Source organism: Actinoplanes italicus, assembly GCF_003001815.1.
Lineage (GTDB): Bacteria > Actinomycetota > Actinomycetes > Mycobacteriales > Micromonosporaceae > Actinoplanes > Actinoplanes italicus.
The window spans coordinates 1-57,671 of sequence record NZ_PVMZ01000002.1; the positions used below are offsets into that span (position 1 = coordinate 1).

At 70.5% G+C, this 57,671-nt stretch carries 49 protein-coding genes, 1 tRNA gene, 1 pseudogene and 1 riboswitch (1 of these 52 running past the window's edge); of the genes and pseudogenes, 26 read left to right on the top strand and 25 right to left on the bottom strand.

What is annotated here, in order from left to right; genetic code table 11:
• Positions 1–255 precede the first annotated feature (255 nt).
• Positions 256–852, bottom strand: coding sequence for a TetR/AcrR family transcriptional regulator (locus CLV67_RS03875; protein WP_106315765.1), 597 nt, complete (start codon positions 850–852; stop codon positions 256–258).
• 76 nt (positions 853–928) lie between these two features.
• Here CLV67_RS03875 and CLV67_RS03880 point away from each other — a divergent pair, with 76 nt between their 5' ends.
• The gene (locus CLV67_RS03880) at positions 929–1,756 is read left to right on the top strand and encodes an alpha/beta fold hydrolase (protein ID WP_170153744.1); all 828 of its coding nucleotides are present in this window, start codon (positions 929–931) and stop codon (positions 1,754–1,756) included.
• A gap of 39 nt (positions 1,757–1,795) precedes the next feature.
• Here CLV67_RS03880 and CLV67_RS03885 read toward each other — a convergent pair.
• Positions 1,796–1,872: transfer RNA gene (locus tag CLV67_RS03885), tRNA-Thr, on the bottom strand.
• A 137-nt stretch (positions 1,873–2,009) separates the two neighbouring features.
• On the opposite strand from CLV67_RS03885, the gene CLV67_RS03890 reads away from it, so the two are divergent.
• Positions 2,010–3,098 (top strand): ABC transporter ATP-binding protein, encoded by a 1,089-nt coding sequence (locus CLV67_RS03890; RefSeq protein ID WP_106315767.1) that lies wholly within the window; start codon positions 2,010–2,012, stop codon positions 3,096–3,098.
• Between the two features lie 61 nt (positions 3,099–3,159).
• Here CLV67_RS03890 and CLV67_RS03895 read toward each other — a convergent pair whose 3' ends face one another.
• Positions 3,160–4,812, bottom strand: a complete 1,653-nt coding sequence (locus CLV67_RS03895; RefSeq protein ID WP_106315768.1) for an outer membrane protein assembly factor BamB family protein — start codon at positions 4,810–4,812, stop codon at positions 3,160–3,162.
• 133 nt (positions 4,813–4,945) lie between these two features.
• On the opposite strand from CLV67_RS03895, the gene CLV67_RS03900 reads away from it, so the two are divergent.
• A complete protein-coding gene (locus CLV67_RS03900) occupies positions 4,946–5,362 on the top strand; it encodes a GNAT family N-acetyltransferase (protein ID WP_106315769.1) in 417 nt (138 codons plus the stop codon).
• A 33-nt stretch (positions 5,363–5,395) separates the two neighbouring features.
• On the opposite strand, the pseudogene CLV67_RS54540 reads toward CLV67_RS03900, so the two are convergent.
• From CLV67_RS54540 to CLV67_RS03915, 3 genes and pseudogenes are all read right to left on the bottom strand, one after another.
• Positions 5,396–5,546, bottom strand: a pseudogene (locus tag CLV67_RS54540) (MSMEG_6728 family protein); the annotation flags it as partial.
• 8 nt (positions 5,547–5,554) lie between these two features.
• The gene (locus CLV67_RS03910) at positions 5,555–6,046 is read right to left on the bottom strand and encodes a DUF6985 domain-containing protein (RefSeq protein WP_106315770.1); all 492 of its coding nucleotides are present in this window, start codon (positions 6,044–6,046) and stop codon (positions 5,555–5,557) included.
• 80 nt (positions 6,047–6,126) lie between these two features.
• Complete coding sequence (locus CLV67_RS03915; RefSeq protein WP_106315771.1) at positions 6,127–6,990, bottom strand: hypothetical protein; 864 nt, start codon at positions 6,988–6,990, stop codon at positions 6,127–6,129.
• A gap of 234 nt (positions 6,991–7,224) precedes the next feature.
• Between CLV67_RS03915 and CLV67_RS03920 the strand changes: the two genes are divergently transcribed.
• Positions 7,225–8,976, top strand: coding sequence for an NAD-binding protein (locus CLV67_RS03920; RefSeq protein ID WP_239166055.1), 1,752 nt, complete (start codon positions 7,225–7,227; stop codon positions 8,974–8,976).
• Here the strand turns inward: CLV67_RS03920 and CLV67_RS03925 are convergent.
• A complete protein-coding gene (locus CLV67_RS03925) occupies positions 8,956–10,173 on the bottom strand; it encodes a DUF4032 domain-containing protein (RefSeq protein WP_106315772.1) in 1,218 nt (405 codons plus the stop codon). The genes CLV67_RS03920 and CLV67_RS03925 overlap by 21 nt on opposite strands.
• Before the next feature lie 91 nt (positions 10,174–10,264).
• On the opposite strand from CLV67_RS03925, the gene CLV67_RS03930 reads away from it, so the two are divergent.
• Both CLV67_RS03930 and CLV67_RS03935 read left to right on the top strand, forming a co-directional pair.
• Positions 10,265–11,617, top strand: coding sequence for a trypsin-like serine peptidase (locus tag CLV67_RS03930; protein ID WP_106315773.1), 1,353 nt, complete (start codon positions 10,265–10,267; stop codon positions 11,615–11,617).
• 10 nt (positions 11,618–11,627) lie between these two features.
• Entirely contained in the window at positions 11,628–12,356 is a 729-nt protein-coding gene (locus CLV67_RS03935) for a phosphatase PAP2 family protein (RefSeq protein WP_203736882.1), read from the top strand.
• Here the strand turns inward: CLV67_RS03935 and nagA are convergent.
• The 3 genes from nagA to CLV67_RS03950 are packed head-to-tail and all read right to left on the bottom strand — an operon-like array spanning position 12,294 to position 15,294.
• Entirely contained in the window at positions 12,294–13,388 is a 1,095-nt protein-coding gene (nagA, locus tag CLV67_RS03940) for an N-acetylglucosamine-6-phosphate deacetylase (protein WP_106315775.1), read from the bottom strand. The genes CLV67_RS03935 and nagA overlap by 63 nt on opposite strands.
• Positions 13,385–14,374 (bottom strand): ROK family protein, encoded by a 990-nt coding sequence (locus tag CLV67_RS03945; RefSeq protein ID WP_106315776.1) that lies wholly within the window; start codon positions 14,372–14,374, stop codon positions 13,385–13,387. Before CLV67_RS03945 ends, nagA begins: the two co-directional genes overlap by 4 nt.
• A complete protein-coding gene (locus CLV67_RS03950; RefSeq protein ID WP_106315777.1) occupies positions 14,371–15,294 on the bottom strand; it encodes an SIS domain-containing protein in 924 nt (307 codons plus the stop codon). Before CLV67_RS03950 ends, CLV67_RS03945 begins: the two co-directional genes overlap by 4 nt.
• Positions 15,295–15,485: 191 nt before the next feature.
• Between CLV67_RS03950 and CLV67_RS03955 the strand changes: the two genes are divergently transcribed.
• Both CLV67_RS03955 and CLV67_RS53115 read left to right on the top strand, forming a co-directional pair.
• Entirely contained in the window at positions 15,486–16,271 is a 786-nt protein-coding gene (locus CLV67_RS03955) for a DeoR/GlpR family DNA-binding transcription regulator (protein ID WP_106315778.1), read from the top strand.
• A gap of 139 nt (positions 16,272–16,410) precedes the next feature.
• A complete protein-coding gene (locus CLV67_RS53115) occupies positions 16,411–16,956 on the top strand; it encodes a DUF3263 domain-containing protein (protein ID WP_239166054.1) in 546 nt (181 codons plus the stop codon).
• A gap of 1,030 nt (positions 16,957–17,986) precedes the next feature.
• Here CLV67_RS53115 and CLV67_RS03965 read toward each other — a convergent pair.
• Positions 17,987–20,221: an AAA family ATPase gene (locus CLV67_RS03965; RefSeq protein WP_106315779.1), complete on the bottom strand. Its 2,235-nt coding sequence runs from the start codon at positions 20,219–20,221 to the stop codon at positions 17,987–17,989.
• A gap of 117 nt (positions 20,222–20,338) precedes the next feature.
• Between CLV67_RS03965 and CLV67_RS03970 the strand changes: the two genes are divergently transcribed.
• The 4 genes from CLV67_RS03970 to thrC all read left to right on the top strand — a co-directional run bounded on the left by CLV67_RS03970 (position 20,339) and on the right by thrC (position 26,958).
• Positions 20,339–23,083: an alpha/beta fold hydrolase gene (locus tag CLV67_RS03970; RefSeq protein WP_106315780.1), complete on the top strand. Its 2,745-nt coding sequence runs from the start codon at positions 20,339–20,341 to the stop codon at positions 23,081–23,083.
• Positions 23,080–23,949, top strand: coding sequence for an ABC transporter permease (locus tag CLV67_RS03975; RefSeq protein ID WP_106315781.1), 870 nt, complete (start codon positions 23,080–23,082; stop codon positions 23,947–23,949). The genes CLV67_RS03970 and CLV67_RS03975 overlap by 4 nt, the downstream gene beginning before the upstream one ends.
• A gap of 83 nt (positions 23,950–24,032) precedes the next feature.
• Positions 24,033–25,040, top strand: a complete 1,008-nt coding sequence (locus CLV67_RS03980) for a GNAT family N-acetyltransferase (RefSeq protein ID WP_239166052.1) — start codon at positions 24,033–24,035, stop codon at positions 25,038–25,040.
• A 486-nt stretch (positions 25,041–25,526) separates the two neighbouring features.
• Positions 25,527–25,665, top strand: a riboswitch (SAM riboswitch).
• Positions 25,666–25,674: 9 nt separating this feature from the next.
• Entirely contained in the window at positions 25,675–26,958 is a 1,284-nt protein-coding gene (gene thrC, locus CLV67_RS03985) for a threonine synthase (RefSeq protein ID WP_106315783.1), read from the top strand.
• Between the two features lie 204 nt (positions 26,959–27,162).
• Here the strand turns inward: thrC and CLV67_RS03990 are convergent, their stop codons facing one another.
• Positions 27,163–27,621: a hypothetical protein gene (locus CLV67_RS03990; protein ID WP_249037932.1), complete on the bottom strand. Its 459-nt coding sequence runs from the start codon at positions 27,619–27,621 to the stop codon at positions 27,163–27,165.
• Between the two features lie 22 nt (positions 27,622–27,643).
• Complete coding sequence (locus CLV67_RS03995) at positions 27,644–28,147, bottom strand: GNAT family N-acetyltransferase (protein ID WP_106315785.1); 504 nt, start codon at positions 28,145–28,147, stop codon at positions 27,644–27,646.
• 82 nt (positions 28,148–28,229) lie between these two features.
• Between CLV67_RS03995 and CLV67_RS04000 the strand changes: the two genes are divergently transcribed.
• A complete protein-coding gene (locus CLV67_RS04000) occupies positions 28,230–28,964 on the top strand; it encodes a hypothetical protein (protein ID WP_106315786.1) in 735 nt (244 codons plus the stop codon).
• Between the two features lie 299 nt (positions 28,965–29,263).
• Complete coding sequence (groL, locus tag CLV67_RS04005) at positions 29,264–30,886, top strand: chaperonin GroEL (protein WP_106315787.1); 1,623 nt, start codon at positions 29,264–29,266, stop codon at positions 30,884–30,886.
• A gap of 79 nt (positions 30,887–30,965) precedes the next feature.
• On the opposite strand, the gene CLV67_RS04010 is transcribed toward groL, so the two are convergent.
• Positions 30,966–35,450: an Ig-like domain-containing protein gene (locus CLV67_RS04010; RefSeq protein ID WP_106315788.1), complete on the bottom strand. Its 4,485-nt coding sequence runs from the start codon at positions 35,448–35,450 to the stop codon at positions 30,966–30,968.
• A gap of 67 nt (positions 35,451–35,517) precedes the next feature.
• Between CLV67_RS04010 and CLV67_RS04015 the strand changes: the two genes are divergently transcribed.
• Both CLV67_RS04015 and CLV67_RS04020 read left to right on the top strand, forming a co-directional pair.
• A complete protein-coding gene (locus CLV67_RS04015) occupies positions 35,518–37,317 on the top strand; it encodes a glycerol-3-phosphate dehydrogenase/oxidase (protein WP_106315789.1) in 1,800 nt (599 codons plus the stop codon).
• Between the two features lie 7 nt (positions 37,318–37,324).
• The gene (locus tag CLV67_RS04020) at positions 37,325–37,612 is read left to right on the top strand and encodes a DUF4031 domain-containing protein (RefSeq protein WP_106315790.1); all 288 of its coding nucleotides are present in this window, start codon (positions 37,325–37,327) and stop codon (positions 37,610–37,612) included.
• Here CLV67_RS04020 and CLV67_RS04025 read toward each other — a convergent pair.
• Positions 37,584–38,222, bottom strand: a complete 639-nt coding sequence (locus CLV67_RS04025; protein WP_106315791.1) for an HD domain-containing protein — start codon at positions 38,220–38,222, stop codon at positions 37,584–37,586. The genes CLV67_RS04020 and CLV67_RS04025 overlap by 29 nt on opposite strands.
• Before the next feature lie 29 nt (positions 38,223–38,251).
• Here CLV67_RS04025 and CLV67_RS04030 point away from each other — a divergent pair, with 29 nt between their 5' ends.
• Both CLV67_RS04030 and CLV67_RS04035 read left to right on the top strand, forming a co-directional pair.
• Complete coding sequence (locus tag CLV67_RS04030) at positions 38,252–39,379, top strand: FUSC family protein (protein WP_106315792.1); 1,128 nt, start codon at positions 38,252–38,254, stop codon at positions 39,377–39,379.
• A 57-nt stretch (positions 39,380–39,436) separates the two neighbouring features.
• Positions 39,437–41,113: a PrsW family intramembrane metalloprotease gene (locus CLV67_RS04035; protein ID WP_106315793.1), complete on the top strand. Its 1,677-nt coding sequence runs from the start codon at positions 39,437–39,439 to the stop codon at positions 41,111–41,113.
• Here CLV67_RS04035 and CLV67_RS04040 read toward each other — a convergent pair.
• Positions 41,104–41,400: a GroES family chaperonin gene (locus CLV67_RS04040; protein WP_203736881.1), complete on the bottom strand. Its 297-nt coding sequence runs from the start codon at positions 41,398–41,400 to the stop codon at positions 41,104–41,106. The two genes, CLV67_RS04035 and CLV67_RS04040, sit on opposite strands and share 10 nt — an antisense overlap.
• 148 nt (positions 41,401–41,548) lie before the next feature.
• Between CLV67_RS04040 and CLV67_RS04045 the strand changes: the two genes are divergently transcribed.
• Positions 41,549–42,811, top strand: coding sequence for an AI-2E family transporter (locus CLV67_RS04045; RefSeq protein ID WP_106315795.1), 1,263 nt, complete (start codon positions 41,549–41,551; stop codon positions 42,809–42,811).
• Between the two features lie 92 nt (positions 42,812–42,903).
• Here the strand turns inward: CLV67_RS04045 and CLV67_RS04050 are convergent, their stop codons facing one another.
• The 5 genes from CLV67_RS04050 to CLV67_RS04065 all read right to left on the bottom strand — a co-directional run bounded on the left by CLV67_RS04050 (position 42,904) and on the right by CLV67_RS04065 (position 46,295).
• Positions 42,904–43,257: a DUF1416 domain-containing protein gene (locus CLV67_RS04050; protein ID WP_373873122.1), complete on the bottom strand. Its 354-nt coding sequence runs from the start codon at positions 43,255–43,257 to the stop codon at positions 42,904–42,906.
• The gene (locus CLV67_RS04055; protein ID WP_106315797.1) at positions 43,254–44,102 is read right to left on the bottom strand and encodes a sulfurtransferase; all 849 of its coding nucleotides are present in this window, start codon (positions 44,100–44,102) and stop codon (positions 43,254–43,256) included. Before CLV67_RS04055 ends, CLV67_RS04050 begins: the two co-directional genes overlap by 4 nt.
• A gap of 189 nt (positions 44,103–44,291) precedes the next feature.
• On the bottom strand, positions 44,292–44,369 hold the full coding sequence (locus CLV67_RS54545; RefSeq protein WP_346265167.1) for an Ms5788A family Cys-rich leader peptide: 78 nt from the start codon (positions 44,367–44,369) through the stop codon (positions 44,292–44,294).
• A gap of 69 nt (positions 44,370–44,438) precedes the next feature.
• The gene (locus CLV67_RS04060; RefSeq protein WP_239166050.1) at positions 44,439–45,230 is read right to left on the bottom strand and encodes an LmeA family phospholipid-binding protein; all 792 of its coding nucleotides are present in this window, start codon (positions 45,228–45,230) and stop codon (positions 44,439–44,441) included.
• 72 nt (positions 45,231–45,302) lie between these two features.
• A complete protein-coding gene (locus CLV67_RS04065; RefSeq protein ID WP_106315798.1) occupies positions 45,303–46,295 on the bottom strand; it encodes a hypothetical protein in 993 nt (330 codons plus the stop codon).
• Positions 46,296–46,589: 294 nt separating this feature from the next.
• On the opposite strand from CLV67_RS04065, the gene CLV67_RS04070 reads away from it, so the two are divergent.
• From CLV67_RS04070 to pstB, 6 genes are all read left to right on the top strand, one after another.
• A complete protein-coding gene (locus CLV67_RS04070) occupies positions 46,590–47,306 on the top strand; it encodes a winged helix-turn-helix transcriptional regulator (protein WP_106315799.1) in 717 nt (238 codons plus the stop codon).
• Positions 47,307–47,321: 15 nt separating this feature from the next.
• Positions 47,322–48,203: a mycothiol synthase gene (mshD, locus tag CLV67_RS04075; protein ID WP_106315800.1), complete on the top strand. Its 882-nt coding sequence runs from the start codon at positions 47,322–47,324 to the stop codon at positions 48,201–48,203.
• 236 nt (positions 48,204–48,439) lie between these two features.
• Positions 48,440–49,534, top strand: a complete 1,095-nt coding sequence (gene pstS / locus CLV67_RS04080) for a phosphate ABC transporter substrate-binding protein PstS (protein WP_106315801.1) — start codon at positions 48,440–48,442, stop codon at positions 49,532–49,534.
• Between the two features lie 40 nt (positions 49,535–49,574).
• Entirely contained in the window at positions 49,575–50,645 is a 1,071-nt protein-coding gene (gene pstC, locus CLV67_RS04085) for a phosphate ABC transporter permease subunit PstC (protein ID WP_106315802.1), read from the top strand.
• Complete coding sequence (gene pstA, locus CLV67_RS04090) at positions 50,642–51,727, top strand: phosphate ABC transporter permease PstA (RefSeq protein ID WP_106315803.1); 1,086 nt, start codon at positions 50,642–50,644, stop codon at positions 51,725–51,727. Before pstC ends, pstA begins: the two co-directional genes overlap by 4 nt.
• 14 nt (positions 51,728–51,741) lie before the next feature.
• The gene (gene pstB / locus CLV67_RS04095) at positions 51,742–52,518 is read left to right on the top strand and encodes a phosphate ABC transporter ATP-binding protein PstB (RefSeq protein ID WP_106315804.1); all 777 of its coding nucleotides are present in this window, start codon (positions 51,742–51,744) and stop codon (positions 52,516–52,518) included.
• Positions 52,519–53,392: 874 nt separating this feature from the next.
• On the opposite strand, the gene CLV67_RS04105 is transcribed toward pstB, so the two are convergent.
• Positions 53,393–54,169 (bottom strand): NUDIX hydrolase, encoded by a 777-nt coding sequence (locus CLV67_RS04105; RefSeq protein WP_106316418.1) that lies wholly within the window; start codon positions 54,167–54,169, stop codon positions 53,393–53,395.
• Between the two features lie 93 nt (positions 54,170–54,262).
• Here CLV67_RS04105 and CLV67_RS04110 point away from each other — a divergent pair, with 93 nt between their 5' ends.
• Positions 54,263–55,243 carry a Gfo/Idh/MocA family protein gene (locus CLV67_RS04110; RefSeq protein WP_106315805.1) on the top strand — a complete coding sequence of 327 codons (981 nt, stop codon included), beginning with the start codon at positions 54,263–54,265 and terminating at the stop codon, positions 55,241–55,243.
• A 1-nt stretch (position 55,244) separates the two neighbouring features.
• On the opposite strand, the gene CLV67_RS04115 is transcribed toward CLV67_RS04110, so the two are convergent.
• The 3 genes from CLV67_RS04115 to CLV67_RS04125 form a co-directional block, all read right to left on the bottom strand.
• Positions 55,245–56,252 (bottom strand): inorganic phosphate transporter, encoded by a 1,008-nt coding sequence (locus tag CLV67_RS04115; protein WP_106315806.1) that lies wholly within the window; start codon positions 56,250–56,252, stop codon positions 55,245–55,247.
• A 3-nt stretch (positions 56,253–56,255) separates the two neighbouring features.
• Positions 56,256–56,882, bottom strand: coding sequence for a DUF47 domain-containing protein (locus CLV67_RS04120; RefSeq protein WP_106315807.1), 627 nt, complete (start codon positions 56,880–56,882; stop codon positions 56,256–56,258).
• Between the two features lie 85 nt (positions 56,883–56,967).
• Positions 56,968–57,671, bottom strand: partial view of a PI-PLC domain-containing protein gene (locus CLV67_RS04125; protein WP_106315808.1) — the 3' portion only. Its footprint extends 241 nt past the window's final position; the window shows 704 of its 945 coding nt (coding positions 242–945); the start codon falls outside the window, past its right edge; the stop codon is at positions 56,968–56,970.

Genomic DNA, 57,671 nt, shown 5'->3' on the forward strand with positions numbered 1-57,671 from the left:
ACCCCGATTCCTGCACACCTACAATCACCACCGCCACCACACCGCCATCGGCGGACCACCCGCCAACCGCGTTCCCAACCTCTCTGGGCAGAACATCTAGAGGCGCATCCGGGCCCCGGTCACGGCCTGCGTGGTGATCCGCGGCGCGATTCGGACCTCAGGTCACCACGCTGGCGGCCGGAACACTTCCGCGTGGTGATGTGCGGTGCGGAAACGGACCGCACATCACCACGCGGGTTGAGCGGGGGCGGCAGTTCAGCTGCGCAGGCCGTCGAGCATGCGGCCGAGCGCCTGGACGCACTCGTCGGTGGCGGTGCCGGGGTCGTCGGAGGCGGCCACGTATCGGGCGGCCTCGTTGAGCGCGCCGAGCAGCAACCGGGCCAGCGGTGCGGCCGGTTGCGGGGTCAGCGCGCCGGCGTCGACGAGGCTCCGCACGGCGGTCTGGATCAGGCCGAGGCCGTACCGCTCGTTGAGTTCCTGCCAGCGGGTCGGGCCGAGGGCGGCCGGCGCGTCCCGCAGCAGCACCCGGTCGATTCCGGGGTCGGCGCACGCCGAGAGGAAGACCCGGGCGCCGCGCAGCAGTCCGGCCACCGGGTCGGCGGCCGGCTCGGTCAGGGCGGCGGTCACCTCGGCGACGATCTCCGTCTCGATCGCCTCCACCACGGCGCCGAACAGTTCGGCCTTGTCTCGGAACTGGTGATAGAGCGCGCCGCGGGTGACCCCGGCCGTGTGAACGATCTCCTCGGTGCCGACGGCGGCGAATCCTCGCTGCTCGAACAGCGTCCGAGCGACCGTGATCAGCCGTTCCCGGGTCGCGGCGGACCGCAGATCGTGCTTCGTCTTCCGCTCCATCGAACCCCTGTCCTTGATTGCGTACAGCTTGTATGTAATTTTACATACAGCCTGTATGTATTTTGGGGAGCATCGCATGCCGTACGCCACTCTGCCCGCCGGCACCCTCCACTACCGCGACACCGGCACCGGCCGGCCCTTGGTCTTCCTGCACGGTCTCCTGCAGGACGGCCGGGTCTGGAACGACGTCGTAGACCGGCTTTCCGGTGATGTCCGGTGCATCGTTCCCGACCTTCCGCTCGGCGCGCACCGGACCGCGATGAGCCCGGCGGCCGACCTGAGCGTCACCGGGGTCGCCGGCGTGGTGGCCGGCCTGATCGAACACCTCGGCCTGCGTGACGTCACCCTGGTCGGCAACGACACCGGCGGCGCCGTCGCGCAGCTGGTCGTCGCGACCCGGCCCGACCTGCTGGGACGGCTAGTGCTGACCGATTGCGAGGCGTTCGGCAACGTCCCGCCTGTGATCTTCCGGCCGCTGACGGTCGCGGCCCGGCTCGGGCTCCTGCCGGTGGTGCTGTCGGCGCTGCGAATCCGCGCGTTGCGCGCCCTGCCGACCGGATACGGCTGGTTGACCGGCGGCCCGCTGCCGCACAGCCTGATCGACGACTGGATCGCCGCCTACTACCGGGATGCGGGAGTACGCCGGGACACCCGCCGATTCGTCGCCTCGCTGGGCGACCGGAGTCTGCTCACCCGGGTCGCCGGTGAAATGGCCGGGTTTCCCGGCCCCTCCCTCATCGTGTGGGGAGCCGATGACAGATTGTTCCCGCCCGCTCACGCGGATCGGCTGGGCCGTCTTCTTCACGACGCGCGTGTCGAGATGGTGGCGAGCTCGCGAACCTGGGTCATGGTCGACCAGCCGGACCGCACCGCCGACCTGATCCGGCGATTCGTCCGGGAATGACCGAGGGCCGCCGCTGGAAGGCGACGGCCCTGACGGGAGTGGAGCCCCCGGTCGGAATCGAACCGACGACCTCGCGTTTACAAGACGCGTGCTCTAGCCAACTGAGCTACAAGGGCGATGAGCCTCATCATAACGTCCTGTGATGCGGTCGCCATCTTGGCAGGTCGGAAGAAAACAAATACGGTGGCGGGGCTGTTCCTTCTACTCGGATCGTCCGGCACGTTCCTGCCGGTGGAAAGGAAGTCGATTCACCATGGCTACCGTCACCTATGACAAAGCCTCCCGGATCTACCCGGGTTCCGAGCGCCCCGCGGTCAACGAGCTGAACCTCGAGATCGGCGACGGAGAGTTCCTCGTTCTGGTCGGCCCCTCCGGTTGTGGTAAGTCCACCAGCCTGCGCATGCTCGCCGGCCTGGAGGATGTGGACCGCGGCCGCATCCTGATCAACGAGAAGGACGTCACGCACCTGCCGCCGAAGTCCCGTGACATCGCGATGGTGTTCCAGAACTACGCTCTCTACCCGCACATGACGGTGTACGAGAACATGGCGTTCGCCCTGAAGCTGCGCAAGACCCCGAAGTCGGAGATCGACCGCGCCGTCAAGGAGGCCGCGGCCCTGCTCCAGCTGGAGGAATACCTCGCGCGTAAGCCGAAGGCGCTCTCCGGTGGTCAGCGTCAGCGTGTCGCCATGGGCCGCGCGATCGTGCGTCAGCCGCAGGTGTTCCTCATGGACGAGCCGCTGTCGAACCTCGACGCCAAGCTCCGTGTCCAGACCCGTTCGCAGATCGCCTCGCTGCAGGCGAAGCTCGGCGTCACCACCGTCTACGTGACCCACGACCAGGTCGAGGCCATGACCATGGGCCACCGGGTGGCGGTCATGCTGGACGGCGTGCTCCAGCAGGTGGACACCCCGCGGGCGCTGTACGACACTCCCGGCAACGTCTTCGTGGCGGGCTTCATGGGCTCCCCGGCCATGAACATCAAGACGGTCGCGCTGAACGAGAACGGCGCCCACTTCGGCACGCTGAGCATTCCGCTCACCCGCGAGCAGGTCGCCGCGGCCCGCGAGGGTGGCGACGGCAAGGTGACCATCGGTTTCCGTCCCGAGGCCGCCGAAGTCGTCGGTGAGTCGCCGGACGCGCTGCCGATCGTGGTGGACCTGGTCGAGGACCTCGGCTCGGACGCCAACGTCTACGGTCACTCGGAGGTCGGCGGCGGCCAGGAGCGGTTCGTCGTCCGGACCGAGCGTCGCTACATGCCGCAGATGGGCGAGACGGTCTACATCCGTCCGCAGACCAGCGCGCTGCACGTCTTCAACGCGGGCACCGGCTTCCGTATCTGAAGCATCTGAGCAGTGATGAAGGCGGTCTCCCGGACGGGAGGCCGCCTTTTCGCCGCCTCGGTCAGTCCGCGAACGAGTAGACGACGTACTTCTCCTCGGCCACGCAGGCCAGCACCGAGGTGTTCCAGGAGCAGCTGTCCGACCGTACGTCCAGGATCTGGCCGAGCTCGTTGATCTGGCCGGGCTCGTCGCCGACGTGGAAGCCGGAGAGCGTACGGTCGCTCACCGAGCTGGTCAGGTTGTCGGAGAACCGCAGCACGTTGCCGGCGTCGAGCCGGACCGCGAGGGTCGAGTCCGACCAGACCTGCTTACCGTCGGCGATCAGCGTGGTGCCGTCGTCGCTGATCGCCAGCACCGCGGTGTCACCGACCGGCACCAGACGTTCCGCCTTCGGCACCGTCCGGTTCCACGCGCCCTCACCGCCGACCGCGATGACCTTGGCCTGCGCCGATTCGTAGCCCGGGTTCTGGATGAGGCACAGCAGTTTCCCGCATGCTCCCATCCACTTGACGTCGTCCTTGGCGTCGACGGTGTGCACGATCCGCGGCTGTCCGGCGAGGTCGGCCAGGTCGTACTGGAGGACGCGTTTCGAGGTGCCGGTCTCCAGCACGTACAGGCGTCCGTCGTACACCGAAGTCTTGTCGGTGTTGGAAGCGATGTTCTCCCGCGTCTGAACGCCGTCGCCCGAGTCCACCTCGCGGACCGTCACCCTGCGGTCCGCGTCGAACTGGACGAAACGCCCGTCGTCGGCGAGGTCGGGTGCGAACGGCCGTCCGGTGGTGCCGGCCGGCCCGGTCAGGTCCTTCGGCGTCAGTACCGGGGCGATCGTCGTCGAATCCGGATCGGCCTGTGTCCACTTCTTGCTGCCATCGGTCAGGCCGAGGCCGATCAGCTGCTTGCCCTCGCGATCGGAGACCACCAGCGTCTCCTCGCCGGGGATGACGTCGTCGTAGTAGCCGAGCTGCCGCTCCCAGAGCAGCTTGCCGTCGTCGGGGTTCAGCACGACCATCCGGCTGGTGCTGGTCGCCGAGTTGATCCCGGAGAAGAGCAGCAGGGCCGACGGCGTCGCGACGATCCGGTCCCAGGTGGTGGCCTGCCCGGCGGCGTCGCTCTCCCAGAGCGGCCTGTTGCCGGAGCCGGTGTCGGCCGCGACCACGTGCAGCCGGCCGTCGCTGCCGGCGCCGGCGAAGTACGCCCGGTCGCCGAGCACCTCGGAGTCGGCGAAGGACGAGGCGATCGGCACGCTCGGAGTGATCTCCTTGACCAGGTCGACGCGGTGGTAGTCGAGGGCCGGGTAGCCGGGCCAGAAGTACACGGTGGCCGCGACGGCGACCGCGGCGACCGTGGTGGCCGCTCCACCGATCAGCAGCCATCTGTTCCGGCTCGGCCGGGCCTCCGCCGCGGCGGTGGGTGCGCCGCCCTGGACGGTCCAGGTGGACGAGGGCGGCGGGTGCGGGGTCAAACCGGCGGGCTGCCCGCCCGCGGCGATCGCGGCGGCCTCGGCGGCGGCCCACGGGTCGACCGGATCCGCATAGTCGATCTGCGGATGGGGGTCGACCGGTGTCGCCGGGTTCTCCGCGATGGTGGCCGGGGTCGGCGTCGGCGTGGCCGCCTCGGACAGTCCGGTCGCATAGCGGACACCCGGCGGCGGGCTCACCGGCTGAGTCGCCTCCGGCTCCGCAGGCTGCGTCGCGTCGTCCCCCGGACCCGCCATGTTCCCGCCCTTCTCCACCGCATCGGCAGGTCATGGTACCCAGCCCGGTATCGATGATCAGTCCGGCGAGCGGCCGATGCCCGGGTCGAAAACGACTGCTGAGTCGTGATTGATCCGTGGCTATCGTGGCGTCATGCGCATCGAACGAGTAACCGCCGAGGCCGACGTCCACTCCGCCGCGGATCTCTTCGACACGGCCCCGATCGAGTCCGTGACCAGGCGTTTCCTCAACGACCCGACGCATCACCTGCTGCTCGCCTACGACGACGCGGACCGTCCGGTCGGCATGATCACCGGTGTCGAGACGACCCACCCCGACAAGGGCACCGAGATGCTGATCTACGAGCTTGGTGTCGCGCCGGTCGCCCGCCTCCAGGGTGTCGGTACGGCGCTGGTCGACGCGATGGCCGCGCTGGCCCGTGAGAAGGGCTGCTATGGCATGTGGGTGGCGACGGAGAACGACAACAAGGCGGCGCTGGCCACCTATCGCCGCGCGGGCGCCGACGAGGAGATGACGTTCACGCTGCTTAGCTGGGATCTCACGAAGTGAGGCGCGTCAGCTGGGACCTCACGAAGTGATCAGGGTCGGCGGGCGTCCCGAGGCCGGCCAGACGTACGGCAGATCGTAGCGGACCAGGGCCTCCTCGTAGCCGGGCCGGACCAGGCCGCGCAGCACCTGGATCGCGGATTTGGGCGGACGCGAGGAAGCCCGGAAGCGGCAGGAAGGTCTGTATCCCTCGAATCAACTCCGGTAGATCGCGTCGGTCCCGTTGTTGGTGAGATGGCCGTCGTAGGGGCCGATCCGGCTGATCGCCCGGCCGTCGCGGAACACGAGCTGCAGGCCGTGCTCCACCTCCCAGGAACATTCACACTCGACCGACAGATAGACCCGGCCGTCCTCGCGTTCGATCCGCACGTCCGGCCCGAAGGTGACGTGCTCCCAGATCCGGGACACATCGGGGACCCGGGTGTACGGGTAACCCTCGGCCTCGAAGAAGTCGGTGACGTCCCGGTAGTACTCGTAGGCGTCCGGTGCGGCCGCGGCCAGCGCCGACCCGTCCAGGTCGAGGAACGCGGCGACGGCACGGTGCACCGCCTCGGGTTCGGTCGCGTAGCCGTCCGGGTCGGCCACGGTGAAGACGCACGACCTGCCGAAGATCGGAACCGGAACGGGTTCGCTGCTGTGCTCGCCCTCCTCGTCGAGGGTGAGCGGGCCGAGACGGGGGATCTCCATGCCCGGAACCCTACGGCCGGACGCGCGAGAGCGCGCGCCGCGTGGACGTCGCGGCACGCGCTCCTCGCAGTGAGTGACGCCTACTTCTTGTCGCGAGCGACGAAGCCGTCGACCGGCTCCTCGGTGAGCCGCGGGTCGTCGATGGCCGGGTCACCCGCGGACTTCGGCATCTCCCCCGTGCCGAAGCCGGCCGGAGTGGTCGGCTGCACCGGGGCGCTGGTGGCGGCGATACCGGCCGAGGCGCTCGGCGCGACCGTGGTCGGCGTGACTGCCGGAGTGGTGCCGTCGTCCGGAGTGGTGCCGTCGTCCGGGGTGGTGCCGGCGGACCGTGCCGTCCCCAGCGGCGCGCCGCCCATCGGCAGGCCGGTGAAGCCGGTCTGGAAGTCCACGATGTCCTCGGACAGGGCGCGGACCGGCAGTCCGCCGCCGAGCCCGCCGAGCAGCGGGAAGTCCGACTGCGCACGCTCGAGGCGCCGGCCCTCGGCGATCGGGCGCTCGTCGGGAGCGGCCGTGCGGGTGCCGGCCGGCGCCGCCGGCACGCCGGCCGGGGTCAGACCGCCGAAGCCGCCGAGGGCGCGACCGACGAGACCGTCCACCGGCATGTTGGCGACGTGCAGGTTCTGACCGGACAACGGCATCGGGACGCCCTGTACCGGCAGGCCGCCGAGCGGTCCGGAGCCCGTCTGCCCGGCCTGCGGCAGGGTGCGGAGCACGTCTGCGGAGGGGACGAGCCGGCCGTTGGAGCGCTTGACGTTCCGGTTCTTCGCGGGCTTGGTGTCCTCCAGCCGCTTGACGCCGTCACTGCCCGGCAGCTGCACCAGCTTGCGGCCGGGGCCGGGCTCGAGCTGGACCAGCGGCTGGCCGCTGAGCGGGTCCGACGCGAGCGGGCTGCCGAGGCGCCAGTTGTTCGTCGGTTCCAACGCGTATCCGAGGGCGGTGCTCACGGCTCCCTGAGCGGAGCCTGAAGGGGCGGTTGGTTCGTCGGCCCATGCGGGAGCCGCTCCGAGGAGGAGCATTCCGCTGGCGATCGCTCCGGCACACCACAGCTTGCGCACTGATCTTCTCCTGGCCACATCGGACGATGGGTTCGGGTGATACCCACCAAGTCGGACATTAGGTGTCGGATGGGGCAACGAGCGTCCCCACGAGCCGGTTCCGGCTGACTACGATTCGTGAACGTGAGTGCCGTGCCGACCGAAAAGATCCACAACCGTTCCGAGTCCGATGAGGACAATCGGCCTCACCTGGTGCTCTGTGGCGCCGACGCGCTGGTCTACACACTGGCCGAGGAGCTCGCCAACTCGCGGCACCGGATCCGGCTCACGGTGATCACTCCGCACCGGATGCGGCCGGACGTCCCCGACCTCGCCCAGCTCGCCGACCGCGGCGTGGAGTGGCTCAAGGCCGACCGGCTGGACGAGCGGACCTTCCGTGACGCCGGCCTGACCGAGGCCACGGCGCTCGCCCTGGTCATGCCGGACGACATGGTCAACCTGCACGCCGCGCTCTGCGCCCGCGAGGTCGAGGCCGACCTGCGCGTGGTGGTGCGGATGTTCAACACCGGTCTCGGGCAGAGCGTGGTCAGGCTCTTCCCCGACTGCGCGGTGCTGTCCGACGCCGAGATGGCGGCGCCCGCCTTCGTCGCGGCGGCGCTCGGGGAGGTCGCTCCGACCCATTTCAAACGCGCCGGTCGTACGCTCTACGTCGCGCATCGCCAGGACGTGTCGGATCGCTCGGTGGTCCTGACTCTGACCAGCACCGACGGTGGTGTCCTGCCGGCCGAACCCGGGCGGGGCCGGGCGCTGCCCGACGATCTGGTGCTGGCCGAGGCCGTCGGCCGCCCGGCCAGGGAGGACGTCACCCGCAAGTTGCTGCGCCGGGCCGGGCGCCGTCGTCGTCCCGGCCACGTCATCGGCCGTGCCCTGCGTGCCGCGCTCAGCCGCAAGCTCGGCATCGCCGTCCTCATCACGCTGGCCACCACGCTGGTCGCCGGACTGGTGCTGGCGAGGTTCGACAAGGAGAAGCACGGCGTCTGGGAGTCGATCTACATGACGCTGCTGACCGCGGTCGGCGCGTCCGATGTGGAGATCGGCCGCGATCCGGTGGCGCAGGCCGCGCAACTCGTGCTCACCATCGCGGGACTGGCGATCATCCCCCTGATCACGGCCGCCGTGGTCGACGGCATGGTGAACGCCAGGCTCGCACTGAACCAAGGCAGGATCGCCGGTACGCTCAGCGACCACATCGTGCTGGTCGGGCTCGGCAACGTCGGCACCCACGTGCTGCGCCAGCTCACCGACCTGGGACTGCGCGTGGTGGCGATCGACCGGTCCGCGGACGCCCGTGGTGTGAAGAGCGCCCGGCGCCGCGGCGTGCCGGTGATCATCGGCGACGCCTCCGCCGAGGCCACCCTACGGGCCGCCTCGATCGACACCTGCCAGGCGCTGGTCGTCCTCTCCACCGACGACACGGTCAATCTCCAGGCCGCCCTGCAGTCCCGGGTCGCGCGGCCGGACCTGCGCGTGGTGCTGCGGCTGTTCGACGACGACTTCGCGCAGCGGGTCGAGTCGGCGTTCCAGATCAACACGTCCCGCAGCGTGTCCCGGATCTGCGCACCGGTCTTCGCGGCCGCCCTGCTCGAACGCGACGTGCACGCCACGATCCCGGTCGACCGGCACTCGGTGCTGGTCGCCACGGTCACCGTGGCGGCGATGTCCCCTCTGGACGGAGCGCCGCTGGAGCACGCCGACCACCCGGGCGAGGCACGGGTGATCGGTATGTCCGCGGCGGGCCAGCAGTGGGTCGACTGGGTGCCGGACCGGCGCCGGGTGCTCGCCGAGGGCGACCAGGTGCTGGTGGTCGCCCGCCGCGGTGGCCTGCGGGCACTCGTCGAACTGGCCAGCCCGCCGTTACAGCGTGCCGCTGAGTGACTCCGCCTCGACGCCCAGCACAGCCTGCTCGTCCGGCTTGTTGACCAGGACGTCGGCGAGGTAGCCCTGCACCGCGGGAGCCATGCCGACGTCGCGTCCGGCCTTCTCGGAGAGCAGCCACTTGTGCTGGATGATCTGCGAGAACACCTCCTGCGGCTCCAGCTTGCGGCGCAGGCTCACCGGCACCGCGCGGACCACCGGCTCGAACACCTCGGTCAGCCAGCGGTGTGCCGCCTGCTGCTCGTCGGTGAGGTGGCTCTCCGCGCGGTAGGCGTCGAGGTCGTTGAGCAGCTGCCGGGCCTGGTTCTCCTCGGCGTCCAGGCCGGTCAGGCGCATCAGGCGGCGGGCGTGGTGGCCGGCGTCGACGACCTTCGGCCGGACCAGATAGCCGCCGTCCACCGTGGACATCGACACCTCGGCGATGTCGAAGCCCATCTCGTTGAGTCGCCGGATGCGCCGCTCGATGTGGTGCCGGTTGTCCTTCGACACCTCCTGCTCGTAGGTCACCTCGTGCCACAGCCGCTCGTAGCGCGCGACGATGTCGTCGACCACGGCCAGCGGGTCGATCGACTCGTGCAGCAGTTCGGCGGCCTGCAGGTCGAGGCACTCGCCGAAGATGTTCAGCCGGAGGATCTCGATGTCCTCGCTGCGCTGCCCCTCGGACAGTTTCGGGTACAGATTGCCGGTCTCGGCATCGACCAGGTAGGCCGCGAAAGCGCCCGCGTCCCGCCGGAACAGGGTGTTGGACAGCGAGCAGTCACCCCAGGAGAAACCGGTCAGATGCATGCGTACGACCAGCGCGGCCAGGGCGTCGAGCAGACGGTTCATCGTGTCCGGCCGCAACACCCGGGAGAACAGCGCACGGTACGGCAGCGAGAACTGCAGATGCCGGGTCACCAGGACGGTCTCCAGCGGCTCGCCGTCCCGGGTCTGCCGGTCGGTGGCGATGGCGACCGCCTGCACGGCGGGGAAGTCGATCCGCTCCAGAGCACGGAGCAGGTCGTACTCCTTCTCGGCGATCCGTTCCCGGGTCTCCTTCATGGCGTACACGACGTCGTTCAGCTTCACGAACCGGACGATGTGCCGCGAGATGCCCTGAGGTAGCGCTACCAGGTGATCGGCGGGCCATTCCTCCAGCGGAATGTGCCACGGCAGATCCAGCAGTGCGGGGTCGATGAGGGCGGAGGTGATGCGCACGGCTCCAAGTGTGCCGCTTCACGCGGCGCGTCGTGCCCGCACGTGGCTCGTTACACAGGTGCGAAACGGCCCACGGATGTACGGGAGTGGCATGCGACGCAGAACAGGCATCGTCATCGGAACGTGCGCCGCCATGGCGCTGGCCGGGGTGGCCGGTGTGGTGGTCTCGGCGCCCGGCGGCACCTCATCGGCCGGAACCTGGCAGCAGATTCGGGAGACTCCGGCCGAGGTGCGCACTCCGGTGGCGGAGCACGCGATCGCATCCGCCCCGGCAGTCCCACGAGCACCACGAACCACGGCGTCGTCGTCGATGTCGCCGAGCGCCCCCGCACCCTCCGAATCGGACAAAGCACCCAACAGGAAGGTGCAGGACCGGCGTCTCGAGTCGGCGCAGGCCCCGGACACCGGACGGGAGAGGATCGGGCGGCTGATCGAGGTCGACCGCCTGCTCGGCTATCTGGCCGGCCCGCAGCGGCAGGAGTTCGCCTACCCCGGCGCCTCCTACGTGAAGCTGCACTTCGGCAAGCTGACCATGCTGCCCGGCGACTACGTGACCGTGTCGAACCCGGCCGGTACCGAGTCGTACCGCTACGAGAGCGACGCCGACGGCCGCTGGGCCATGTCGATCACCGGCGACACCGCGATCGTCGAGGTGCACCGGAAGGTCAACCCGCTCGGCCTCGGCGACGTGCTGGGTGGCCTCAGCGTCGGCGTCGACCGGGTGGCCCGCGGCGACGAGCGCCGGAAGGCCCCCGCCGGCCCGGGCCGGGAGGAGTCGGTCTGCGGCACGGACACGTCGACCGACGCGGTCTGCTACCAGTCGAAGGACCCGGTCGCCTACACCAAGTCGAAGGCGATCGCCCGGCTGCTGATCAACGGCACCGAGCTGTGCACCGGCTGGCGGGTCGGCGCCAAGAACCGCATGATCACCAACAACCACTGCCTGACCACCTCGGCCGAGGCGTACGACACCGAGGTGTGGTTCAACTACCAGTGCGCCAAGTGCGGCGGTTTCGACGTGTTCAAGCCGACGAAGGTCTGGGGCGATCAGGTCCTGGCCACCGACAAGACGTACGACTACACGCTCTTCACCGTCGACGGCTTCGAGTCCGTGCAGAAGTTCGGGTACCTCACCCTGGACACCGCCCGGCCGAAGAAGGGCCAGCAGCTGTACGTGCCGCAGCACCCCGCCGGGGAGCCGGCACGGATCGCCGGCAGCCAGGGCGAGGCGGCCGGCAACTGTGAGGTCGACAACCCCGACTACACCGGGTACGCCCCGCGTTCCGACGTCTCGTACTTCTGCGACACCGCCGGTGGCTCGTCCGGTTCGCCGGTCATCTCCCGTGCCACGAACAAGGTGGTGGCCCTGCACCACTTCGGTGGATGCCCCAACTCCGGGGTCCGCGGCGATCTGCTGGCGGGACGGTTGCGTACGTACCTCTAGGTTGGTAGGGGTGACCGACAAGATCACCCGGAGCTGGTGGCCCGATCTGCTGGCGATCGCCGCGTTCACGGCCCTGAGCGTCGCCCTGGCCCGTGGCCACCTGCTGGACTTCGACCAGCGGGTGGCCGACTGGGCGTTCGCGCAGCACGGTCAGCGACAGGTGTACTGGACCACCCGGACGTTCAACTACCTGGGGCAGGGCGCGCAGGTCCTGATGCCGGTGGCGGCGATCCTGACACTCCTGTGGTGGCGCCGGACCCGCTCGATCCGGGCGGCACTGCCGTTCGTCGCGGCATTCGTCCTGACGTACTTCACGATCGGCCCGGCGAAGATCTGGTTCGACCGGGCCGCCCCGAAGTTTCCGCTGGAGAACAGGACGATCCTCTTCAATCCGGACGCCTCCGGAAACCTGTCGGTGAGCTATCCGTCCGGGCACGTGGCGAACGCACTGGTCTGGTACGCCGTCATCGCGATCCTGCTGGCCGGGCTGCTGGGGCGCGGCCTCACCCGGCGCGAGACGTTCCTGATCCGGGTCCTACCGGTGACGATCGTGTTCTTCACCACGGTCTACACCGGGTTCCACTGGATCACCGACTCGATCGCGGCCCTGTTCCTCGGCCTGGTGCTGGGCCGCCTGATCGAACGCATCCCCTGGGACCGGGTCCCGCTGGGCCCGCTAGACCGATTCGCCGGCGCGGATCACCGACTTGAGGGTCAGGTCGGGCGACAGGACGACTAGGTCGGCGCGCAAACCCGGGACCAGGGCGCCCAGGCGGTCCGAGAGACCCAGCAGGCGGGCAGGGGTGGTCGACGCCATCGCGGCCGCGTCCACCAGCGGCAGACCCGCCGCCACGGCGTTGCGCAGGGCCACGTCCATGGTCAGGGTGCTGCCGGCGATCGAGCCGTTCGAGGCCAGGCGGGCCACCCGATCGGCGACCACCACCTCCTGTCCGCCCAGCTCGTACTGCCCGTCGGGCATGCCGGTGGCGTCCATCGCGTCGGTGACCAGCACGGACCGGTCCGGGCCGGCGTCGCGCGCGGCGAAGGCCAGCATGCCGGGGTGCAGATGGATGTTGTCGGCGATCAGTTCGACCGCCACGGTCGAGGAGAGCAGGCCCACCACGGGGCCGGGCTCGCGGTGGTGCGGCGGGCGCATGCCGTTGAACAGATGGGTGGCCACGGTCGCGCCGGCTGCCACTCCGGCATGGGTCTGGTCGTACGTGGCATCGGTGTGCCCGATCGCGGCGAGAACCCCGTTGCCGGCCAGATGACTGATCGCCTCGAGGGCACCGGGGAGCTCGGGGGCGACGGTCATCATCCGTACCGCACCCTCTCCGATCTTGATCATCTCGGTGATCTCCGCCATGGCCGGGTCGCGCAGGTGATCGGGATTCTGCGCACCGCACCGCACCGCGGACAAGTACGGCCCCTCGAAGTGGATCCCGGCGATCACACCCTCGTCGACCAGCGGCCGGTAGGCCAGAACCGCCGAGCGCATCAGCTCGAACGGCGAGCTGACCAGACTGGCCAGGATCGTCGTGGTGCCGTGCCGGAGGTGGAAGCCGGCCGCGCCGCGGGCCGCGTCCGCCGAGCCGGTGGTGAACGTGTGCCCGCCGCCGCCGTGGCAGTGCAGGTCCACGAAGCCGGGCACGATCACGTCGTCGCCCGCCGAGTCGTCCGGCACGATCGCGGTGATCAGGTCGCCGTCGAGGTCGAGATGGCCGCGGACGACGGCGTCGGGAGTGACGATCCGGCCGGAGATACGGGTCACTGTTCGCCTTTCAGACTGTCCGGCTCGCTTCTCAGACTGTCCGGCTCGCTTCTCAGACTGTCCAGCTCGCTTCTCAGACTGTCCAGCGCGAGCAGGGCGGAACCCAGGCAGCCGGCGGTGTCGCCGAGCTCGGCCCGGACGATCTCGGGGGATCGGTGGAAGGTGACCCGCTCCGCGACCGCGGCACGGACCGGTTCGAGCAGGTCGTCGCCGGCCTCGGCCAGCCCGCCGCCGAGCACCACCACACCGACGTCGTAGAGCGCCTGCGCGGTCAGCAGCCCGTCGGCGAGCGCCTCCACGGCGTCCTGCCAGACCCGGCGGGCCAGTTCGTCACCGCCCGCCGCGCGGGTCGCCACGTCGAACGCGGTCGCGCCGGCCTCGCCGGACAGATGCGCGTACTTGCGCCCGATCGACTTGGCCGAGGCCTCCGCCTCCAGGCAGCCGCGCAACCCGCAACCGCACGGGCTGCCACCCGGCCGGACCACGACGTGCCCCAGCTCGCCGGCCGCGCCGTGCGCGCCCGGATAGCCGCGGCCGTCGATGACCAGGCCACCGGCGATACCCGTGCCGATCGCCACGAACAGCACGTGCCGCCGTCCGCGCCCGGCACCGAGGCGGGCCTCGGCCAGGGCGCCGACCCGGACGTCGTGCCCGAGAGCGGCCGGAATCCCCAGACGTTCAACGGCGAGATCCCGCAGCGGTACGTCACGGAAGCCGACATTCGCCGACCAGACCGCGACGCCGTTCAGCTCGTCGACGACACCCGGCACCGCGATACCGGTCGCGATCGGGGTGAACCCGTCGGCGCGGGCCCGGTCGGCCAGCGCTCCGGCGATCGTCAGGATCGTCTCGGTGACCGCCTCGGGGCCGCGCTCGGCCAGTGTCGGGTGCCGCTCCTCGTGGTGCACCGTGCCGTCCGGGCGTACCAGGGCACACTTCATTCCCGTGCCGCCCACGTCGAGGGCGACGACTATTCCGTCGCTCACGTCAGGACTACGGAACGGCTGAGGTTGCGTGGGTGGTCCGGGTCCAGGCCCTGCGTGGTGGCCAGGGACAGGGCGACCCGCTGGGCCAGGATGAGGTCGGCCATCGGGTCGAGCGGGGCGCGCCCGCCGACCCAGCGGCCGATCGAGCCGTACCCGCCGTGGTGCCTGCTGTGCACGAACGCCGCGCCGGTCCGCTCGACCTCCTCGGCCAGACCGGACGGGACGTCACCGAACGCCCACACCACGCGGCGCGGGCCGGCGATCGAGATGGGGCCGTGCCGGTAGTCCATGGCCGGGTACGACTCGGTCCAGAAGCCGGCGGTCTCGCGGCACTTGAGCGCGGCCTCCTCGGCCAGTCCGACGGTCCAGCCCCGGCCCAGGAAGGTGATCTGGTCGACGAGTGACGGGTGCACCGGCAGCGGCAGCCGGATGGCGACCTCGGCGTCGGCTGCCGCGGCCTCGATGTCGTGGCCGAGGTGGGCGCGGAGGACGGCCAGCACGCTGGTGGCGAAGCGGGTCTGCACGACCGACTTCTCGTCGGCGAAGTCCAGCACGACGGAGTGGCCGGCGATCCTGGCGGCGTCCTCGGTGGCGTCGGCGGTGAAGACGGTCACCGGGGTGTGCTCACCCACGGCACGCATCACGTCGAGGGTCTCGGTCGTGGTGCCCGATCGGGTGATCGCCACAAGCCGGTCATAACGACGGGCGTACGGGAAGTCGGAGGCCTGGAAAGCGTCGGTCTCGCCGTGTTCCAGCTGCTCCCGGAGCACCGCGTAGGACTTGGCCATGAACCAGGACGTGCCGCAGCCGACGACTGCGACGCGCTCCCCACGTGCCGGAAGACCGGGTGACGCGGCAAGCTTCGCTGCCTGCCGCCAGCACTCGGGTTGTGTGGCGATCTCCGCTTTGACATGGCTCATGGGCTGTTCCTCACCGGTAGATGCTGCGCATTCGCGCTCGGTTCCCGGGTCTTTCGCGCGTTATTCTGCTCAGAGTGGTGCCACGGGGGCAAGTTCCAAAGGTCCTTCGCGCATCAGGTGGCTTTGCTTCCGGGCCTTTCGCGCACTAATGTGCACACACTTATCATGGAACGTGCATCGGGGAGTGGTGGGTGGACCGGTACGCGCGGTGGAATGCCCTGCTCGAGCTACTGACGGAGAGCGGGCGGGTGACCGTCGAGGAGGCTTCCGAGCGGCTCGACGTGTCCCAGGCGACCATCCGTCGCGACTTCGATCAGCTCGCTCAGCAGCAGATGATCACCCGTACCCGGGGTGGCGCGGTCGCCAACGGCGTCTCGTACGACCTGCCGCTGCGCTACAAGAGCGCCAAGCACTCCGCCGAGAAACAGCGCATCGGTGAGGCCGCGGCCCGCCTCGTCACCCCCGGCACGGTGGTCGGCCTCAACGGCGGCACCACGATCACCGAGGTAGCCCGGGCACTGGCGGTCCGCCCCGACCTCAACGCCGGCGGCGAGGGCTCCCAGCTGACCGTGGTCACCAACGCCCTCAACATCGCCAACGAGCTGCTGCTGCGATCCCGGATGAAGATCGTGGTGGCCGGAGGCGTGGTGCGCCCGCAGTCCTTCGAGGTGGTCGGCCCGCTCGGCGGGGCGCTGCTCAAGGAGGTCACCCTCGACATCGTGCTGCTCGGCGTCGACGCGCTCGACGTCGAGCTGGGCGCGGCCTCCCACCACGAGGGCGAGGCGTCGATGAACAGCCTGATGGTGGCTCGCGCGAAACGGGTCGTGGTGATCGCCGACTCGTCCAAACTCGGTGGCCACGCGTTCGCCAGGATCTGCCCGATCAGCAAGATCGAGACGCTGGTCACCGACTCGGGCGCGCCCGCCGCGACGATCGCCGCGTTCCAGGACGCCGGAGTGGACGTCATCACCGCCTGATTCCCTCAGAGCGGGCTCGCGTTAGCCGATCGGGTGGCCGCTATGTGGACGGTCCGTAGTCGAATCGTCGCCTGAGGTAGCGTCTGCGAGGATCTTCAGTGCGTCCTATGCTGAGGATCCCTCGAATCCGTGGTCACCGATGCCGTCTGGGAGCGCCATGCAGCCCGCCGCCGAACCGACCGGTGAGCAGCCGGTCGAGGAGCAGCAGCACATCCCCGCCCCCCGTGTGGCGGAGCCCACCGAGACGCTGCCACCCACCGCACTCCCCGCCGAGGCGTCGCCCACCGGACTCCCGGCTGAGGCGCCGCCCACCAGGCTCCCCGCCGAGGCGCCGCCCACCGGACTCCCCGCGGGAGTGTCGCCCGCCACACTCCCGGCCGAGGCGCAGCACAGCGCGCTCTCTGCCGGGGCGCCACCCACAGCGCTCCCCGCCGATCCGCCTGCTGCGGCGCCGGTGAAGCTCACCGATCGGGAGCTGGAGATCCTCGCCTTCGAGGCCAAGTGGTGGAAACACGCCGGCGCCAAGGAGCAGGCCATCCGGGACACCTTCGCCCTCTCCTCCACCCGCTACTACCAGCTACTCAACGCCCTGCTCGACAATCCCGCGGCCCTCGAGAGGGACCCCGTCCTGGTAGGCCGCCTCCGCCGCCTCCGCTCAGCCCGAGCCCGAACCCGCCGCCGCTAACCGCCCCCGGCCGCCCCGCGTCGTCACCCACTTTCCGGCGTCACCGCTTTCCGGCGTCTCTCGTTGACCGGCGTCCCCCGCTTTCCGGTGCCATCCGTGTTTCGGCGCAACCCGTGTTCTGTTGCAACGCGTGTTCCGGCGTCACTGGTGTTCTGTTGCAACGCGTGTTCCGGCGTCACTGGTGTTCTGTTGCAACGCGTGTTCCGGCGTCACCGGTGTTCTGTTGCAACGCGTGTTCCGGCGTCACCGGTGTTCCGCTGCCATCCGTGTTCCGGCGTCACCCGTGTTCCGCTGCCATCCGTGTTCCGCTGCTGGCTGCCGGCCGCCTTCTGCCTCTGGTTACGGTGATCCCGCTCGCCTTCCGCGGCTTGCCATCTGCCGCTGGCTACGGCTGGCCTCGCGCCGATCGTCGCCGCTGGCTCTCCGCTGCGGGCTCTCCTCCGCTGGTCGTCCGCCGGTCGTCGCCGCTGGCTGCGGCCGGCTTTTCATTGCTGCCCGGCTGCCCGGTTGCCCGGTTGCCCGGCTGCCCGGCTGCCCGGCTGCCCGGCCGATCTTGTGAGGTAGCGCCGCCTCCGCAACCCGAACCTCACAAGATCGGCGGAAGGCGGGGAGACAGGTGTCGATCTTGTGAGGTTGCGCCGTCTGAGCAGCCGGAACCTCACAAGATCCGCGGCGGCGGGGTGCGGAGGGTGAGCGGGGAGGGCGCGAGGGGTGCGGAGGGCAGTGCGGCGGAAGCGCGGTGGTGCCGGATGGCCGTGCGGGGAGGGCATGGTGCTGCGGGAGGGCCGCGTGGCGAGAGCGCGGAGGTGCCGGAGGGCCGCGGGAGGGCGTGAGGGGGTGCGGAGGGCCGCGGGGAAGGCGCGAGGGGGTGCGGAGGGCCGCGCGGGGAGGGCGCGGTGGCGGGAGGGCCGCGGGGAGGGCGCGAGGCTGCGGGAGGGGTGCGCGGGGAGGGCGCGGCGGTGCGGGAGGGCCACGGTGAGGGCACGGTGGATGGGTGGAGGCGGGTGGTGGAGGCTAGGGCTGGTGGAAGCTAGGGCTGGTGGGTCTCGGCGTAGGCGGCCAGCCAGGCGACCTGGGCCGGGTCGAGGGAGGCGCGTACGCGGGAGCGGGCCGTCGCCACGTTGGCCGCGGTCACCGTTGTGGCCTCCAGGGAGTCGCGCATCGCGGCCAGGGCCGACTCGCGGATCAGTGCGGCGCAGTCGGCCGCGGAGAAGCCTTCGAGATCGGCGCCGAGGGCGACCAGGTCGACCGCTTCGTCCAGCGGTACGGCCTTGGACGACGCGCGCAGGATCGCGGTCCGGGCCTCGGCGTCCGGCGGTGGCACGAACACCAGCCGCTCCAGGCGGCCGGGGCGTAGCAGGGCCGGGTCGATCAGGTCGGGCCGGTTGGTCGCGCCGATCACCACGACGTTGCGCAAGTCCTCGACACCGTCCAACTCGGTCAGGAGGGCGGCGACCACCCGATCGGTGACGCCGCCGTCGGTGCCCTGGCCGCGGGCCGGGGCAAGGGCGTCCACCTCGTCCAGGAAGACGAGCGTCGGCGCGGCCTCCCGGGCTCGGCGGAACAGCTCCCGGACGGACCGCTCACTGTCGCCGACCCACTTGCTGAGCAGCTCGGCGCCCTTGACTGAAAGGACGTTCGCCTTACCCGTACCCGCGATGGCTTTGACCAGGTATGTCTTGCCGCAACCGGGCGGGCCGTAGAGCAGCACACCGCGCGGTGGGGAGACCCCGAGCCGGGCGAACGTGTCCGGATAGGTGAGCGGCCACAGCACCGATTCGGTGAGCACCTGCTTGACCTCGGCCATGTCTCCGACGTCGTCCAGGGTGACGGCGGCGACCTCCAGCGTGGACTCGGCCATCGAGGTCGGCCGGACGACCTCCAGCGCGGCCTCGAAGTCGGCCATGGTGACGACCGCCGAGGTCTCGTGATCTTCCGCGGCGGCGGTGTCCCCGGCGCCCACGACGCGGAGGGCGGCGCGGACCCCGGCCTCCCGAGCCAGGGCGCCGAGGTCGGCGGCGACGAATCCGGGGGTACGCCCGGCGACGTCGTCCAACCGCACGTCCTCGGCCAGTGGCATCCCGCGGGTGAGCGCGCCGAGCTGCTCACGCCGCATGGCCTGATCCGGGAGCGGCACCGTGAGCTGGACGGACAGCAGTTCCGGGGCGCGCAGGGCCGGGTCGACCGACTCGAGCTTGCTGGTGGTGCAGACGACCGCGATCCCGTCGGCGAGCGTGTCGGCCAGCACCTGGCGGAACACCGTGGAGATCGGCCCGGGTTCCTCGCGTGGGGTCAGCGCCTCGACGTCGGAGATGAGGAGCACGGCCGGGCGCTTCTTCCGTACGTCCGAGGAAAGCTCCCGCAACCGTGCCGCCGCCGCATTGTTGGTGAGGGCGGCCAGCTCCGGTCCCCAGACGGTGCGCACCTCGGCACCGACCGCCGCTCCCACCGCGCGGACCAGCGCGGACTTGCCGGAGCCGGACGGGCCGGAGATCAGTACGCCGAGCGTCACCCGGGTGCCCAGCTTGGCCAGCACCTCGCCGTGGTGGAAGCCGAGGTCGAGCAGTTCCTCCAGTTCCTTGGCCTGGGCGCGGAGCCCGGGAAGGTCGTCGAGGCTGAGCGGCGGCACGTCCGGGTCGGTCGAGGCGGGTGCGCTCGGGGAGACCGCCGGCCGGGCCGTGCGGGCGGCCGCCGACGGGCCGCCCTGCCAGGCCACGACGGTGTCCATGGTGACCAGGGAGGCGTCCCCGCCGGTCACCTCGACCACGCTGAGCAGGGTGCTGGTCCAGGCGTACCCGACCCGGTTGGCGAGGCTGCGCCGGGCGGCCTCGACGAGCGGGCGGTTCCCGGCGTCCGGAAGCACGTCCTGCGGCAGCAGGGACACGTCGTCGCCGGTGCTCACGACCTTGCCCAGCAGAGCCAGGCGCAGCATCTCGGGGGAGACCACGGCGACCACCTCGGCCGGCCCGGCGAGCGTCACCCGGGTCGCCTGCGTCACCGGGATCGGCGTGACCGTGACCTGGCCGCCGTCACGCATGCCGAGGTTGCCCAGGGTCAGGTCGTCGGCGTACAGCAGCCCGCGCCCGGCCGTCGACTCGGCCTTGGCCACGATCCCGGCCGTCGTGCGCGACCCGGCCAGCCGCACGGGGTCGCCGGGGCGCAGCGCGAGCGCGGCCATCACCTCCGGGTGCAGCCTCACGATGCCGCGTCGCGCGTCCAGCGCCGCCGGCCGCAGGGTCACGGTCAGCGTGAGATCATCAGCCACCGGGCGTGCCTTTCCGAAAAGAGGTCCGAGGCGTCCACGCTATCCGCCCATGGGTAGCGGAGTCGGCTGAGAGGATTCACAGCAGCCGCTCAGCCGGATCGGGCTAGCGTGTGCGCCATGCCTGACCTGACCGCCGGACTGCGCCGTGCGCTCTCCCGGCTCCCTCGGCGCCGGGTCCTTCCCGCGGCCGCCGCCCTCGTGGTGCTGGCCGGCGCCGCCGTCTGGGCGGTCCGCCCCACACCTGACGCGTGGACGACCGAGGACCTCCGGATCACCGGTGCCGACGTCGAGCTGGACGCCCGGTTCTATCTGCCCGCGGACCGTGACGGCAAGGTGCCGGCCGTGCTGCTCGCCCACGGGTTCGGCGGCAGCAAGGACTCGGTCCGCGAGGACGCCGAGTCGCTGGCCGGGCGCGGTTACGCGGTTCTCGCCTGGACGGCCCGGGGATTCGGGCGCAGCACCGGGCAGATCCACCTGGACAGCCCCGACCACGAGGTCAAGGACGCCCAGCGCCTGCTCGACTGGCTGGCCGAGCGGCCCGAGGTGAGCACCGACGGCCCCGGCGACCCGAAGGTCGCGGCGGTCGGCGGGTCCTACGGCGGGGCGCTCGCCCTGATGCTGGCCGGTCAGGACCAGCGGGTCGACGCGATCGTGCCGCAGATCACGTGGAACGACCTGTCCCAGGCACTGGTTCCGGGCGGCGTCTTCAAGAAGGCCTGGGCGGGCTACTTCTTCGGCAACGGCGGTGCTTCGGCGCTGGGCCTGCTGGGCGGCGGTGACGGTCCGGGCCGCGGGGGTGAGATCCCGGCGACGGATCCCGCCTGCGGCCGGTTCGCCGAGGACGTCTGCAAGGCGTACCTGCAGATGGCCACGACCGGCGTCCCCGACGAGACGACACTGGCCCTGCTGCGCAAGTCCAGCCCGGCCACGATCCTCGACAAGATCAAGGCGCCGACCCTGCTCATCCAGGGTGCGGTCGACACACTCTTCCCGCTGTCGGAGGCGGACGCCAACGCGCGGGGCATCGCCGCGACCGGCACCCCGGTCAAGGTCGCCTGGTTCACCGGCGGCCACGACGGCGGCGAGGGCCCGACCAGCGACTCCGACCGGCTCAAGTTCCTCACGGTCCAGTGGCTCGACCACTACCTGAAGGGCGAGGGCTCGGCACCGAGCGACGACTTCACGTTCTCCCGGGTGGCCGGGTTCAGCGCGCTCGACCGCGGGCTCGTCACCAACGGCTACTCGACCGACACCTACCCCGGCCTGTCCGGCTCCGGCAGCACCGAGGTCACCGTGGAGGGCACGGCACAGCCGATCGCCAACCCGCCGAACGGCAACCCCGGCGCCATCTCGTCGATGCCCGGCCTCACCGGCCGGCTCAGCTCGGTGCTCAGCGGCGGCGTCGCCCTCGACGTGCCCGGCCAGCACGCGAACTTCGAGTCGGCCCCGCTGACCGGGGCGGTCGAGGTGGCCGGCTCGCCCACGGTGCGGCTCCGGGTGGCCTCGCCGACGGGTGAGGCGATCCTCTTCGTCAAACTCTTCGACGTCGATCAGAACGGCGCCGCGACGCTCAGCGCCGGCCTGGTGGCCCCGATCCGGCTCACCGGCCTGCCGGCCGATATCGCGCAGGCCCAGCCGGTCAGCGTGACGCTTCCGGCGATCGTCCGGCAGATCGATGCGGGACATGCGGTACGGATCACGGTCGCCACATCCGACCAGGCGTTCCTGACGCCCGCCCAGCCGGCCACGTACACCGTCGCGGTGGAGCCCGCACTGACCCTGCCGACCCTGACCGGCAAGCCGATCGCCGACCCGGGCGCGCTGTGGTGGTACGCCCTGGCCGGTGTCGTCGGCGTGATCCTGCTCGGCCTGCTCGCGCTGCTCGCGGTGAGCCGGATCCGGCACCGCCGGCGGGACGTGGCGGTCGTCGAGGAGCACGCGAACACCCCGCTCGTGGTGAACGGGCTGCGCAAGGCGTACGGCGACGGTTTCGTGGCGGTGCAGGAGATCGGCTTCACGGTCGCGCGCGGCCAGGTCGTCGGACTGCTGGGCCCGAACGGCGCCGGCAAGACGACCACGCTGCGGGTGCTGATGGGCCTGACCCAGCCGACCGCCGGCGAGATCTTCGTCTTCGGTCATCGGCTGGTGCCCGGCGCGCCGATCCTGTCCCGGGTCGGTTCACTCGTCGAGGGGCCCGGCTTCCTGCCGCACCTGACCGGCGAGGAGAACCTGAGGGCGTACTGGCAGGCCACCGGCCGCCCGTGGGAGGACGCGAAGTTCTCCGAGGCGCTCGAGATCGCCGGCCTGGGTGACTCGGTGCACCGTAAGACCCGCAAGTACAGCCACGGCATGCGGCAGCGGCTCGCCATCGCGCAGGCCATGCTCGGCCTGCCCGAGCTGCTGGTCCTCGACGAGCCGACGGACGGCCTCGACCCGCCGCAGATCGCCGAGATGCGCCGGGTGCTGCAGCGGTACGCCACCGACGGCCGGGCCGTGCTGGTCTCCAGCCACCTGCTCGCCGAGGTGGAGCAGACCTGCACCCACGCCGTGGTCGTCAACAAGGGCCGGATCGTCGCGTCCGGCCCGGTCAGCGACATCGTCGGCGACTCGCCATCGGTGCAGCTCGACGTGTCGGACGTCCCGGCCGCCACCCGGATCCTCGAAGACCTGGGGGTCCGCTCGGTGAAGACCGAGGGCACCTCCAGCCTGATCGTGGACATGAACGGGGCGGCCCGCTCCGAAGTGGTCGCCTCCCTGGTGGGGGCGGGTATCGGGGTGGACCGGCTGGTGCCGCGCCGACGGCTCGAAGACGCCTTCCTCTCCCTGGTCGGCGACAACTCGCGAGGAAGTGGAGACCGATGAGCACGGTGGAGGCCGCGGTCGGATACAAGGCGTCGGGCACCCTGCCGATCTGGGCCGAGGTGCGTCGCCAGGCATCCCGGCGGCGCACCCAGATGGCGCTCGGCTTCATGGTTCTGCTGCCGGTGATCGTCTGGGCGGCGTTCGAGTTCGGCAACAGCAGCCGTGGCGACGATGACGGCGACGGTGGCGGTTCGTTCAGTAGCATCGCCGACCTGGCCACCTCGGGCGGGCTCAACTTCGCCCTGTTCTGTCTGGCCGTTTCAGCCGGATTCCTGCTGGTCGTGGTGGTGGCGCTGTTCTTCGGCGACACCGTGGCGAGTGAGGCCAGCTGGGGCAGCCTGCGCTACCTGCTGGCGATCCCGGTGCCCCGGGCCCGGCTGCTCGGCGTCAAGCTGATCGTCGCCGGGCTGTACTCGCTGCTGGCCCTGTTCCTGCTCGTCGGCACGGCCCTGCTGATCGGCACGGTCCGGTACGGCTGGTCCCCGATGGGCAGCACCATCGCCGCCGAGATCCCACCGGCCGAGGGCCTGGCCCGGCTGCTCGGCATCGTCGCCTACCTGGCGGTGACCCTGCTGGTGGTGGCCGGACTGGCGTTCCTGCTCTCGGTCCTCACTGACGCGGCGCTGGGTGCGGTGGGCGGCGCCGTGATGCTCTGGATCCTCTCCAGCATCCTGAATCAGATCGAGGCCCTCGGTGACCTGCGCAAGGTCCTCCCGACGTACTACACCGAGGCCTGGAGGGGCATGCTGTCCACTCCGATCCAGTCGGACGAGCTGGCCAAGGGCGCGATCTCGGCGGTCATCTACGCCACGCTCTTCTGGGGGCTGGCCTTCTACCGCTTCACCCGGAAGGACGTCACTTCTTAGATTTCGTACGGGACGCGCGGGGCTCCGTGGCTCCGGGCGATATCGGTTGACGGCCGTGGTGGTCGCGCGGTGGCATGACGGCCGTGACCGCTTACTCCTCCATCCGCCCCGCCCGGTCTGACGACGCCGCAGCCCTGGTCGCGCTCCGTTGTTCGGTCTATCCGTATCTGGTTCGCGGCGAGGAGACCACCCGTCGCATGATCCTCTCGCCGCCGCCGGGCGAGGATCGGATCTTCCGGGTGGCCGAACGGGACGGCGAGACTGTCGGCTGCGTCTCGGCCTTCCGCGATCCACGCTCGGCGGATGCCGGTTTCGGACGGATCGCGCTTCACGTGCATCCGAGCCATCGCGGCCGGGGCATCGGCACCGCCCTGCTGGCCGAAGCCGCCGCACACCTGCGGTCCGCCGGGGTCCGCCAGGCCAGCGTCTGGGCGTTGCCGGAGTCGGTCGAGTTCGCCCGTGCCCGCGGTTTCGACGTGTCCCGTGAGCTTCGTTTCTCGGCGCTCGACCTGGCCGGGTTCGACGCCGGCCCGGCCGCCGGGTTCGAGGCGGGCCCGGCTGCTGGGTTCGACGCGGGCCCGGCTGCTGGGTTCGATGCCGGCCCGGCCGCCGGGTTCGGGGCGGGCCCGGCCGCCGGGACCGACGGCATCCGGCTGCTTCCGCTGCGGGAGGTCGACGGGCAGGCACTCTACGAGGCGGACGTGGCCGCGGCGACCGACGAGCCCGGCGATGTGCCGTCCCAGCCGACCCCCTACCCGACATGGCGGTACGAGATCTGGGAGGAGCCCGGCCTGGACCGGGACGCGAGCACCGTGGCGTTGGCCGACGGTGTGATCGTGTCGTTCTCGCTGCTGCTGCGGGACGGCGATCGAGCCTGGTCGGACATGACCGCCACGGTTCCGGAGCACCGCGGTCGCGGCCTGGCCCGCCTGGTGAAGACCGCGACGCTGCGCCGGGCCGCCGCGAGCGGGATCCGCGTTGCCTACACCAGCAACGACGAGTCGAACGCTCCGATGCTCGCGGTCAACGCGCGCCTCGGCTATCGCCAGATCGCCACCCAGTTCTCCTGCCTGACGACCCTCACCGATTAGCCCCGCCACCGTCCGTGCCGCGCTGCCCGTCGAGCGGGGTGGGAGCCCGTGTGGTGATTTGTGGTGCGCGGGTGGGCGTGGGTCGCCACGCGACGTGGGGTGGGAGCTCGTGTGGTGATTTGTGGTGCGCTGGTGGGCGTGGGTCGCCACGGGACGTGGGGTGGGGGCCGTGTGGTGAGTTGTGGTGCGCTGGTGGGCGTGGGTCGCCACGGGACGTGGGGTGGGGGCCGTGTGGTGAGTTGTGGTGCGCTGGTGGGCGTAGGTCGCCACGGGACGTGGGGTGGGAGCTCGTGTGGTGATTTGTGGTGCGCGGGTGGGCGTGGGTCACCACGCGACGTGGGCGTGGCGCGCGTTGGACGTACCAGCAAAGGGGTTTTGGGGGTTTTGGAACTTTTGGGGGAGGCAGGGTAAGGAGGTCGCTCACACCTCGGGAACTCCGGGTGGTGTTGACGGAATCTCGTCGTAAGGTGTGGGAAACAACTGAATACCTCATCCAGAGGGGCAGAGGGATACGGCCCGACGAAGCCCCGGCAACCACCGCGCAGTGATTCTCGATGACGAGCCTCGCGTGGCAGGTGCTAATTCCGTCCCCGTTTCGGCAGGTCGCCGCGGGGAAAGATGAGAGGAAACTCATATGACGTCTGTCGTCAACGCACCCTCTGCCACCTCCGCCTCGCCCGCCCGCGGCCTGATCTGTCGCGCGTGTGGAGCGGAGTACCCTCTCGCCGCGCAGCACGCCTGTTACGAATGTTTCGGCCCGCTCGAGGTCGCCTACGACGAGGCGGCGCTCGCGCGGGTGACCCGGGCCCAGATCGAGGCGGGCCCGCAGAACATCTGGCGTTACGCGGCCCTGCTGCCGGCCGGCCAGGACCCGGCTACCCGGGTGACGCTCGACCCGGGCCTGACCCCGCTGGTGGCCGCCCCGCAGCTGGCCGCCGCGATCGGCCTGAACGCGCCGCTCTGGGTGAAGGACGACTCGCAGAACCCGACCCACTCGTTCAAGGACCGGGTCGTCTCGGTGGCGCTGACGGCGGCGAAGGAGCTGGGCTTCAACCGGTTCTCGTGCGCCTCGACCGGCAACCTGGCCAACTCGGTGGCGGCCCACGCGGCCCGGGCCGGCGTGCCGAGCATCGTCTTCATCCCCTCCGATCTGGAGCAGGGCAAGATCATCACCACCGCGGTGTACGGCGGCGAGCTGGTGGCCATCGAGGGCTCCTACGACGACGTGAACCGGCTCTGCAGTGAACTGGTGGAGACCGACGAGTTCGAGGACACCGCGTTCGTGAACGTGAACGTGCGGCCGTTCTACGCCGAGGGCTCGAAGACCCTGGGCTACGAGGTGGCCGAGCAGCTGGGCTGGCGCATTCCGGCCCAGGTGGTCATCCCGATGGCGTCCGGCGAGCTGCTCACCAAGATCGACAAGGCGTTCACCGAGCTGGTCGAGATCGGACTCGTGGAGGCCCCGGAGGGCGGCTGGACAGTCTTCGGCGCCCAGTCCGAGGGCTGCAACCCGATCGCGGTGGCCCTGCACGCCGACACCGACGTGATCACCCCCGTGAAGCCGACCGGCATCGCCAAGTCGCTGAACATCGGCGACCCGGCCGCCGGGCCGTACGCGATCGAGGCCGTCAAGCGCACCGGCGGCTGGATGGACTACGCGAACGACGACGAGATCCGTGAGGGCATCCGGCTGCTCGCGGAGACGACCGGCGTCTTCGCCGAGACCGCCGGCGGCACCACTGTGGCGGTGCTCAAGAAGCTGGTGGCGAGCGGCAGGCTCGACCCTGCGAAGGAGACGGTCGTCTACAACACCGGTGAGGGCCTGAAGACGCTCGACGCGGTGGCCGGCCAGGTTGGACCGACCCACACGATCAAGCCTTCGCTGAAGGGCGCGCGCGAGGCCGGTCTGCTCGGGTAGGTCACCATTTCGTGATCTTCTCTCACTGTCGGTAATCGGCGATCAGCCGGTTGTCGAGAATTACCTCCCCCGAGGACTTGCACTCCGATCTCCGGATCGGCAATATGCTCTCTGCGGGAGGATGCGACGCCGTACGTGGCCCCTCACCTGGACATTGGCGACAATCTCCGAGGGTCCCAACGATCCCAGCGCTGACCCACTTGGCTACGTGCCCGGAGGTGCTGTGCGTCCTTCCTCCCGACCAAAAATCTTGAGCACCCACGGCCTCAGTGGCAGCTCTTCCGGGTAGTGCCCGTCGGCCAGGCCCGCGTTCTTCTCGAACCAGTTGCGCACGCCGTACGACGTCGTGAGCGCGATCGACCAGCCACATGCGACCCAGTAGGCGGGCCAGAACAGCGGGCCCAGGAACGCGTACTGGGCGGCGTGGCGGCACTCGTGGGTGAAGAGCCGGGCCCGTTGCTCGGCCAGCAGCCACTCGGCGCTCCGGTTCGTGATGATCACCGAGCCGACCGTGAAGCAACTGCCGGCCGGCATCCGGAAGCGGAAGTTCTCGGCGATCAGCACACCGTGACGGCCCCGGCGGACCCTGGTGCCGGTGGCGGCCGCCAGCAGCAGCCCCACGAGGGTCGTCCCGTTCACGGCGGTCAGCGTCGTCCGCGTCACGTGCCACCCACGCCCGGCCATCTCACACCGGCCGGCGCATCTGCAGCTCGGTGAGCTCCCGGACGGTCGGGTGCGGCATGCGTACCCCGGTGTCGACGAAACCGAGCTTCTCGTACGCCCGGACGGCCCTGAAGTTCCCGCAGACCACCTCGAGCATCAGCTCGTCACGCCCGGCCGCCACGGACCAGTCGGCGACCGCCTCGACGAGCTGGGCGAGCAGTTTGCCGCCCCGGCAGGCCGGGGTCAGGTAGACCGCGAAGATCACCGTGCAGCCGGGCTCACCGGGGACCGTGGTGCCGCCGGCGTGCCCGACCAGCGGTCCGCCCGGATCGGCGATGAACTGGGCCGTCTCGAAGCCGGCGGACGACTGCCGGATGCGCTGCCGGTAACTCTCGTGCGGCCGGGCAGCGGCCTGGGCCAGGGTCTCCAGGAACGCGAGTGGACTGTCCGCCAGCATCTCCAGCCGCAGCGCCCGCACGCGCCCCGCGTCCTCCGGGGTGACCCGGCGTACGTCCCAGTTGTCCATGACTCATCCCTACCGCCGTCGTACCCGGTCGGCAACCAGGTTGTCGTGAAGCCGAGTGGCGGCCCTGGGCGATGATTCGACGATGAACGATGAGTTCCCCCGGCCGTACGCGGATGAGCCCTCTCCGGTCGCCGAGTCGCTTTCGGGTTTCCGGCTTCTGCGCGTGCGTCCGTGGGCGGTTCTCGCCACCGTCGTGCTGACCACCGCGTTGCTGGCCGCTGAGTGGTGGAGGTGGATGAACTCGTTCCTGCCGTACGACCCGACGGATCCGCTGATCGTCGAGGTGGGCCACACGCTCCTGGACGAGCTCCCGCTGGCGGTGCCGCTGGTCGTCATCGCCGCGCTGTCGAGACGCCGGGTGCGGCCGCTCCAGGTGCTGGCGCTGGTGGGCGTCATGGGGGCTCTCGCGATGGTGAGCCTGGAACTGACTGACGTGGTCTGGGACGACATCGGCCCGGAGTACGGCGTCCGCGTCACCGGCGTGGACGTCACCACCTACCTCGTCAACGCGATCAACGCGATCGTGCTGATCCTCATCGGCCTGGCCGCCCGGTTCCTCCTGCCGGCGCCCGGCCACCGGGCGATGCGGAGCGGCCGCGGCATGCTGGCCCTCGTCGTGGCGTCGGTCCTCTGGAGTGTGGTGACGCTGCAGTGGATGGAGCCGCTGCGGCTGTCCTTGTGGGAGACGGCGGCGCTGGCGTCGGCGATGTGGGCGACCCTGACCGTCGTCTGGTCGATTGCGGCGCTCGTCACGTCGCCCCGGGCGGTGTCCGAGTGGACCGGCGACCCCGCTGAGCTGCAGCGTCAAGATCCTTAGCCGAAACGGCGGCCACTCCGGAGGATTCGCGAGAAGATGGGGTTTCTTGCACTCGCCATCGGAGAGTGCTAAACAAGTGATTGGCACTCGCCGCGCGTGAGTGCCAGCAGGTCGGGACGGTGGGGTTCCGGTCACGCTGCCGCCATCGGCATCGGGGCACGGAGCCGGTCGTCGCGGGCTATCCGGCTCGGCCTGAGGACGTCACATCGCCAGGTGGTGACGTCCACAGACTTCCTCAACGTGCGGAGAGCGGGGCCGACGAGGCCCGGCACCGCGGATGTCCGGGAGGACAACGCCGTATGGCCAAGATCATCGCATTCGACGAGGAGGCTCGTCGGGGCCTCGAGCGTGGTATGAACCAGCTCGCTGACGCGGTCAAGGTGACCCTCGGTCCCAAGGGCCGCAACGTGGTACTCGAGAAGAAGTGGGGCGCCCCCACGATCACCAACGATGGTGTATCCATCGCCAAGGAGATCGAGCTCGAGGACACCTTCGAGAAGATCGGCGCGGAGCTGGTCAAGGAGGTCGCCAAGAAGACCGACGACGTCGCCGGTGACGGCACGACGACCGCGACCGTCCTCGCCCAGGCTCTGGTCCGTGAGGGCCTCCGCAACGTGGCCGCCGGTGCTAACCCGCTGGGCCTGAAGCGGGGCATCGAGGCTGCCGTCGCCAGCGTTTCCGAGGCGCTCTCGCAGCTCGCCAAGGACGTGGAGACCAAGGAGCAGATCGCCTCCACCGCCTCCATCTCGGCCGGTGACTCCACGGTCGGCGAGATCATCGCCGAGGCCATGGACAAGGTCGGCAAGGAAGGCGTCATCACCGTCGAGGAGAGCAACACCTTCGGCCTCGAGCTCGAGCTCACCGAGGGTATGCGCTTCGACAAGGGCTACATCTCGGCCTACTTCATGACCGACGCGGAGCGTATGGAGGCCGTCTTCGACGACCCGTACATCCTCATCGCGAACAGCAAGATCTCCGCGGTGAAGGACCTGCTCCCGGTCCTGGAGAAGGTCATGCAGGGCGGCAAGCCGCTCATCATCATCGCCGAGGACGTCGAGGGCGAGGCCCTAGCCACCCTGGTCGTCAACAAGGTCCGTGGCACCTTCAAGTCGGTCGCCGTCAAGGCCCCCGGCTTCGGTGACCGCCGCAAGGCCATGCTGGAGGACATCGCCATCCTCACCGGTGGCGCCGTCATCAGCGAGGAGGTCGGCCTCAAGCTGGACGCCGCCGACCTGTCCCTGCTGGGCCAGGCCCGCAAGGTCGTCATCACCAAGGACGAGACCACCATCGTCGACGGTGCCGGCAACGCCGAGCAGATCCAGGGCCGGGTCAACCAGATCCGCGCCGAGATCGAGCGCTCGGACTCCGACTACGACCGCGAGAAGCTGCAGGAGCGCCTGGCCAAGCTGGCCGGCGGTGTTGCGGTGATCAAGGTCGGCGCGGCCACCGAGGTCGAGCTCAAGGAGCGCAAGCACCGCATCGAGGACGCCGTTCGCAACGCGAAGGCGGCCGTCGAGGAGGGCATCGTCCCGGGTGGTGGCGTCGCGCTGGTGCAGGCCGGCAAGACCGCGTTCGACAAGCTGGACCTGGTCGGCGACGAGGCCACCGGTGCCCAGATCGTCAAGGTCGCGCTCGACGCCCCGCTGCGTCAGATCGCCGTGAACGCCGGCCTCGAGGGCGGCGTCGTGGTCGAGAAGGTGCGCAACCTCGAGGCGGGTCACGGCCTGAACGCCGCGACCGGCGAGTACGTCGACCTGCTGGCCGCGGGCATCATCGACCCGGCCAAGGTCACCCGCTCGGCGCTGCAGAACGCCGCGTCGATCGCCGCGCTGTTCCTCACCACCGAGGCCGTCGTGGCCGACAAGCCCGAGAAGAACCCGGCTCCGGCCGGTGCCCCGGGCGGCGGTGACATGGACTTCTGAGTCCAGTCTCAAGAACGGGCGGGCCGCGTCAGCGGTCCGCCCGTTCTGCTTTCCGGCCGCGGGGCCGCAGGGCCGCGGGTCATGGTCTGCGGTGCCGGCCCGGCTTCGGCGGTGGTGCCGCCGACCAGCGAAGAACAATCCCGGTGAGTACGACCAGAGCGCCCACCCGTGCCACCGAGGTGCTGTCCGGGCCGCTCGTCGGAAGTTCGGGCGGTCTCCGCGGCGGCGGGCCCTCACCCTCCGCGGTGACGTGGACGACGATGGTCCCGGTGGCGATGCCGCCCCGCCCGTCGGTGACCGTGTAGGTGAACTCGTCCGAGCCGCTGAACCCCGGTGACGGTGTGTAGGTGATGGATCCCGCCGCTCCACTGCCCCGGAGGACGGGCAGGCCCGCGGCGCGGACCGTGCCGTGCGCCGGCCACCCCACGTCGATGAGCACGACCGGATCGCCGTCCGGGTCGGAGTCGTTGGCCGTCGGCTGGAACGTGACGTTCTCTCCCGCACTTACCGCAGCGAGGTCACCGGCCACCAGCGGAGGCCGGTTGGGGCCGGTCGGCGTGGGCCGTGGCGTGGGCGTCCGGGTCGGCCGGACCGTCGGCGAGGGTGACGAGGTCGGCGGGGCCGACACCGGCGGAGTCGGAGTGGGAGTCGGTGACGGACCGGGTGACGGGCCTCGTGACGGGCTCGCCGACGGTCGCCCCGGCGGGGGTGGAGAGATCGGCGGCGAAACCGATGGCGAGAGCGAGGGCTGGGCCGTGGCCGACGGTGACGGCGCGGGCGGTCCGGGCCGGGCGAGCCGCACCGTCACGGTCGCTGTGTCGGTACGGCCCAGATCGTCGCTGACCACGTAGGTGAACGAGTCGCTCCCGGTCGCCGCGCCCGGAGCCAGATAGGCCACCGCCCCGCCCGGGTCCACCGCGGCCGTCCCCTTCCCGGCCGGGGTGAGCGAGGTGATCACGAGTCGCTGCCCGGTGTTCGGATCGTGGTCGTTGGCCAGCACGGGAAGCAGCGTGGGCACCCCCGGCTCGGCGGTCAGGTCGTCGTCGACCGCGACCGGAGGCGCGTTGCGCACGATCACCGTGAGCACCGCCGAACCGGACGCCCCGGCCGGATCCTCGACCGTGTAGGCGAGCGTGTCGATGCCGTGGAACCCACGGGCCGGTGTGTAGGTGAGGGTGCCGCCCGCGTTCCGGATCACCGTCCCGAATCCGGCCGCCGCCACACCCGTGACGGTGACCTGGTCACCGTTCGGATCGTCGTCGTTGGCGAGCACGTCGACGGTGGCCGCCGTGTCGGTGTCGGTGGCAGCGGTGTCGGGGCGGGCGACCGGCGGCGTGTTGATCACACCGATCGTCACGGTGGCCGTGGACGTGCCGATGCCGTCGCCGAGGGTGTAGTCGAACCGGTCGGCGCCCCGATACCCCGGCGCGGGACGGTAGGTGAGCGCCCGGCCCGGCCCGGCGGTCACCGAGCCGTGCAGGGGAGGGGTCGTCACGGTGGTGGCCACCGGGTCGCCGTTGGGATCGCCGTCGTCGTTGGCGGCCACGTCGATCGCGAGCGGGATTCCGGCCTGCACGGTCACCGACTCGGGCCGGGCCACCGGCAGCCCGTTCGCCACGGTCACCGCGATCCGGCCGGTGCCGGTCCCGCCGTGGCCGTCGTCGATCGTGTAGTCGAACCACTCCGTACCCCGGAAGGTGGAAGGGGGTTGGTAGCGGATCCGTCCGTTGGCCTGGATCACCGCGGTGCCACCGGCGGAAAGGACGGTCGTTCCGGCAACCTGGAGCGTGTCCCCGTTGGGGTCGGTGGCACCGGTCAGCACGTCGATGGTGAGCGGCTGCCCCGAGCCGGTGGCGAGCGTCTGGCCGGGAGCGACCGGGTCGGCATTCGCCACGGTCACCGTGAGGACCGCGCCCGCGGTGGCGTTGCCGGTGTCCCGGACCCGGTACGGGATGTCGACGGTCCCGCGGAAGCCGTACGGCGGGGTGTAGCGGATCCGCCCCGTCTCGGCCGTCGCGACACCCACCGCCGGAACCGGCGCGCCGACCGTGTCGAGCGTCAGGAGGTCCCGGTCCGAGTCGGTGTCGTTGGCGAGCACGTCGAACAGCGCCGACGTGTGGTGCGCGACTCCGAACGCGTCATCAGCCGGGGTCGGAACGGTGTTGTTGACGTCCACCCAGACGTTTCCGCTGGTCCGGCCTCCGTGACTGTCCTCGGCGGTGTACGTGAAACGCGTCTGCCCGGTGTAGCCGGGGGCCGGCGTGAACAGGAGGGTCGTATCGCCCGGAGCGATCGTGACCGTGCCCTCGAGGACGGGCGGAGCACCAACCGCGACGACCTTGAGCGGGTCGCCGTCGTTGAGGTCCGAGTCGTTGGCGAGGACCGGGATCGACACCGGGACACCGGTCGAGGTGCTGCTCAGATCGTCGTTCACGATCGGCGGGGCGTTCGGGGTGGTCACCGTGACGGTCCCGGTGGCGGTGCCGCCCTGGCCGTCGTCGAGCCGGTACGTGAACGTGTCGACCCCGGTCCAGCCCGTGTCCGGGGTGTACGTGACGACGCCGTTCCCGTCGACGCCGACCGTGCCGTGAGCCGGGGCGGTGGCCTGCGACACGACGAGCCCGGCGACCGGATCGTCCGGGTCGCTGTCGTTGAGGCGCACGTCGACGGCGACCGGCGTGTGGTGGCCGGTGGTGGCGGTGTCGCCGGTCGCCGTGGGCGGTGAGTTAACCCGGAGCGTGGCGATGGCGGTGTCGTCGGCGGCCTGGGTGTCGCGACCGTCACCGGCGATGGTCAGGGTGGCGGTCGCGGTCGTGGCCGCGGTGGCTCCAACCTGGGTCGGGACCGTCACGCTCGCCTGATGCCCGGCCAGCAGCGGCCCGACCGGGCAGGTGACGTCGGCACCGGTCTGGGTGCAGCCGGACGGCAGCGGACCGGCGGTGACCCCGGCGGGCAGGGCGAGCCGGATCCGGGCTGCCGGTTCCGGGTCCGGGCCGGTGTTGGTGACGGTGGCGGTCCACGACACCGGCTGCGGCAGGGCCGGTCGCTGCACCCGGCCGGGGCCGACGGTCAGCGTGGCGGCCAGGCCGGCCGCGGGCTGGAGCACGGTGCTCGCCACGGCGCCGCCCGACGAGGTGACGTTCACGCTGGTGGTCCGCCCGGTGTAGGCGGCGTTCACCAGGTTGGTGATCGGGTGCCCGGCCGGTGCGCCCAGCGCCACGCGCACGCGGAAGGTCACCCAGGTCGTGCCCTGGTACGGGATGCTGCCCAGCCGGAACACGGCGGACCCGCCGGCGAGCTCGGCGGCGTCGCCGTCGGCCGCGTCGCTGGCCGGCGCTCCGGCGATCGTCAGCGAGCCGGGCACGTAGGCGGTGTGGACCGGCACGGCGTCGGACAGGATCACCCCGTCGGCGTAGTCGTTGCCGTCGTTGCGTACCGCTATCCGATATTCGATCTCGTCGCCCGGCACCAGCACACCGCCGTTGACGTCGGTCGCCGTCGACGTCGTGACGATCTTCGGGGCGTACAGGTCGATCGCGATCGTGATGACACCCGGATAGTAGGTCTCCCCGCCCGGACTGGCCGTCGTCATCGTCAGCGTGGCGCTGGTGACCGCGTTGCCCAGCACCCCGTTCGCGTCGAGCTGGTCGATGTCGACGCCGAACAGGTTGGTGAAGGCGGGGCTCCGGGCTCCGGGCCCGGCCGAGCTGTCGAACACGTTGTTCGCCGGGTTGCCCAGCGCCTGCCCGTCGAGGGCCAGGCCGTCCCCGGTCTTGCCGGCGTCACCCTCGTACGCCACGGCGCCCACCTCGGCGTGCACCGTCCCGCTGTGCGGCGTCTCGAACCCGGTCACCGGGATGGAGACCCTGTTGTCCGTGGCGGTGATCGTGCCGAACCCGTCGTAGACGCGCAGGCTGCGATAGTCCTCGGCGGGGTTGCGGTAGGCGATCACCAGTGACCAGCCGGCATACCGGTCCTTGCCGCGGGCGGCCTGGATGTTCGCCACCGCGTACACGCCGTCCCCGGCACCGGACACCAGCGAGGTCACGTCGGCGAAGCCCTGGTAGGGGCCGGGCGTGGCGATCGCGTACGTGCTGGTGGAGTTGATCGTGTTCCAAGTGGCGGCCGACGGCGTACGGAACAGGACCCGGCCCTTGATCGTCGCGTCGGGCGGGCCGGTGCCGCCGGAGGGCGCGAGGGTGTTGGCGCCCCAGTAGAGCCCGGCGAAGAGCACGGTGCTGCCGGCCGGCATGGTCACCGTGGCCGAACTGTCGTTGAAGGTCGCCGCGTCGCCGTCCGCGTCGGTGAAGACCATCACGTGGCCGTTGTTGTTCGGCGCCTCACCGGCGAGCGGCGGGATCCGGTCCCGGGCGTCGTCACAGTCGTCGGCCCCGGCCGTGCAGGTCAGGTTGGCGTTGCCGCGCAGGATCACGGCACCGTTGGTGTTCACGTCGAAGCGGGAGGTGAACGCCGTGGTGATGGCGGCCTCGACCCGGTTCTGCGGCACCGTCGTCAGCAGTACGGCAAGGACCAGGCACAGGATGCCGAGCAGCCGTCCCCGCACCCACCTCACGCTAGCCGCCGGGATTTCCCTCGCCGGGGTGAACGGCCGAAGCGCTAACGTGGGACGGGTGCGTGATCCCTCCGTCTCCCGTAATTCGGCCGGCCGGCTCTCTCCGATCCGTCGCACCGCCGATCTGCGGCGGTTGCGTGACGAACAGTTCGACGTGCTGGTGATCGGTGGCGGCGTCACCGGCGCCGGTGCCGCGGTCGACGCCGCGTCCCGAGGCCTCAAGGTGGCCCTGGTCGAGGCCCGTGACTTCGCCGCGGGCACGTCCAGCCGGTCCAGCAAGCTGATCCACGGCGGCCTGCGCTACCTGGAGCAGCTCGAGTTGCATCTGGTGCACGAGGCGCTGACCGAGCGCGGGCTGCTGGCCACCCGGCTCGCGCCGCACCTGGTGCGCCCGGTGCCGATCCTGGTCCCGCTGCCCAGTGCCGGCCTGCCCAAACGGGCCTGGCAGCGCGGCTACTACGGGCTCGGCGTGGCGGCGTACGACGTCTTCGCCGGAATCTTCGGCTCCGGCCGGGGCATGCCGCTGCACCGGCACCTGACCCGCGACGGCGCCCGCCATCTCTTCCCCAGCCTGCGCGCCGAAGGGATCGCCGGCGCCATCCGGTACTTCGACGGTCAGGTCGACGACGCCCGGCTGGTGGTCAACCTGGCCCGGACCGCGGCGAGCCTGGGCGCGGCCGTCGCCACCAGCGCCCGCGTGGTCGGTTTCGTCCGCGAGGCGCGGCAGGTGGTCGGCGTCCGCGTGCGTGACCTGGAGCGTCCGGACGAAGAGCCTTTCGAGGTACGCGCACACACCGTGGTCGCCGCGACCGGGGTGTGGAGCGACGACATGTCGCAGATGCTCAACGACGTCGGTGTGCGACCGGGCTTCCGGGTCCGCGCCTCCAAAGGCGTGCACCTGGTGGTGCCGCGCTCGGCCATCACCGGTGAGGCCGGGCTGATCCTGCGGACCGCGACCAGCGTGCTGTTCGTCATCCCGTGGGGCGGCCACTGGATCATCGGCACCACCGACACCGACTGGCAGCTCGACCGCGCCCACCCGGCCGCCTCGGCCCGCGACATCCGCTACCTGCTGGATCAGGTCAACACGGTGCTGGACCGGCCGCTCACCACCGACGACATCGAGGGCGTCTACGCCGGGCTGCGCCCGCTGCTCTCCGGCGAGGCCGACTCGACGTCGAAACTGTCCCGCGAGCACGCGGTGGTCGAGCCGATGCTCGGGCTCATGCTGGTGGCCGGCGGCAAGTACACGACGTATCGGGTGATGGCGGCCGACGTCATCGACCGGGCGGTCCGCCGTCTCGGTGGTGCTGCCCGGCCGTCGCGCACCGACGAGCTGCCGCTTCTCGGCGCGGACGGCTTCGCCGCCGCGTGGCGCGACCGGCAGGACATCGCCCGGCGTCACGGCGTCACGGCGGGCGTCGTCGAACACCTCCTGGAGCGGTACGGCACGCTGACGGTCCACCTGCTGGCGATGATGGCCGCCCAGCCCGAGCTGGCGGTACCGCTCGCCGGAGCCCCGGAATACCTCGCGGCCGAGGTGGCGTACGCGGCGCTCGCCGAGGGTGCCCTGCACCTCGACGACGTGCTCACCCGGCGTACCCGGATCTCGATCGAGACCGTGCACCGGGGCGCCGAGTCGGCCGAGCACGCCGCCGAGATCATGGGCGAGGCCCTCGGCTGGGACGCGACGGTCCGGCAGAAGGAGGTCGAGCACTACCTCGCACGGGTCACCGCCGAGCGCCAGTCGCAGACCATGCCGGACGACGCCACGGCCGACGCCGCCCGGATCGGGGTGCCGGACGTCCGCGGACTGGCCGCCGACCGGCGGCTGCCGCTGCTCGACATCGACCTCTGATCCCGCTTTGATACTCGTCGACGAGCCTCGCTGGCCGGGGCGTGGCCGCCTGTGGTCGCACCTGGTCAGCGACGTCTCCTACGCCGAGCTGCACGCCTTCGCCGAGATGCTGGGCGTGCCGCGCCGGGGTTTCGACCGGGACCACTACGACATCCCGGAGTCCCGCTTCCCCAGCGCGGTGTGGCTCGGCGCAACCCTGCTGCCGTCCCGCGATCTCGCGGCCCGGCTGCGCGCGTCAGGCCTGCGCCGGCCCAAGCACCTGGTCCCTAGGCAAGCAGCTCCAGCTCGGCCGTGAGGTTGGCGCGCGCCCGCTCCTCCCACTCCGCGTGGATCGGGGCGAGCCGGTAGATCGACGGCAGTTTCAGCAGCTCGGTGAGGACCCGGGAGCGACCGGCCCGGAACGCGTCGTCGGGCACGTGGGCGTACTCGCGGCGGATCGCGTCCGTGTAGGCGGCGTAACGCTCCTCGTCGGCGGCCAGGATCGACAGGTCCGCGTCGCAGAGCAGCTCGCCGTCCGGGTCGTCCTCCTCGGTGGCGTGGCCGGCGGTCAGGTTGACCAGGCGGGCCACCTCGGCGGCGACCTCGTCGGGGGCGCCCAGGCCGTTCAGCATGACAGCCGCGAACTCGGCGCTGTCCCGCTCGTTGGCGTCGCCCAGGGCCCGCGGGTCGTACACCGCGTCGTGCAGCCAGGCCGCCAGGCGTACCCGATCCGGGTTGGGGGTCAGGTGAGCGAAGCGATCGATCACCTCGAGCACCGCCGCGAGGTGGGACACGTCGTGGTAGTGGCGTTGCGGCTCGGTCCAGCGGCCGATCAGGTACTGCGCGGCGGCGTCAAGGTCCGCGTCGTCCGCGGTGGCGCCGGCGCCGCGGGCGGCGGACCGGAAAGCATCGGGCAGAGATGTCACCCCCGCATCCTGGCACGTACCTTGAGGTCATGATCCGGGTGACCGCCGCGCTGTCGCGGGCCAGGGCCGGTCTGATGCTGGCGTTGCAGGCCGGTCTGGCCGCCGGGCTCGCCTGGTTCGTGGCACACGACCTGTTCGGCCGTCCGATGCCGTTCTTCGCTCCGATCGCGGCGGTGATCGCGCTCGGCTCCTCGGTCGGCCAGCGGTTGCGGCGCACCACCGAGCTGGTGATCGGGGTGGCCGCCGGGATCGGCCTGGGCGACGGGATCATCCTGCTGATCGGTGCCGGACCGGTCCAGATCGGCGTGATCGTGCTGCTCGCCGTGCTCCTGGCGACCGCGGCCGGTGGCGGGGCGGCGCTGATCGTGCAGTCCGCCTCGTCGGCGGTCCTCGTCGCCACCCTGACGTCGACGACCGGACAGCCCTGGACCCGGTTCCTGGACGCGATCGTCGGCGGCGGGATCGCCCTCGTGGTGATGACGGTCCTGCTGCCGCTCAACCCGCTCACCGTGGTCCGCCGGGCCGCGGACCCGGCGCTGCGAGCCTTCACCGGCGGCCTGCACGACGCGGCACGCGGGCTGGCCGATGCCGACGCCGGTGAGGTGCGGGCGGCGGTGGAGCGGCTGCGGGCGGCCGAGGGCACCTTCGCGGCGTTCAGCGCGGCCATCGACGCGGCCCGGGAGAACGTGGCGTTCGCGCCCGCCCGATGGCGGGCCCGCGGCGCCCTCGCCCAGTACGTGGACGGTGCGGCCCAGCTCACCTACGCGCTGCGCAACGTGCGGGTGCTGCTGCGCCGCGCCGAGACCGCGCTGAACGACCGGGAGCCGATCCCGGGGGTGCTGCCGGTCTCGGTACGGCACCTCGGCGACGCCGTCGAGCTGCTGCGACAGGAGTGGGACCGCGGCGTGGAACCGCTGGCAGCCCGGGAGCGGGCGCTGCGGGCGGTGGCCGAGTCGGGCCGCGCCTACCGGGAGGGTGTGGGGTATTCCGGCGGCGTGGTGGTGGCGCAGACCCGTACCGCGGTGGCCGATCTGCTGCGTGCGACCGGGGTGGAGTACGCGGAGGCGACCCGCCGGGTGCGCCAGGCGATCGGCTGGACGGCGCGGCCGCACAAGGCCCGCCGGCGGTCGGGACGGCCGGGTTCGATGCCTTCTTGATCCGTTTCGGGCTCCTCGGGCCGGTCGGGTGCGGATTCGATGACTACGCTGGCGGTCATGGCCGATGTCTCGCCGAGCGGATCGCCCGAACCCGCCGACCGTCCGCAGTCCGCTCCTCCGGCTGCCCCCGAGGCTCCGGCCCCACTGACCTTCGAAGCGCCGGTCTTCGGGGAGCCGCCCGTGTCGCCGGCGGCGCCCTCCGTGGTGCGACCGGCCTCGCCGGCCGCTCCGCCGTCCTCGGCGCTACCGCTCGTCTCCCCGTCCTCGGCTCCGCCGCAATACACCCCGGTGGTGCTCGCGCCCGGTCCGGCGCCCGTTCCGCCGTACCCCGGGATGACCGATCCGGCGAAGGTCGCGGTACCGGGCCGTCGCACCGGCTGGCCTCGCTGGCTGCTGATGACCATCGCGATCGCGGGGATCGCCCTGGCGGCCATCGCCCTGCTCACCTACTTCGGCTACAACCTGGGCATCACCGGCCTGGTGATCGGCCTGACCGCGGCCATCCTTCCGGTGCCGTTGCTGGCCAGCAGCTTCATCTGGCTGGACCGCTACGAGCCGGAGCCGGCCAGATACCTCGTGTTCTGCTTCGCCTGGGGCGCCGCGATCGCGACCCTGGTCGCCCTCGGGGTGAACACCGGCTCGGCTTGGCTGCTGGACCGGGTCGGCCTGCCGGACGCCCTGGTCGCGGTACTGGTCGCGCCCTTCATCGAGGAGTCGATGAAGTTCCTCGGCCCGCTGCTGCTCTTCTGGCTGCGACGCTCCGAGTGGTCCGGCATGACCGACGGCATCGTCTACTGCGGCCTGTCCGCGCTCGGCTTCGCCATGGTGGAGAACGTGCTTTACCTGGGCGGACACGGTTACGCGGCCGGTGAGGCGGAGTACGGGCCGGCCACCGGCCTGCAGAACGTCTTCCTGATCTTCATCGTGCGGATCCTGTTCACCGGCTTCGCGCACCCGCTCTTCACCTCGATGGCCGGCCTCGGCCTGGGCATCGCGGCGCGCTCCGGGAACAAGACGGTCCGGGTGCTCGCCCCGATCGCCGGCCTGCTCCTGGCGATGATCCTGCACGGCATCTTCAACCTGCTGCCGACACTGGCCGCCGCAACCGGCGAGACCCTGATCATGCTGTACGGCTACCTCGGCTTCATGGTGCCGTTCTTCTTCGCGGTCGTGGGCCTGGCCATCGCCCTGCGCAGCTGGGAGGGTCGCCTGGCCGAGCGGGTGCTGTACCCGTACGCGGACGCCGGCTGGTTCGCCCCGTCCGAGGTGGCCGCGCTCGGCACGCTGGGCCGCCGGCACGCCGCCCGGGAGTGGGCACGCCGGGTGGCCGGGCCGGTCGGGAAGCGGGCCATGCGGGAGTTCCAGTTCGCCGCGACCCGGCTCGCGCTGCTGCGTGACGGGCTCGAGCGTGGCCTGGCGAGAACACCGATGGAACTGGACCGGACCCTGCACGACGAGCGGGAGCTGCTGGTCGCCATCACCAACTACCGGTCGGCGTTCGCCGGGCGCGACCCGCAGACGCCGCCGTCATGGTGGGACGGGCGCCACTACCGGATCACCTTCCCGGACGGCGAAGTGCGTACCGTCGCGCCACCGCCGGAGCCGGTCATGCCGGTGCCGATCGTCCTGCCGTCACTGCCACCGCCGCCGTCCTACGGGAGCCCGTACGGCTACGGCAGCCCGTACGGTCACGGCGGCCCGCCGCCGTACGCCCCGATGCCGCCTCAGAGGTAGAGGCCGGTGCCGTCCGACTCGACCCGGGTGGCCGCGACCGCGTGCACGTCGCGCTCGCGCAGCAGGACGTAACCCCTGCCGTGCAGCTCCACCTCGGAGCGGTCGTCCGGGTCGAACAGGACCCGGTCGCCCACCACGATGGAGCGGACGTTGGGACCCACCCCGACTGCGGTCGCCCAGGACAGGCGCCGTCCCATCGAGGCGGTGGCCGGGATCACGATGCCGGCGGTGGACCGGCGTTCCCCCTCCCCGCCGTCCTGGCGGACGAGGACGCGGTCGTGCAGCATCCGGATCGGCAGTCCGGTCTCGGTACGGGTGTCGGCACTCACGTTGCAGACGGTACGCCGCGACTGGTTCGCCCGATCGCCGGGTAAGGCGATCCACGCATCTGGGTACTAGCGTGGACCCGGCGCATCGGAACAGGTCGAGGGGGTTATGCGGTTGAACCGCTTTCAGCGGGTCCGGGACAACCTGAGGAAGGCCTACGACAGCGGGCGGGACTCGGTGCGGCAAGCCCGGGCCGAGCGCCCGGCGCCGGAGCCGGACCACTACGACGAGTTCTATCCCGCGGCGGAAGATCCGGAGATCGTGCACCACTCGACGGCCAGCCGGGACGACGCCGACGTGCCGCAGACACTGCGGATCGCCGCGGCCTGGAGCTGGCGGCTGATCGTGGTCGGCGTGATCGGCTGGGCGCTGCTGCGACTGATCGGCATGGTCAGCATCGTGGTGGTCCCGCTGGCCATCGCTCTTCTGCTGTCCGCCCTGTTCGGACCGGCGGTGGGCTGGCTGCTGCGGTTGCGCGCGCCCCGCTCACTGGCCACGTTCCTGGTGCTGGTCAGCGGCATCGGCGCGCTCGTTCTCACGCTGACCCTGGTGGTGAACGAGTTCATCGCGGGCGTGCCGAAACTGACCGAGAACGCGGCCGCCGGTGTCAACCAGATCCAGAAGTGGGCCGAGACCGGGCCTCTGCACCTCTCCGACAACCAGGTGAACCAGGGCATCGCCGCGGCCGAGGAGTGGATCAACGCGAACACGGCGTCGCTGACCTCCACCGGTATCGCCACCGTCGCGACGATCGCCGAGTTGGTCACCGGGATGCTCCTGGTGATCTTCGCGACGTTCTTCTTCCTGCGCGACGGCCGGGCCATCTGGCGATTCATCGTCCGCCTGTTCCCGGTGAACGCGCGCTGGTCGTTGGCCGACGCCGGGGACGCGGCCTGGGCCACGCTCGGTTCCTACGTCCGGGCCACCGTGCTGGTCGCCTTCATCGACGCCGTCGGCATCGGCCTGGCGCTGGTGGTGCTGGAGGTGGAGTTCGCGTTCCCGCTGGCCGCGCTGGTGTTCCTGGGCGCGTTCGTGCCGATCGTCGGCGCCAGCGTGTCGGGTGCGGTCGCCGCGCTGGTGGCCCTGGTCGACGAGGGCTGGGTGGTCGCCCTGATCACGCTGGGCGCGGTCATCCTGGTGCAGCAGATCGAGGGGCACGTGCTCCAGCCGCTGATCATGGGCCGGGCCGTCGCGGTGCACCCGCTTGCGGTGATCATCGGCATCGCCTGCGGTGTGGTGCTCGCCGGGATCATCGGGGCGCTCGTGGCCGTGCCTCTCATCGCCGTCCTCAACACGGCCGTGCGCCGTCTGTCCCGCCGACGCCCGGAGATCCCGCCGCACGCCGAGGTCGTCACCACCGGCGGAGCCTGAACCCCGGCACAGCCGGGAAAAACGAGCCGGCTCCCACCGTTGCCTCAGGAGACCTGAGACAGCGGTGAGAGCCGGCCGAACAGAGCGTGGGGTCAGGCGGTGGCCACGTTCAGCGCGATCTCGTTGACGCCGCGGGCGGCGTCGACGGCGAGCTCGCCGTTGCCGTGCCGGCTCAGCGCGCGGACGGTCCACGAGCCGGGCGCGGCGAAGAACCGGAAGACACCCTCGGGCGACGAGACCACCTCGGCGGTGAACTCACCGGAGCCGTCGAGCAGACGCACGTACGCGCCACCGACGACCTCACCCTCCGCGTTGCGGACGATGCCCGTGATGACCGTCTCCTTGGCCAGGTCCACGCTGCTGGGGAGGGGCGCGGACTGGTCGGGGGCGGCGCAGCCGGCCGCGACGTTGGCGACGTTCGTTGCGGGAGAAGTCATGGTGATCAGGCCTTTCCGGGTTCGTCGCCGAGGGCGATCGGCACACCGATGAGCGAGCCGTACTCGGTCCAGGAACCGTCGTAGTTCTTCACGTTCTCGTGGCCGAGGATCTCCTTGAGCACGAACCAGGTGTGCGAGGAGCGCTCGCCGATACGGCAGTACGCGATGGTGTCCTTGCTGCCGTCGAGGCCGGCCTCGCCGTAGATCTTGGCGAGCTCCTCGTCCGACTTGAAGGTGCCGTCCTCGTTGGCGGCCTTGCTCCACGGCACGCTGATCGCGGTCGGGATGTGGCCACCCCGCTGCGACTGCTCCTGCGGCAGGTGCGCCGGGGCGAGCAGACGGCCGGCGAACTCGTCGGGGCTGCGCACGTCGACCAGGTTCTTCACACCGATGGCCTGGACGACCTCGTCACGGAACGCCCGGATCTCCAGGTTCGGAGCCTTGGCGGTGTAGGAGGTCTTCTCGCGGACCGGCACGTCCTTGGTGTAGACGCGGGCGTCCAGCTCCCACTTCTTGCGGCCGCCGTCGATCAGGCGGACCTGCTCGTGGCCGTACAGCTTGAAGTACCAGTACGCGTAGGCGGCGAACCAGTTGTTGTTGCCGCCGTACAGGATCACGGTGTCGTCGTTGGAGATGCCGCGCTCGGACAGCAGGGCCTCGAACTGCTCCTGGTTGACGAAGTCACGCCGGACCGGGTCCTGCAGGTCCTTCTTCCAGTCCAGCTTGATGGCGCCGGGGATGTGACCGCCGTCGTAGGCGGTGGTGTCCTCGTCGACCTCGACGAAGACGAGGCCCGGGGTCTCCAGGTTCTGCTCGGCCCACTCGGCCGAGACGAGTGCGGTGTCGCGACTCATCGGTTCACTCCCTGTGGAAGGTGGGTGGAGGGAGAGTCAGCGCACGGAGAGAGCTTTGTTGTCGCACTCCGCGCGGACCCATCGGTGGGGTGGGATCACGGGCTGCTGTGCGACGGCGCCACTGCCGGGCTGGAAGTTGCCCTGGACTTAGCTAGAGCAGAAGAGGGTGCTCAGCGCTGAATGGCCCCGTCAGTTGACAGGGCGACACAGGCACGCGGCCACGCGACACAGGTCGATCGCGCGCCTTTTCGTGAGCAACAGGCTCATGAGAACCGACCTTACCAGCGGGCCCAACTCTCGGAACAGGACCGACCACGATCCGGGATCGGACGGTGGTCACACCCCGCCCGCGGCAAGGGGGACATCGGTCGCCCCGAGGGTGACGCGCAGGCCGTCCGGCAGCGGCGTCAGCTCCTGGATGACCAGGTTCAACGGCAGCTTCGGCACGTCGAGCTCGAATGCCATCCGCTCGACGAACGAGTTGACCTGGGTCCGTACCAGCGGGTTGTCCGGCACGCCCTGAGCCGTCACGTCGGAGAAACGCACCTGCACCCTGCCGTCGACGACCTTCAGTTCCGCCGCGGCCGACAGCGGGATCTCCTGGGTCTGCGAGATCTTCACGACTCCCGAGCCGACCAGCTTGCCGTCTTTCTCGGCCAGTTGCAGGCCCTGCTGGCCGGTCGCGTCGGCGAGCAGCCCGTAGTCGAGGGTGCCGGTTCCGGTCACCGTGCCGGCCCGGACCTCGCCCTGACCCGAGCGCAGCGCGCTCAGCGGGGCGGTCACCTGGCGGGCGCGGATGTCCAGCACGTCCATCCGGACGGTCTCTCCGGTGCCGGTCTGCGCCTTGAAGTCGGGCAGCTCGATCCGGATCTCCTCGTACTTCCCGGCGAGTACCTGGGTGAGGAACGGGACGCCGGCGATGGTGACCACCGGGCGGCTGCTCTCCGCCTTCTGGTTCGCGACCTCCTCGGTCACCTTGTCGGCGATGACATTCTCGGCGTACGAGTTGCTGAAACGGTCCAGTACCACCAGCCCGATGAGCAGGATGACCAGCAGCGTCAGGAGGACGAACAGCAGTTTGCGTCCCCGGCGACGGCGGGGACGTTCCGTTCCGTACACCTCGGCCACTGTTCCTCCCGAATCACCAGTTGCCCTGGGGAACGTACATGCCCGCGTCGAGGGTTCGATGAAACCGGTGGGTCAGCTGAGATACCAGTGCACCGCGGCGTAGGCGGCGACCGCGGTGAGGGCGAATCCGCCGAGAGGGCCCTGCATGTGCCGGGCCAGCCAGAAGGTCGGCGCCTCGCCGGCCAGCCGTCGTCCCGCCTCGCCGAAGTTGACGGCCAGATCGACCAGGTGCGCGGCCACCGCGGCGACCAGGCCGAGAACCGCACCCTTGGTCGGGTCGAACGGGAACACCAGGTAACTGCCGAGCACGGCCGAGACGAGTGTGCCGAGCATGGCGCCGAGGACGATGCCGGCCCCGCCGCGCGGCACCTGGGCGGCGATCCGCGGTTTCGGGAAGACCGCGTCGGTGAGCCGGGCGACCAGCAGTGCCACCCCGGCGCCGGTGCAGCAGACCAGGATCGCGGGTGCGCCGAGCGGCTCCCGGACCAGCGTGATCAGGACGGCGTAGGCGGTGGCTCCGGACACGATCAGCAGCGTGGTCCGCCACGAGTCCTTGGCCCGTTGCCGGTCCTCGGCCCGGATCACCTGGGCGATCAGCGTGGCCGCGAACCCGCCGAGGCCGACCCAGAGCAGTGGCAGCAGCGCACCGGGTTCGCCGGTCACCGCCAGGTAGTCGGCGGTGCCGGCCGTCAGCGCGATGATCGCCGCGGTCGCTCCGGCCGCCGGTGGGCGCAACGCCATGGTCCAGGCCAGCAGGCCCAACAACTGAACACCGAAGAGCACGATGGCGTACGAGACACGCGCGCCGGGTCCGGTCGCGTGTCCCGCGACGATCAGTGCGGTGGCGAGCAGAACCGCGAACCCGCCGATGGCGGCCGACAGTTTCGGCCGTACCGGAAGGATCTCGATCTCCTCGAAATCCTCCTCGCCCTCGGAATCGGAGGAGGGTGTGTTCTCCTCGTCCTCCTCCGGGACGGCGCCGTAGAACCCGGCCTTGGGCCGCCCCGGGTTCATGCGGGCGACCTGCTGAGAGGCCTCGGCGTCCCAGGGGTCGTCGTTCGGCATAGAGGGAAACACGACTGCGATCGTGCCAGACCCGTGACCGTGGTCCCAATCGCTGCCGCGGTGACCTCACCTCTCAGGTAAAAGGCTGGTTACGAATCCACCGTTCGGCTGCCTGAATGGCGTTTTCTACATCACTTGCACGTGCGACCGGGGTAAACGGGCTGATGCATCGGTTAAGGTGAGCGCAACCCACCCGTCGGTGACGCCGGGCCCCATTCTCCGGTGGCGAAGCCCCCCAAGCTCTCGCAGACCGGGTCACCCGAGCGGCTCCAAGCCGCAAGGACGGAGGTGAGTGTGGAGATCCTTCTGCTGGTCACGGCACGTGCCGGTGAGCCCTCTGCCGTACTGCCCGCTCTGGACCTTCTGCCCCACTCGGTTCGCACCGCCCCCCGCGACGTTCGCACCCTGGTTTCCGGGCCCAGCCCCGACGCCGTTCTGGTCGACGCCCGCTCCGAGCTCTCCGAGGCTCGTGCCACCTGCCGCATGCTGCACGCCACGGGTATCGGTGTCCCGCTGATCGCTGTCGTCACCGAGGCCGGCCTGATCGCGCTGAACGCCGACTGGGGCGTCGACGACGTCATTCTGGCCAGCGCGGGCCCGGCCGAGGTCGAGGCCCGGCTGCGCCTGTCGGTCGGCCGTCTCAACAACGCGACCGCCGGCGCCGGCGGCTCGATCCGCGCGGGCGAGCTCAACATCGACCCGGACACCTATGCCGCGAAGCTCAAGGGGCGTCCGCTCGACCTCACCTACAAGGAGTTCGAGCTGCTCAAGTTCCTCGCTCAGCACCCGGGCCGGGTCTTCACCCGCGACCAGCTGCTGCGCGAGGTCTGGGGCTACGACTATTTCGGCGGCACCCGGACGGTCGACGTGCACGTGCGTCGTCTGCGCGCCAAGCTCGGCTCGGAGTACGAGTCGATGATCGGTACCGTCCGCCAGGTGGGCTACAAGTTCGTGGTCCCGCCGTCCGGCCGTCAGCTGCCGGACAACGAGCCGGTCTCCCTTCCGGTCTGAGCTGGAGTTCCTTTCATGACGAGTCGACAGCCGGTCCGTGCCACGGACCGGCTGTCGCCGTCCGAGGCCGACGACGTTCTGGCCCTGGCCGCGGCCGCGGGGCACCTCGACGGCGTCTACCCGCTCTCCGAGGACGTCGTGCTGCGGGTTCGCGGCGACGTGCCCAACCAGGGACGGCATCTGCTGGCGTACGCCGGTGACCGGCTGGCCGGCTACGCCTTCCTGGAGGACTCCTCCGGCGAGCTGATCGTCCATCCCGACTTCCGTCGCGCGGGTGTCGGCACCGAGTTGCTGACCGCCGCCGGTCCGGGCCCGATGCGGTTCTGGGCCCACGGCGACGATCCCGGGGCGGCCGCCTTCGCCTCGCGGAACGGCTTCGACCGGGCTCGTGTGCTGTGGCAGATGCGCCGCTCGCTGCTCGAGCCGCTGCCCCACATCCCGCTGCCCGACGGTGTGACCGTCCGCAGTTTCCGCCCCGGCTCCGACGAGGACGCCTGGATCGGTGTCAACGCGCGGGCCTTCGCCGACCATCCGGAGCAGGGCCGCTGGGTTCTCGCCGACCTGCTGACCCGGGAGGCGGAGCCGTGGTTCGACCCGGCCGGCTTTCTGCTGGCCGTCGACATCACCGACAAGCTGCTCGGCTTTCACTGGACCAAGGTGCATCCGGCGTCGGGTGACGAGCCGGCGGTCGGTGAGATCTATGTGCTCGGTGTCGACCCGTCCGGGCACCGGCGTGGGCTGGGTGCCGCGCTGAGTGTGGCCGGTCTCAAGCATCTGGCGGAGACCGGGCTCACCGTCGCCGGACTCTATGTGGACGAGTCGAACACCGCCGCCGTGAAGCTGTACCGGGGGCTCGGGTTCGAGGTTTTCAAGACGGACGTGAACTACCGCCGATAACGGCCCGGTCAAGCGAATGTCTCGCTCCGGTCACGACTGTACGTAAATAACCGACATATCGGGTAGCTGGAGCGCAGTTCACTTAACGGACAACTGTATTCCGGGGGATGGCTACCTTCCGGCGCGGACCTGTTCACTCCCAGTTCATTTACGACCGGGGATCCGGTCACTTCGCCTTCCTAGCTTTTCGGGTGTGAGCCGGTGAGAGACCGGCTGCAGAACCCGAAGGGACAACCGTGAAGCTCCAGCGGTCCGGTTTCGTGGCCGGCATTGCTTTGACTGCGACGATCGCGCTCACCGCGTGCGGCTCGGACAATGTCGAGCCGACGACGGGCGGCACTTCCGCTGCTCCCGGTGACTGCGTCAGCGGCAGCCTGACGGCGCAGGGCTCCACTGCTCAGAAGAACGCCATGGACGAGTGGATCAAGGCGTACCAGACCAAGTGCGGCGCCGACGCCAAGGTTGACTACCAGGGCACCGGTTCCGGTGCGGGCATCGAGGCCTTCATCGCCGGCACCGCCGACTTCGCCGGTTCCGACTCGGCCCTGAAGGAGGAGGAGCAGCCGCAGGCCGACGCCAAGTGCGCCGGTGGCAAGGCCCTCAACCTCCCGATGGTCATCGGCCCGATCGCCGTCGTCTACAACGTCGAGGGCGCCGACGGTCTGCAGTTCTCGTCCTCCACCCTGGCGAAGATCTTCGCGGGCAAGATCACGAAGTGGGACGACCCGGCCATCGCCGCCGAGAACTCCGGCGCGAAGCTCCCGGCCGCCAACATCGAGACGGTGCACCGTGCGGACGAGTCCGGCACGAGCGACAACTTCACCAAGTTCCTGAGCAAGACCGCCGAGGCCGACTGGACCTACGGCAACGCGAAGGCGTGGAAGGCTCCGGGCGGCACCGCCGTCTCCAAGTCGGACGGCATCGCCACCAAGGTCAAGGGCACCGCGAACACCATCTCCTACATCGAGATGTCGTTCGCCGAGAACCAGAGCCTGCAGACCGCGAAGATCAAGAACGGTGCCGGCGAGTACGTGGCGCTGTCCGCCGAGAGCGCCGGCAAGACCTTCGAGAACGCCGAGATCAAGGGCAAGGACGGCGACCTGGCCCTGTCCCTCGACTACGCCACCAAGACCGCGGGCGCGTACCCGATCGTGCTGGTGACCTACGAGATCGCCTGCAGCAAGGGCAGCGGCAAGGCCAAGGAGATCCAGTCCTTCCTGAAGTTCGCCTCGAGCGCCGAAGGCCAGAAGGAGCTCTCCGAGCTGGGTTACGCCCCGCTGCCGGAGACCCTGCGCGCCAAGGTCGCCGAGTCGGTCGCCTCGATCGCCTGATCAGCCAGACCATCCCTCCGAGACGACAGCGAGCGCGCAGATGGGTGACTACCCTTCCCGCTCGGTGAACGCCACCGCCGGCGACCTGGGCGTGACTCCGCGTCACGCCCAGGGCGCCGGCTACGGCTCTTCCCCGAGTAATCACGACGAGCCCCCGCTCGGTGGCGGTGGCGCACTGCCCAAGAAGGCCCGATTCTCGATCGAGGCGGGCTTCCGCGGCCTGTCCACGGCCTCCGGGGCGATGGTGCTGGTCATCATCGTCGCCATCGCCGTCTTCCTGATCTCCAAAGCGGTCCCTGCGTTGCAGGCCAACACCGGCGACTTCTTCACCCAGTTCGAATGGGCGCCGAACGAGGCCAACCCCTCCTTCGGTATCGCGGCACTGGCCTTCGGCACCGTCCTCAGCTCGGTCATCGCGCTGATCGTCGCGGTGCCGATCGCCCTGGGGATCGCGCTGTTCCTGTCGCACTACGCGCCCAAGCGGCTCGCCACCCCGCTGGGCTTCGTGATCGACCTGCTCGCGGCCGTACCCAGCGTCGTCTTCGGTCTGTGGGGCCGGGACGTCTTCCAGGAGCCGGTACGTGACTTCTCGATCTGGCTCAACAAGTACTTCAGCTGGATCCCGCTCTTCGGCGGCGACGGACCGTTCGGTCAGTCGATCATGCTCGGCGGCCTGGTGCTGGCGATCATGGTGCTGCCGATCGTCACCTCGCTCTCCCGCGAGGTCTTCCAGCAGACCCCCGGCATGAACGAGGAGGCCGCGCTCGCGCTCGGCGCCACCCGCTGGGAGATGATCCGGACCGCGGTGCTGCCGTACGGCAAGCCCGGCGTGATCGCCGCCGTCATGCTCGGCCTCGGTCGTGCTCTCGGTGAGACCATCGCCCTGGCCCTGACCCTCAGCGTCGCCTTCGACATCTCGTTCAACCTGATCGAGAACGGCGGCAACTCGGTCGCCGCCAACATCGCGAACTCCTTCGCGGAGGCCAACGACACCGGCCGCGGCGCACTGATCGCCTCCGGTCTGGTGCTCTTCGCGATCACGCTCGTGGTCAACATGACGGCGCGGGCGATCATCTACCGCCGCCGCGAGTTCCGGGACAGTGCCGCATGAGTCTTCTTGAGCAGCAGAGCCCCGGCGTCGTCATGACGCCGGACAACATCCGGACCCGGAAGCTCCCCGTGGTGACGAACGTCCTCGTCGCGGTGGCCGCGTTCGTGGTCGCCGCCGCGGTCGTGCTCGTACCCGGCATCGGCAACTGGGTCCTGGTCGTCGTGCTCGGCTGGGTCTTCTACCTGATCGGGCTCTCCGTCGTGGCGGGCCGGATCGAGGGCAGGCGGGCCGCCCGCAACCGGACCATGAAGTCGCTCATCTACTCCGCCTGCATCCTGGCCATCCTGCCGCTCGCCTCGGTGGTCTGGACGCTGGTCTCCAAGGGCGTCGCGCGCCTCGACGGCAATTTCTTCGGCACCTCGATGAACAACATCGGTGCCCGCGACCCCGAGGGCGGCGCCTACCACGCCATCATCGGCACCCTGGAGCAGGTCGGCATCGCCACGCTGATGGCCGTCCCGCTGGGTGTGCTCGGCGCGATCTACCTGGTCGAGTACGGCCGCGGCAAGTTCGCCGGCACGGTCCGGTTCTTCGTCGACGTCATGACCGGCATCCCGTCGATCGTGGCCGGTCTGTTCATCCTGTCGTTCTGGGTGCTCATCGTCAGCCCCTGGTTCAACAACGGGCAGCCGCGCTTCTCCGGCTTCGCGGCCTCACTGGCGCTCGCGGTGCTGATGCTCCCGACGATCGTCCGCTCCACCGAGGAGATGCTCCGGCTCGTGCCGGGGCCTCTGCGCGAGGGCTCGTACGCGCTCGGCGTACCCCAGTGGAAGACGATCCTCAGCGTGGTCCTGCCGACCGCCCTGCCCGGCATCGTCACCGGCGTGATGCTCGCCGTGGCCCGCGCGGCCGGCGAGACCGCACCGGTCCTGCTGGTCGCCGGCGGCGCCGCGGCGATCAACTTCGACCCGTTCGCCGGAAACCAGCAGTCCCTCTCGCTCTTCGTGTACCAGCAGGCCGGGGACGCCTCCCGCTATGCGCCGGACCGTGCCTGGACCGCCGCGCTCACCCTGGTGGCGCTGGTCCTGGTCCTGACCGTCGCCGCCAAGCTGCTCGCCCGTCGCAACAAACTGTCCCGGTAAAGAAGGTGCCCTCCATGGCCAAGCGCATCGAGGCGAGCAACGTCTCCTCCTACTACGGCGCGTTCAAGGCGATCGACAGCGTCTCGATGACGGTCGAGCCGAAGACGATCACCGCTCTGATCGGTCCGTCCGGTTGCGGCAAGTCGACGTTCCTGCGGTCGATCAACCGCATGCACGAGGTGCTGCCGAACGCCCGCATCGAGGGCAGCCTGACCATCGACGACCAGAACATCTACGACCCGGACGTGGACGTCACGGCCGTACGTCGCATGATCGGCATGGTCTTCCAGCGGCCCAACCCGTTCCCGACGATGTCGATCTACGAGAACGCGGTCGCCGGTCTCAAGCTCAACGGTGTCAAGAAGAAGTCGCTGCTCGACGAGGCGGCCGAGAAGTCGCTGCGCTCGGCGAACCTGTGGGACGAGGTCAAGGACCGCCTCGATCGTCCCGGTGCCGGCCTGTCCGGCGGTCAGCAGCAGCGTCTCTGCATCGCCCGCACCATCGCGGTCGAGCCCCAGGTCGTGCTGATGGACGAGCCGTGTTCGGCGCTCGACCCGATCTCGACGCTGGCGATCGAGGACCTGATGTTCAAGCTGAAGGACCGCTTCACGATCATCATCGTCACGCACAACATGCAGCAGGCCGCCCGCGTCAGCGACAAGACGGGCTTCTTCTCGATCGACAAGACCGGCGACCCCGGCCGCCTCATCGAGTACGACGACACCCAGAAGATCTTCAGCAACCCGACGCAGAAGAAGACCGAGGACTACATCACCGGCCGCTTCGGCTGATCCTCGGCCGGCCATCGCCTGGCCTTCGGCCGATCAGAACCGCGTTGGAGCGCCGGTCCCGCAATGCGAGGGCCGGCGTTCTTCCTGATTTGGTACGGGCTACCACTCCCGCCGAATCCCGCGCGTCCCCACCTACAGCGCGACGAAGGCGGGCCCGAGCGGTCCCAGCGCGCCTCACGGGCTGAGGCGACACCTAACGGAACCTCCGGCTCCGGCGGCGACGACGCGCCACCGTCCGGCCGACGCCTGCACCCAGTCCCCAGGCGTCCGCCCTACGAACACGGACATGCACACCCACCGCAGCCCGGCGACGCCAAGCGCGCACGCAGGGCGGTTCGGTGGGCGGTGGGCGGTGGGCGTGCCATGGCTCGGCGGCGGTAGGCGCGCATGTAGGGCGCTCGGCGGCGGTAGGCGCGCACGCACGACGACTGTGCGACCCCAGCGTTGTCCCGGCAACCACCCGTGAACACGCAATGCCAGCGTGTGGCCCCACCGCCGCCGGCAGCAACTGTCCGCGCACACGTACCCCGCCTACGTGCGGCCCGCTTACATCGGCCCAGCCGTCCCGCGCCGCGCCGTCCCGCGCCGCGCCGTCCCGCGCCGGCCCGCGCCGCGCCGCGCCGTCCCGTCCCGCGCCGTGCCGTCCCGCGCCGCGCCGTCCCGCGCCGTCCCGCGCCGCCCGTCCCGCGCGGGAGCGGCTGCGGGGCGGGCGCATCGGCCGGCATGGTCAGCGCTGAGTAGGTGGTTTGAGATGGTCGGTGACCCGCGGAGTCAGCCCGAAAGTGGCGCTGGATGCGGGAGTGGGCAGCCACGTCGCTTCGTAGGTGGTTACGCCCCGATTCGGCGAGGAGGGGTGTAGCCCGTACAAAATGATCTAGAAGTTGGGAAGGTGGACGGTGACCTGGCCGTCCTGGCCGACCTCGATGCGGGGGTTGAGGGGCGTCGCGGCGTCGCGGTGGGCCGAGGCGGCGACCACGTCCGGAATCGTGCCGGAGGCGGCGATCTCGTCGAGGGTCCGCCGGGTGGGCGGCAGCATCGGCAGGTCACCGACGGTGGGGGAGATCCACGCGGTGCCGTCGGCCTCGCCGGAGACGTCGCGGGCGGACTGCGCCTCGGGAAGCAGCGCCACGAAGAACCAGGTGTCGTAGCGTCGTGGCTCGAAGTCGGGTGTGATCCAGCGGGCCCAGGGGAGCAGCAGGTCGTCGCGGAGACGCAGGCCGCGGCGGGCGAGCAGGTCGGTCATGGAGAGCTCGCGGCGCTGGACGGCGGCCCTGTCGGCCTCCCAGTCCGGCGTGCCGGTGGCGGGGACGGTGCGGTCCGGCTCGGTCAGTGGGCCGGCCAGCAGGATGCCGGCCTCCTCGAAGAGCTCTCGGGCGGCGGCACCGACGACGGCGCGGGCCTGTTCATCGGGCACGCCGAGGCGCTCGGACCAGTCCGCGCGGATGGTCGACGGCTGGTCGGTGGGGTCGACGACGCCTCCGGGGAAGGCGTAGACGCCGCCGAAGACCATCGTGGAGGCTCGGCGCAGGACGTACACCTGGAAGCCGTCGTCGTCGGGCCGCAGCAGGACCACGGTCGCCGCCGGGCGGGCCGGCGCGGGCGTCCCGGTGAACTCGCGGGCGCGCTGTGACATGGCGGGTGGAAGCTGCATCGAGTCGGTCACCGTTCGATCCTGGCACCCCGGGCAGGTCAGGTCACGGACGATCGTGCCACCGGGCGCGGCCCGGACGATACGGTATCGATCATGACCGGAGAGAAGGTGCGCTGGGGGATTCTGGGCCCCGGCGGGATCGCCAGCACATTCGCAGCGGATCTGCCCCTGGTGGAGGGTGCCGAGCTCGCCGCTGTGGGCTCGCGCAATCTGGCGAGCGCCGAGGCGTTCGCCGAGCGGTACGGGTTCGCGCGAGCCCACGGTTCCTACGCCGACCTGGCCGCCGACGACGGTGTCGACGTGGTCTACGTCGCGACGCCACACGCCTTCCACCTGGAGGCCGCGATGCTCTGCATCGCGGCCGGCAAGGCGGTCCTCGTGGAGAAGCCGATCACCCTGGACCTGCCGTCGGCCGCACGCATCGTGGAGGCGGCCCGCGAGCGCGGGGTGTTCCTGATGGAGGCCATGTGGATGCGCTGCAACCCGGCCATCCGCAAGATCGCCGAGCTTGTCGCCGGCGGCGCGATCGGTGACGTCAGCGCGGTCCACGCCGACTTCGGGCTGCAGGGCCCGTTCGAGGCGTCGCACCGGCTGCGTGACCCGAAACTGGGCGGCGGCGCGCTGCTCGACCTCGGCGTCTACCCGATCCACCTGGCGCACCTGATCCTGGGCACGCCGGCGTCGGCACAGGCCTGGTCGCACCTGACCCCGGAGCGGGTGGACGAGAACACCGGTGTCCTGCTGGGCTACGAGTCCGGGGCGGTCGCGGCCCTGACCTGCAGCATCAACGGGGCCAGTCGGAATGCGGCCTCGATCACGGGCACGGCGGGGCGGATCGACCTGCCGGTGGGCTTCTTCGTGCCGCGCTCGTTCACGCTGACCCGGCCTGACCGGGCACCGGAGACGTTCGAGTTCCCGTTCGAGGGCAGCGGTTACCAGTTCGAGGCGGCCGAGGTGCAGCGCGCGCTGCTCGCCGGCGAACTGGAGAGCCCGATCGTCTCGCACACCACCACCCTCGAGGTGATGGCGCTGCTGGACGCCCTGCGCGACCAGGCCGGGGTCGTCTACGAGTAGGTCAGGCGAACAGCGGCCGCACGACGAAGTAGAAGAGGCAGGCGAAGAACGCGGCGGCGGGGAACGTCGTGATCCATGCGATCACGATGTTGCCCGCCACGTTCCAGCGCACCGCGCTGAGCCGTTTCGTCGCGCCCACGCCCATGATCGCCGACGTGATGGTGTGGGTCGTGGAGATCGGCGCGTGCAGCACCAGGGCGTTGAAGTAGAGGACCGAGCTGGCCACGGTCTCGGCGGCGAACCCCTCGGCGGGGCCCAGATCAATGATCTTGCGACCGAGGGTACGGATGATCCGCCATCCACCGGCGTAGGTGCCGGCGGCCAGCACCGCGGCCGACGTCCAGTACACCCATTCCGGGATGTGCGTCGGGCTGCTCTGGAATCCACCTGTGTAGAGGGCCAGCACCACGATGCCCATGGTCTTCGCCGCGTCCTGCATGCCGTGCCCGATGGACATCGCCGCCGCCGACGCGGTCTGCGCCCACCGGAAGCCGCGGTTGAGCCGTCCCGGGTGCCCGCGCCGGAAGATCCACATGATCGCGACCATCATCACGAAGCCGAGCGCCAGGCCGACGAACGGCGACACCACCATCGGGATCAGCACCTTGTTGATGATGTTGTCCCACTGGACGCTGCCGACCGTCGCGAACAGGGTGGCGCCGACCAGACCGCCGAAGAGCGCGTGCGACGAACTGGACGGCAGTCCGAAATACCAGGTGATCAGGTTCCAGGTGATGGCGCCGAGCACGCCGGCGAAGACGATGCCCAGGCTGGGCACACCGATCGGGAGGTCGACCAGGCCGTCACCGACCGTCTTGGCCACCTCGGTGCCCAGGTGCGCGCCGATGAAGTTGCCGACCGCGGCCATGGCGAGCGCGACCCGTGGGGTGAGCGCGCGGGTGCTGACGCTCGTGGCGATGGCGTTGGCGGCGTCGTGGAAACCGTTCGTGTAGTCGAACGCCATCGCGGCGATGATCACCGCCAGGACGGCGATGAGTTCGGCATCCACGCTCTAGGACTCCTTGACCGCGATGGTCTCGACCGTGTTCGCCACGTGCTCGAACGCGTCACAGGCCGCTTCGAGCTCGTCGACGACCTCTTTCATCTTGAGGACGGTGAGCGCGTCGTACTCGCCGGAGAAGAGACGGACCAGCAACATCCGGTACGCGCGGTCGCCGTCGTTCTCCAGGCGGTTGATCTCGATCCAGTACTCCTCGAGACCCTTCATCGCGCGCAGCCGCGGCATCGCCTCGGCCGTGATCTTCGCCTGCTGGTCGAGCACGGTGACCAGCTCGTGCATCTCCCGCGGCAGCGACGGCAGGTCGGTCAGGCCGTACAGGTAGAGAAGGTTGCCGGCCGCCTCGAGGTGGTCCATCACGTCGTCCAGCTGGGAGCCGAGCGAGTAGATGTCCTCACGGTCGAACGGAGTGATGAAGGTGGAGTTGATCTTCTTGTAGAGCTCGTGGGTGATCGAGTCGCTGTCGTGTTCCACATCGCTCAGCCGGTCGGCGACCGACTGGACGTCCACACCGGGCAGCGCGAGCTCGTTCAGCAGTTCGGTTCCCTTGACCAGGTTGTACGCGGCCTTGGTGAACAGTTCGTAGAAGGCCCCCTCGACGGGGCGGAATGAGAACTTCACGGCGCGGACCTCGATCGACGGGCTTTATGAATGGATCTCCGGTGGCATGCTATCGGTCCGTGGAGGATCACCTATCGCGACGGCCCTAAACCGTTTCGTGACGTCCAACCGTTCTGGGCGCGTTCGGCCGCGGTGCGGAGCGGCGAACGGCCCTGGTCGGGAGGTGCGGCCGGGGCGCGCCGGTGACCGGGTGCCGCCGCAGGTGACGCGCCAGTCCGGTCAGGTCGGTGTCGGCGATCACGTCCACACCGGCCGAACCGAGCTCGGTCCAGATCGCGGCTCGTGCCTTGCGGCTGCCGTCCGGCAGCCCGGAGATCCGGACCGCGCGCCCGTCGTCGTGTGCGGCCCGGATCAGCGCGTGCAGCTGGTGCCGTTCCTCGGCGGTGATCGGCTCCTGCCCGTCCCAGCCGAACCGGCGCGACCACGGCTCACTGATCATCGGAACCAGCGACGGCGGGGCGAACCGGGAACCGAGGTCGTCGAAGCTGCCGTCGGCGAATGCGCAGCGCTCGGCCCGGGCGGCGAGCAGTTCCCGGACGTCTATGACGCCGGTCACCGTCACGGTTACCGCGCCCGGGGTGAGCAGCTCGCCGTGGCAGCGGCTCAGCAGACTCGCGTGGTCCTGGAGCTGCCGGTCCAGCACGCGAAAGGCGCGCAGCAGCGCCTGCGGGTCACGGCTGGTTCCACCGAACTCGATCACCAGGCGGAACGGCACCCGCTGGTCGGGCCAGAGCCGGCCACCGCCGGCGGCGGCACGGGCGAACAGCGGGGCCAGCACGAGGCGGCGCA

Coding starts and splice junctions, on each gene's coding strand:
- CLV67_RS03890 (WP_106315767.1), top strand. CDS start 2,010: ATGGCTACCGTCACCTATGACAAAGCCTCCCGGATCTACCCGGGTTCC.
- groL (WP_106315787.1), top strand. CDS start 29,264: ATGGCCAAGATCATCGCATTCGACGAGGAGGCTCGTCGGGGCCTCGAG.
- CLV67_RS04030 (WP_106315792.1), top strand. CDS start 38,252: ATGATCCGGGTGACCGCCGCGCTGTCGCGGGCCAGGGCCGGTCTGATG.
- pstB (WP_106315804.1), top strand. CDS start 51,742: ATGGCCAAGCGCATCGAGGCGAGCAACGTCTCCTCCTACTACGGCGCG.
- CLV67_RS04110 (WP_106315805.1), top strand. CDS start 54,263: ATGACCGGAGAGAAGGTGCGCTGGGGGATTCTGGGCCCCGGCGGGATC.
- pstA (WP_106315803.1), top strand. CDS start 50,642: ATGAGTCTTCTTGAGCAGCAGAGCCCCGGCGTCGTCATGACGCCGGAC.
- CLV67_RS03895 (WP_106315768.1), bottom strand. CDS start 4,812: ATGGCGGGTCCGGGGGACGACGCGACGCAGCCTGCGGAGCCGGAGGCG.
- CLV67_RS03880 (WP_170153744.1), top strand. CDS start 929: ATGCCGTACGCCACTCTGCCCGCCGGCACCCTCCACTACCGCGACACC.
- CLV67_RS04040 (WP_203736881.1), bottom strand. CDS start 41,400: ATGCTGCACGACCGCGTCCTCGTCCGCCAGGACGGCGGGGAGGGGGAA.
- pstC (WP_106315802.1), top strand. CDS start 49,575: ATGGGTGACTACCCTTCCCGCTCGGTGAACGCCACCGCCGGCGACCTG.
- CLV67_RS04045 (WP_106315795.1), top strand. CDS start 41,549: ATGCGGTTGAACCGCTTTCAGCGGGTCCGGGACAACCTGAGGAAGGCC.
- CLV67_RS03950 (WP_106315777.1), bottom strand. CDS start 15,294: ATGAGCCATGTCAAAGCGGAGATCGCCACACAACCCGAGTGCTGGCGG.
- CLV67_RS03995 (WP_106315785.1), bottom strand. CDS start 28,147: ATGGACAACTGGGACGTACGCCGGGTCACCCCGGAGGACGCGGGGCGC.
- CLV67_RS53115 (WP_239166054.1), top strand. CDS start 16,411: ATGCCGTCTGGGAGCGCCATGCAGCCCGCCGCCGAACCGACCGGTGAG.
- CLV67_RS03975 (WP_106315781.1), top strand. CDS start 23,080: ATGAGCACGGTGGAGGCCGCGGTCGGATACAAGGCGTCGGGCACCCTG.
- CLV67_RS03910 (WP_106315770.1), bottom strand. CDS start 6,046: ATGGAGATCCCCCGTCTCGGCCCGCTCACCCTCGACGAGGAGGGCGAG.
- CLV67_RS54545 (WP_346265167.1), bottom strand. CDS start 44,369: ATGAGCCTGTTGCTCACGAAAAGGCGCGCGATCGACCTGTGTCGCGTG.
- CLV67_RS04035 (WP_106315793.1), top strand. CDS start 39,437: ATGGCCGATGTCTCGCCGAGCGGATCGCCCGAACCCGCCGACCGTCCG.
- CLV67_RS04105 (WP_106316418.1), bottom strand. CDS start 54,169: ATGCAGCTTCCACCCGCCATGTCACAGCGCGCCCGCGAGTTCACCGGG.
- CLV67_RS04055 (WP_106315797.1), bottom strand. CDS start 44,102: ATGAGTCGCGACACCGCACTCGTCTCGGCCGAGTGGGCCGAGCAGAAC.
- CLV67_RS04000 (WP_106315786.1), top strand. CDS start 28,230: ATGAACGATGAGTTCCCCCGGCCGTACGCGGATGAGCCCTCTCCGGTC.
- CLV67_RS03930 (WP_106315773.1), top strand. CDS start 10,265: ATGCGACGCAGAACAGGCATCGTCATCGGAACGTGCGCCGCCATGGCG.
- thrC (WP_106315783.1), top strand. CDS start 25,675: ATGACGTCTGTCGTCAACGCACCCTCTGCCACCTCCGCCTCGCCCGCC.
- CLV67_RS03900 (WP_106315769.1), top strand. CDS start 4,946: ATGCGCATCGAACGAGTAACCGCCGAGGCCGACGTCCACTCCGCCGCG.
- CLV67_RS03970 (WP_106315780.1), top strand. CDS start 20,339: ATGCCTGACCTGACCGCCGGACTGCGCCGTGCGCTCTCCCGGCTCCCT.
- mshD (WP_106315800.1), top strand. CDS start 47,322: ATGACGAGTCGACAGCCGGTCCGTGCCACGGACCGGCTGTCGCCGTCC.
- CLV67_RS04065 (WP_106315798.1), bottom strand. CDS start 46,295: ATGCCGAACGACGACCCCTGGGACGCCGAGGCCTCTCAGCAGGTCGCC.
- CLV67_RS03875 (WP_106315765.1), bottom strand. CDS start 852: ATGGAGCGGAAGACGAAGCACGATCTGCGGTCCGCCGCGACCCGGGAA.